The following is a 57671-nucleotide window of genomic DNA, read 5'->3' on the forward strand; positions in this document are numbered from 1 at the left end:
ATAGAACTGCTTGAGCGCAATGCCTTCGGGCGTGGCCGTTTCGGGTGCTTCCGTGGTGGGGGCAGGCAGCTGGGCCGCGTCGTAGGCTATCTGAGAGAAGTCGGGCTTCATCGGGAGTTGGGTGGGTGGTGAGGGGTAGTGAGCGGGTAGCTTGCCGCAGCGCTTAGTGCTGCAGGTGGTAAGCAAACTCGCCTACACTCATACCAAACCGAAAAATGAAATACGCCGACACAGCAATGAGCACCGCCTTACCGGGCTTGGTATCGAGCAGATAGAGATAGTTGGTGAGCTTCTGCATGATGATTTCGTGTTTATTTCTTGCCTTGCAAACGGGCCAGCACATCCTCCGTGCTGTAGCCTTGTACCGAAAACTCCTTTAGGCCAAATACCTGTACGGCTTCCTGCATGGTAGCCAGGTCGGCGGTAAGCAGCGCCGGCGGAATAAAGTTGGGCTCATCAATGGGCACCCGACTGATGGCCCGCGCCAGCCTCCCGAACTGCTCAGGGGTAGCGTACATCAACGTAGCTTCCTCGGCCGAGGAAAACAGCACCGATAAGGTGCCCTCCGGATGCGCTTCGTGCAGCGCTAAACGCTCCTGATCTGGCAGCGTCAGCAGGAATGACTCCAGAATGATTTGGTTGGTGTGAGCACCTAGCAGCACCAGGGCGGCGCGCTTCTTTTTCTTTTCGCGCCGCTCAAAGTGCAGAGCCGTGGCCAGGCGCAGTACCTCGGTGGGGTAGGTGGCGCGGGTGCTATCAAAGTCCCGGCTGCGCAGCAGGCGCTTGGGGTTGTAGTCGAACTTCTCGTTGGGGTTCTGGTACTTGTTGGTGCCCACTACTATCTGCTCGCCGTTGGCAATGCGCCGGAACTGGGCCTGCGCCGAGGCGTGCAACTCCTGCATTACTAGGCCTGTGGCAGCGGGCAACCCGCCGGCTTCCTCAATCTTCTGAAACAGAGCCCAGGCTTCGCGGGCTATCTGGTCGGTGAGGGTTTCGAGGTAGTACGAGCCGGCCGCGGGGTCCTGCACTCTATCCAGGTAGGCTTCTTCGCGCAGCAGCACCGGCAGGTTGCGGGCCAGGCGCTCGGCAAACTCGTTGGGGCCATGAAACAGGCAGTCGAAGGCACCCACGCTAATGGCATCGGCGCCGGCCATCACGGCGCTCATGGCCTCGGTGGTAGTGCGCAGCAGGTTGGTGTGTGGATCGAGGGTAGTCTGGCTCCAGGTGGCGGTAGTGGCAAAAATGGTGAGCTGCTGGGCTAGCTCGGTCGGCAGCTCAAAGGCATGGAGCAGGGTAGCCCACAGGCGCCGCAAAGCTCGCAGCTTAGCTATTTCAAAAAAGTAATTAGGGCCTACGGCCACTTTCAGGTGCATGGCAGCTGCTACTTCCGCCAAGGGCAAGTCAGTGCTAGGCAGTGTGCTGAGGTAAGCCGCCGCCGTAGCTAGCGTGAAGGCTACCTGCTGAGTAGCTGTAGCGCCCCGGTTGCCATAAAAGGCTGCATCCAGCCCCAGCGCCCGGAACTCCGGCCAGCTCCGGCTGATACGGATTGCTTCCCGCAGTTCCTTTTGCTGCACGGCCATGTCAGGCGCGTGGCGCGACAAGGGGTCCGAAATCAGGAAGCCGCGCATCGGAATGTCGGTGGTTGCCAGCTGCTGCATCAGTTTGGCTGCCCCTCCGCGCACGGTATAGCCAACGTAGGTTTCGGCGAGCGGCACGCGCTGCGAAAGAAGCTCCACATCAAAGGCTTCGGCGTGGGCCAGCACAAAGTGGGCGCCATCGGCTCCCCGGCTGAGGGCCGATGCGGCGCGCTCAATGGCCGAGTGTCCGCGCTCAATGGCCGCCACGGAGTACGTGGGCACATTGCGCCAGTGAGTGGTTGGGCGCACCTGCGGGGCAGGCGCGCCGCCTAGCTCGTTTAGCGCCTCCAAGTGGTAGAAGGGCTGCACCGGAAAGCCGTCGGGCGTTTCCCAAACCAACGCGGCGGGGTCTTTGCCCTTCAGGTCGCGGGCAATGCGCTCCTGCCACTGCGGGGTAGAAACGGCATCAAACTCGGAAAAGGAAACAGGCACAGAACGCGGCGAATCGGCCATAATACGGCGGGGTGGGGATGGTAAGGGAATGCCCAAAGAGGCGCGCTAAAGATACTGGTTCGAAGAGAGAATGTTGGGTAGTATCTATTGAAGCCGCTTTCTACCTTTGCGCGCCTATTTGGGGTGTGGATAGCTGTATTAGCTAGTTCTATCTTTTTCAATCTTTTGTGTAGATGAGAAAACAACTACTCTTTTTACCCCTGCTACTAGGGGTTGTTTCGGCGTATGCCCAAACCAATTTTCGTCCGGGCTACGTGCTGCCGCTTTCCGGCGATACCCTGCGCGGCGAAGTAGACTCGCGGAGCGAGCGGCGCAACAGCATTATGTGCCGCTTCCGGCCCGCAGCAGGCGCCGAGGTAACCGAATATAAGCCGGAGCAGCTGCGGGCCTACGGGTTTACCCAAGCCCGGAAGTACCAAACCCGCCTATTGCCTACGGCCGCCCGCTCCGCCGCATTTGTGCAGGTGCTGGTCGATGGCCCGCTTTCCCTATATCACTTCACCAACGAAGACGACAAGGAACTCTATTACGCTCAAAAAGGCATAGAAAACGCCCTGCTGCCGCTAGTGCAGCGCGATACGACCATTCTGCAGTATAACCAGCAAACCAGGTCTCAGACCAAGGTTCAGAACCGGGTATACTTGTTTCGCAATACCCTGTGGAGTGTAATGGCCGATTGCCCGAAGGTGCAGTCTACGCTTACCCGCACGGAGCTGACGGAGTCGCAGTTGATGAAGGTAGTTTCGGCGTACAATGAGTGCGTCGGCGGGCAGCAGTCCATTGCCCCTACGGCCAAGTCCAAGATGAATCTGCAGGTGTTTGGCGGCGGCTTTCAGGCCAAGGTGAACTATAACTTCGATGGCGAAAGGGAGCTCAGCTCGTCTATGCGTCCTACGTTTGGCGCCGGCGTGCAGGTGCATCCCAGCCGGTTTAACTACCACCTTTCCCTAGTAGGGCAGGCCCTGTACGTGCAGCAGAAATACGCCACGGCCTATACCGGCAACGGCACGCTAGGCCCAGGCTACAAGCGAACCGCCAGCATTGAGTTCTCCTCGGTTCGGATTCCGCTGCTGATGCGCTACAGCCTGACGAAAAGCGTTATCCGCCCCTACATCCAGGCCGGACCCGTTTTCGCTCTGAATATGGGCCGCGACGCCTACCGAACCGATCATCTGGAGCGTTTCTCGGCGGAGCCAACCGTTACGCCCATCGACCTTCGTTCCTACGGTATTGGCGGAACCATCGGGGTAGGCGTGGCCATTCCGGCAGGAGCAGCCGGCTACTTCAACCTAGAGGCCCGCGCCGACCGGTTTGATAACACGTCGGAAGAAACAGGGGTTATTTCCGGTTCCACGGGTCTGTCACTGCTGGCGGGGTTCACTTTCGGCAAGTAAGCAGGCCAGACAGTGTCTGAAAACTCAAGCTCAGCATGACGTTCAGGCAGAGCAAATCATCTTTTCAGACACCTCATTAAATTTTGAAGTGCAAGCAGCGCCCGGGACCAGTTTTCCGGGCGCTGCTTTGTTTATAGGGCAGGGGCGGGGGCAAACCACCAGCTTTTTAGCAACTCCCGCTGCGCCGCCGTACCTTTGCGGCTCGCTTTCCTATTTCTTCTTACCCGATGCAACTTCTTCGTTCCCGTCTGGCGGCTCTGAGCTTGCTGGCTGCTGTAGCCTTAGCTCCGGCGTGTCAGCGTGGCGCTTATCAGCCTAAAGCGCAGCTAGCGCCCGTTACGGCGCAGCCCGTTGGCGCTACCATCACCGAAGACCCCAAAGCCGCCTCCACCATTGCCCCGTACCGCCAGCGCGTAACCGAGCAAATGACTACCGTGCTGGGTAATGCGCCGGTAGCGATAACCAAAAACAACGGCGAGTCGCCGCTGGCTAACTACGTAGCAGATATTCAGCGGGAGCGCGCCAGCAAGGAGTTGGGCCAGACCATCGACCTAGGCGTGATGACGAATGGCGGCCTGCGGGCGCCACTGCCGGCCGGCCCCGTTACGCTCGGCTCGGTATTCGAGTTGATGCCATTCGAGAACGAGCTGGTGGTGCTGGATGCGCCCGGCGCCGTAGTGCAGCAGCTGTTCGACTATTCCGCTCGCATCAAGATGGCCGTGGCGGGTGCCGTATATACCGTTTCGCCGGAGGGCAAGGCGCAGGATGTGCGCATCGGGGGAAAACCATTTGACCCAACCCGCACTTATACCATCGCCATTTCAGACTATCTGGCCGGCGGCGGCGACAACTTGGTGTTCTTCAAAACGATTAAGCCCCGCGGTACCGGTGTGCTGTTGCGCTCCGCCATTGCTGAATATATTAAAGAGCAAACCCGGCAGGGCAAGCCCATTGAAGCGAAAGTAGAGGGCCGGGTAAAAATTTAAGCTGAACGGCACGGCCGGTATGAGTGACGTGCTACTTCCGGCTGAAGCATTGGGCTGAAGCCGGGGATGAAAAAACCTCACTGATTTGTTGGCACTGCTTTGGCGCTGCCAGTATCACATTTCCACATCTAGCATATTCTTTCCGTGGATCGTCGCGAATTTCTGAAACATACCGGCCTGGGGGCCGCTAGTCTGGGGTTGCTAGGGGTTGCGGGGTTGCCAGCCGCGGCCGCCGATAAGAAAGGCCACCGCCTGACCATCCTGCACACCAACGATATGCACTCCCGCATTGAGCCCTTCCCCGACAATGCAGCCCAGTGGGCTGGCCTGGGCGGAATGGCCCGACGCGCGGCGCTCATCGAGCAAATCCGGAAGCAGGAGTCGAATGTGCTGCTGCTGGACTCCGGCGACATCTGGCAGGGCACGCCGTACTTCAACTTTTTCCAGGGCGAGCTAGAGTTTAAGCTCATGAGCCAAATGGCCTATGACGCCAGTACCCTCGGTAACCACGACTTCGATAATGGCCTGGGGGGTTTGCAAAAGCAGCTTCCGAACGCCACGTTCCCGTTCCTGATTGCTAACTACGACTTCACGAACACCATTCTGGCCGGCAAATTTCAGCCGTACAAGGTGTTCGATAAGCAAGGCATTCGGGTGGGTGTGTTTGGTCTGGGCATTGAAATGGCCGGGCTGGTAGCCGACAAAAACTTTGGCGCCACCAAATATCTTGACCCGGTATCGACGGCCAAAGAGATGGTAGCCAAGCTGCGCGGTCCCGAGAAGTGTGATATGGTTATCTGCCTCTCGCACCTGGGCTATAAGTACGAAAGCGCCAAAATCGACGACCGGAAACTGGCCGCGCAGGTAAGCGGTATCGACCTGATTCTGGGAGGGCACACGCACACTTTCCTGGATGCGCCTCAGCCCGTAGCCAGCCCCAACGGCCAGAACACGCTTATTAACCAGGTCGGCTGGTCGGGTATCAACCTGGGCCGCCTCGATTATTCGTTTGAGCGTGGTTCGCGGCGCCCGGCAGTTGCCGCCACCGCCGTTCTGCCAGTGGGGCTAAGCTAGCCCCACGGCAGAACCCGTAATAATATACGGTTGAGGTTTCTGTGTGGTAAAAGCGTGTAATATGCAATAGCCAGGAGTGTTTTTTTGTCTCCTGACTTTTCCACATTTTTGTCTCCCCCTAAAAAAACAGGCCCCCTGAAAGCCTGCGGCCGGCTCATTATTCCCCTCACCTGCACACCTGTTGCTTTTGCCCTAACGTATTGATGCTGAAGGATTGCCGAACCGTATGGGCCAACTGTCTTCGCGTCATCAAAGCAACAATTGGTGAGCAGAGCTTCCGAACGTGGTTCCAACCCATCGTGCCGGTACAGCTCCACAATAACGTTTTGTTGATTCAGGTGCCCAGCACCTATTTCTACGAGTTTCTGGAGGAGCACTATGTGGAGGAGCTTAAGCGCGCCATCCATCAGGAGCTAGGTCCGGAAGGACGGCTGGAGTATAGCATTGTGGTAGATCAGGGCAATGCCCAGCAGAAGCCACGCACGCTTAACCTGCCCACCACCCGCAAAACGGCGGGCCCGGCAACCTCTAATTCGTACGCGGCTACTTCCATGGCGGCCAGCGCCCAAACAGCCTCGGCCCGTAACGTGGCTGCTGCGGCCGTAGCGCCCGCGCCTACCCCCGCCACGCTTCGCAACCCGTTTGAGGCTAGTAAAACGATTGAGCGCGACTATCTTAAGTCACAGCTCAATACTACCTACACCTTCGAGAACTACATTGAGGGCGACTGCAACCGGTTGGCGCGCTCAGCGGGGTTGGCCGTGGCCAATAAACCGGGTACTACTTCCTTCAACCCGCTCATGGTGTATGGCGGGGTAGGACTGGGCAAAACACATTTGGTACAGGCCATCGGCAACCACATCAAAGCCACGAACACCGATAAGTTTGTGCTCTATGTGTCGGCGGAGAAGTTTACCAACCAGTTTATTGAAAGTCTGCGCTCCAACCAGGTGCAAGACTTTGCCAACTTTTACCTACTCGTTGATATCCTGATTCTGGACGACGTGCAGTTTTTGTCAGGCAAAGACAAAACCCAGGAGATGTTCTTCCACATCTTCAATCACTTGCACCAGGCTGGTAAGCAGATTGTAATGACCTCGGACCGGCCGCCGCGCGACTTGGTAGGCCTAGAGGACCGGCTGCTTTCCCGCTTTAAGTGGGGCCTGACTGCCGACCTGCAAAGCCCCGACTTCGAGACGCGGATGGCCATTATCCAGAACAAGATGCAGCAGGATGGCATTGATATTCCGCCGCAAGTAGTGGAGTACCTGGCCCATTCGGTGAACACCAACGTGCGGGAGCTGGAAGGCGTGCTGATTTCCTTGGTGGCTCAGAGTAGCCTGAACCGCCGCGAAATTGACATGGAAATGGCCAAGCAGGCATTACGCCATATCATTGAAGAAGTAGAAGCGGAGGTGAACCTGGATTTCATTCAGAAAGCCTGCGCCGAGTACTTCGGGGTGCCCCTAGACCTGCTGAAAGCTAAAACCCGCAAAAAAGAAGTGGTTACGGCCCGGCAGGTGGCCATGTACTTTGCCAAGGAGCACACCACGCATTCCCTTAAAAGCATCGGCCACCACTTTGGCGGCCGCGACCATAGCACCGTAATCCACTCCGTCCAGACGGTTTCGGACCTAATTGACTCCGACAAGAGCTTCCGTAGCACTATTGTAGAGCTGCGCAAGAAGTTTGCCGGCCGATAAAGCCTAATAGCCGTTTGGGTCATGTCAACAAAAAAGCCACCTGCTAGCAGGTAGCTTTTTTATTGGTTGCCGGTTGAGCAAGGCCTAGGCCTGTCCGTCGCGGAAAGGGATGTCGTGCTTGGCGGCAAAGGCCCGCACCTGCTCGCGCATGAGGCGCTTGCGTTTGGCGCCTTTTACTTGGCGTAGGCTCAGGGAGTAGTTGCCACCTTCCTTCAGCTGCAGGCGCAGCAGTTGGGGGGCCAGCTCCATGGCAGAAATTCCCTCAGCTGCAAATGCCTGCTTGGGCCGAAACAGGCCGTCTTTATGCACTATATAAGCTGGCGTGAACTCTAGGTAGCTCTGCGTGCCGAATACGGGCGCGTTGTGCACCAGCACATAGCCCAAGTACACCAAGCTAAACACCAGGAACACATAATGCAGGAAGTGCATGTCGCTGGCGCCTTCGCCCGTTACAATCAGTGCGATGGTGTACCCAATCCATAACAAGCCCAAAAAGAGCTGGCCGAGGAAGGGGATGCGCTGCGTGTTGGCGGGCTGCAGACGAATGCGAGTAGAATCTGGATGCATAAGGGCGGTAAAGTCGCTGGAGCCGACAAAAGTAAGAAGTTGTTGTCGGTTCAGCGTTGCCGGAGGGGTAGCGGATTCCGAGATGGCGGCGAAAAGCAGGCGGCTACTAGCTGTTTGGCGTGCGCCATGGCCTAGCAAAGCCTAGTTCTTCAACTGGGCCGAAGCTAGCTCCATTTCCGGTACGGCACTCAGCAGCTGCGAAATAGGACACTCTTTTTTGGCCTTTTCGGCGAATTTCTGAAACTCCTCCTGCGAGATGCCCGCTACCTCGCCTTCCGTAGTAAGCGTGATTTTGGTGATTTTCGGCACCTCGCCGGAAGTATCCAACGTCACCTTCGATTCCGTCCGGATCTGCTTTACCTGCTTGCCATCCTTGCTCAGAATGCTGGTCAGGAACATGGTGTAGCAGCCGGCATGCGCCGCGCCGATCAGTTCTTCGGGGTTCGTGCCTTTCTGTCCTTCAAACCGAGCTCCTACGGAATATGGTGCCGATACAGTTCCGCTTTGGGTGCTGATGGTGCCACCGCCTTTGATGTCGCCGTTCCAGATGGCGTTGCCACGTTGATTTATCATGAGGTGTAGTATAAGTGTGGAATGATGAGGTTAGGTACGATACTCGTGTTAAAAAGGCTGAGCCTGCCGCATACAGCCAAGTTAGCCGGCAGCGTATCTTTGAAGACTTCCTACTGTACATAAGTAGCCCGCCGCGCTTCTTCACCTCATCTTTTCCCTGCTAATGGGCCTGAAATCTACCCTGAGTCGGCCGCTGGCTGCCTACGTTGTTCGCCAGTACCAGCAGTGGCAGCAAGATCCGCTCGGTACCCAGCACCGGGTATTCCAGAAGCTGCTGGCCCAAGGTACGCGTACGGCCTTTGGCCGCGACCATCATTTTGAAGGAATCCGGACGCATCAGGACTTCGCCTGGCAGGTACCCGTCCGCGACTACGAAGCGCTAAGTCCGTATTTCAATCGAGTGAAAGCCGGCGAGCCGGATGTGCTCTGGCCCGGTAAGCCGTTGTATCTGGCCAAAACCAGCGGCACCACCTCCGGCGCCAAGTATATCCCGATTACCTCAGACAGCATTCCCAACCACATCAACGGTGCCCGCGATGCCCTGCTTCACTACGTGCACAAAACCGGCAAAAGCCGTTTTCTGGATGGCAAGCTGATTTTTTTATCGGGCTCACCGGAGCTGGAAAAAGTCAGTGGCATTAACACCGGCCGCTTATCGGGCATTGCCAATCACCACGTGCCGGCTTACCTGCGCCGCAACCAGCTGCCTAGTTACCAGACCAACATCATCGAAGATTGGGAAACCAAGCTCGACCGCATTGTAGATGAAACGCTGGCCCAGCCGATGACCTTGATTTCGGGTATTCCGCCGTGGGTGCAGATGTATTTCGACCGGATTGTGCAGCGCACCGGCCGGCCAGTGGGGGAGGCGTTTCCACAGTTCGACCTATTCGTGTACGGCGGCGTCAACTTCGAGCCCTACCGCAAAAAGCTGTTCGATACCATCGGGCGACCGGTAGATAGCATCGAGCTGTTTCCGGCTTCCGAGGGCTTCCTGGCCTTTCAGGATGAGCCCGGAAACCCGGGCCTGTTGTTGCTGCTGAACGCCGGTATTTACTTCGAGTTTGTGCCAGCGGAGCGTTTTTTCGAGAAGAACCCGCCGCGCCTGACCTTAGCAGAGGTGGAGTTGGACAAGCAATATGCCCTAGTACTGAGCTCGAATGCGGGCCTGTGGGGCTACAGCATTGGCGATACGGTGCGCTTCACCCAGAAATATCCGTTCCGGGTGGTGGTTACGGGTCGCATCAAGCACTTTCTATCAGCCTTCGGGGAGCACGTGATTGGCGAAGAAGTAGAACAAACCCTCCGCGAAGCCATGCGGTTGTACCCCGAAACGGAGGTAGTAGAATTCACGGTAGCACCCCGCGTCAGCGACAACCCCGCCGTGCCGTCGCGCCACGAGTGGCTCATCGAGTTTGCTCGCCCGCCACATGATGCCGCCGCCTTTGCCGCCGCCCTCGATACCGGCTTGCGTCAGCGCAACGTGTACTACGATGATTTACTCAGCGGCAACATCCTGGCTCCGCTGCTGCTCACGCCCCTGCCAGCCGGCGCGTTTCAGCGCTACATGAAAAGCCAGGGTAAGCTCGGCGGCCAAAACAAAGTGCCACGGTTGAGCAATGACCGGAAGCTAGCAGAAGGATTACTAGGATAGCTAGTAGCGTAACACCTCATTCATTTGAAATGAATAGTCATGTACCCTTCTATATAGGAACAGGTCTTACCCTAGCGTTATTGCTGCTAGGGTTGGAAAAGCAGTTAAGAAATAACAGTCTACTTAAGATTATTCTGAGTGTTACCCTTTTTATAGGGTGCCTAGGATTTTATATACGTAGTCCGGCTTACCAATCAGTTGGAGCTAATGCCGCAGATTCTTTGTGGTCACCCTTCTTTTTCATCCTTTCTTATGTGGCACTAAGCTGGGTATACATACGCATATACCAGCAGAATCCTACGTACTATCGAAATTCATGGTACGATCCTAATGAAGGTCGCAATCAGAATTGGTTAGATGTTGTAGTTCATTTAGTGCCACTACCGATAGGGCTCTTATTGCCTATGTTTATAACGCATTTGTTAAAATAAATGGCCGACAAACCCCAACTCCACACCGCGTGCCTTGCCTACGTGCAGGAACGCATCGAAGCCTGTGAGGCCGCTATGCGCGCCGCTCAGGAATCGGCCAACTCTGAAACCAAAAGCAGTGCCGGCGACAAGTACGAAACCGGCCGCGCCATGGCCCAGAACGAGCGGGACCGAAACGCTGTGCAGCTTCAGCAGGCCCGGCAGCTACTAGCCGAGGTAGAGCGCATCAACCCCGAGCTGCCCTGCGACACGGTGCGCCCGGGTGCCTTGGTGGCAACCAGCATGGGCCAGTTCTATATCAGCATCAGCGCCGGTAAGCTTTCATTGGATGGCCAAGACTACTTTGCTGTGTCGGCGGCGGCGCCGGTAGCCGCTGCACTGGCTGGCAAGCGGGCGGGCGAGCAAGCTCTGTTCAATGGCAAACCCGTGCATATTTCGGCCATTCAGTAATGTTTTGGGAAGTTACTAGGCACCAACGGTTGAGGTTAGGCCTGCCGCGTCAGCAACTGGCTGGGCTTCGTGTACCTTTGCTTTCGTCCTGCCTTATCTGAATATGCTTTCTACCTTTCCCAAACGCGTAACCCTGCTCGGTTCAACCGGCTCCATTGGCACCCAGGCCCTAGAGGTAATACGGAGCCAGCCCGGTAAATTCACCGTTACGGCGCTTTCCGCGCATTCCAACGCTGAGTTGCTGGTGCAGCAAGCCCGCGAGTTCCGGCCCGCTGCCGTGGTTATCGGCGACGAAGCGAAATACGCCACTGTGAAGTCGGCGCTGGCCAACCAACCAGAAACCCAAGTGCTGACGGGCGCTGCCGCGCTGGCCGATGTGGCTGGCCGCGAGGATACCGACGTCGTGCTGACGGCCATGGTAGGCTACGCCGGGCTGCTGCCCACGGTGCGCGCCATTAAGGCCGGCAAAACCATTGCCTTGGCCAACAAAGAAACCCTAGTAGTGGCTGGGCAGCTGATTACGGAGCTGGTAAAAGAGTGCGGCGTAGGCCTGTACCCCGTCGATTCAGAGCACTCGGCTATTTTTCAGTGCCTGGTAGGAGAGGAGCAGAACCCGATTGAAAAGATAATCCTGACGGCTTCGGGTGGGCCGTTTCGGGGCCGCAGCCGCGAGCAGCTGGCGTTGGTTACCAAAGCACAGGCCCTCAAGCACCCCAACTGGGACATGGGCGCCAAAATCACCATCGACTCAGCTTCCTTGATGAATAAGGGTCTGGAGGTAATTGAAGCCAAATGGTTGTTTGGCCTCCAGGACAGCCAGATTGATGTGGTAGTGCACCCGCAGAGCATCATTCATTCCCTGGTGCAGTTTCAGGATGGCTCGTTGAAAGCCCAGTTGGGCCTGCCCGATATGAAGCTGCCCATTCAGTACGCGCTTGGCTATCCGCAGCGGTTGCCGAGCAGCTTCCCGCGTTTTTCATTCCTCGATTACCCGCAGCTTACCTTCGAGCAGCCCGATACAAGCACGTTCCGCAACCTGGGCCTGGCGTTCGAGGCCATGAAGCGGGCCGGAAATGCGCCGTGCGTGCTCAACGCCGCCAATGAGGTAGCAGTGGCTGCCTTCCTGCGCGACGAAATAGGGTTCCTGGAAATGTCGGACCTAGTAGAAACCAGCCTCGCTAGGGTTTCGTACCTTGCCAGCCCAACCCTGGACGACTATGTGCAGACCGACCGCGAAACGCGCCGCATCGCGCAGGAGCTGCTAGGTGCCCGCACCTGACACCCTGACCGAAACACGGCACTAGATGGCGAATCGGTGCGTTGTTTGTAGCAAGGGCACTAGCCAATCTTGTTACGCTTAGTCGTCTTTGGTTGGCGCCTTCTCCACAATAAGTGTCTACTAGCTTAGGTACCTTGCTTCGGCAACCCAACTAAGCTCACTGGCAGCTTGTTGCATCATTACTAATCACCTAATACCCTACCCCCTTTGGAAGGACTTATCATGGCCGGGCAGATGCTGCTGGGCCTTTCAATTCTGGTTGGCTTGCACGAGTTCGGACACTTTGCAACCGCCAAATACTTCAAGATTCGGGTCGATAAGTTTTACATCTTCTTCGACTTCCTGTTTCCGCTGCCCGGCGTGATGAACTTCGCGCTGTTCAAAAAGAAAATTGGCGACACGGAATACGGTCTGGGTTGGTTTCCGCTGGGTGGCTACGTTGCCATTCACGGCATGATCGACGAAACCCAGGATGCCGACAGCCTATCTGCTGAGCCGCAACCCAATGAGTTTCGGGCCAAGCCAGCATGGCAGCGCCTCATCGTGATGCTCGGTGGTATCATTATGAACGTGATTACGGGCATTGTTATCTTCACGCTCCTGACGTTTAAGTACGGCGAGAGCTACCTACCGGCCTCTGAAGCTCGCTACGGCATTGTACCGAACGAACTAGGCAAGGAAATCGGCTTCCGCACCGGCGACAAAATCGTGAAGATCAACGGCCGCCCGTTCACGGAGTTTAACGATGTGTACAGCCCCGATGTGGTACTAGGCAACAATGCCTACTATACCGTCGACCGCGCCGGCCAGATTGTGGACGTGCCCGTGCCAGCCAACTTCATGGACCGCCTTGCTGATGAAGGCCAAGCCGCTTTTGTACTGCCCTTGGACCCCTTCGTGGTAGACCAGGTGGTAGCCAGCAGCCCCGCCGCCAAAGCCGGTTTGCAGCCCAACGACCGCATCCTGAAAGTAGGCGCCCAGCCTATTCAGTTCTTTCCGGAGCTTCAGAAAGCCCTGAAAGACCAAGCTGGTAAAACGGTGCCCGTACAAGTGGAGCGTGCCGGCCAGCCCGTAACGCTGAGCGTGAATGTAGATGAGGATGGCAAAATCGGTTTCCTGCCTAAGTCGCTCTTGCGTTTTGCCACGCGCCAATACAGCCTCCTGGAAGCTGTGCCGGTAGGCACAAAACAGGCTTTCGGAGTTGTTACTACCCAGATTAAGGCCTTCGCAAAGATTTTCCGGGGCGAGGCTTCCTTCCGCAAGTCCATTGGCGGGCCTATTGAAATTGCCCAGCAGTACGGCGGCAAGTGGGATTGGCTGCGCTTCTGGACCCTCACGGGTATGCTTTCCATGGTGCTGGCCTTCATGAACCTGCTGCCCATTCCGGCCCTCGATGGCGGCCACGTTATCTTTCTGCTCTATGAAATGATAGCTGGCCGCAAGCCGTCGGATAAATTTCTGGAGAATGCGCAAAAAGTGGGCATGATCATGATTCTGGGCCTAATGGCTTTCGTGCTGATTGTGAACCCACTGCTGAAGGCGTTTGCCAAATAAGAAATCAGTAAATTAGTTGCTGCTGAAAGCCGTGCTGCCTTGGGGTGGCACGGCTTTTATAATAGAAGGTAGCAGCGGTTTTGCTGCAACTGCCTGCCCCGTTTTCCACCTTTCGGTTATGTTCCCCTTTAAATACGCGCGTCAGCTTTTCCTACTTACCGGCTTTGTGCTGCTGGGGCACCTAGTAGCTTGGGCCCACGCCTACCACGTCAGCATTATGGAGCTGCGCTTCAACCCCGAAAAGCAGCGCCTCGAAATGGCTATGAAGGTATTTATTGATGACTTAGAGAAAGGCTTATCGGCAGGTAAGCCGGCAACGGTTCGGACCGATTTGCTACCTAGGGCTCAACTGAATCCTATGCTTACGGAGTTGCTGAACCGGTCTATTCAGTTCAGCGCCCGGCCTGGTGAAACGCTGCCCCTTACGCTGGTAGGTATGCAAAAGGAGTCCGATTCGTACTGGCTGTACTTTACGGCGCCGCTGCCTGCCTCCGCTACCGGTGTTAGCCTGCGGCACCAGTTTCTGTTCAGCACCTTCCCCGATCAGATGAACATCGTCAACCTGGAGGCGAAAGGGCAAAAGCAAAGCCTGCTCTTTCGAGCGGATGAAGCCCAACAGCAGCTGAAGTGGTAACTACCCCTTTAAAAGCCAGAAGCCGCTCGGAACAGTGTTCCGAGCGGCTTCTGGCTTTTATATACACCTATTACACCCAGGTTACTACCAGCCGCTGCCTGCGCCGGAATCTTTCTTGCTGCTATCTGCATCGCCTTCGGGTTTGATGAGCCGGAACTCTACGCGGCGGTTGGTGCGGGCGTCTTCTTCAGTGGCTTCATCCTGCTTCAGGGGCCTAGTAGAGCCGTAGCCGAAGCTGTCAATGCGGTTAGGTTGGAGCTTGCCTTTCTGCTCGATGTAGCGCCGGATGGCTTCGGCCCGCTCCTGCGAAAGCCGCTCATTGAAATCAGGGTCGCCTTTAGAGTCGGTGTGGCCGGCAATGCTCAGGCGGAACGTGGGGTGGTCGACCATGAACACGGCAATGCGGTCAAGAACGGGGTGCATGCTTGCCCGGATAGAGGCCTTATCCTGATCAAACTCGATGTTCTTGAAGATAAGCGGCAGCTTATAGTCAATGGAGTTGGTCATCAGCGTCATCACGGTGTCGCCCTCCAGCGCAAACTTCTTTTCTACGCTAAAGAAATCAGGGCTCTGGATTAGCAGTACGTAATGCGAGCCCTCAATCAAATCGAAGTCAAAGGAGCCGTCATCGCGCAGGTATTTGCTGGCTACCTCAATTCCGTTATCGGTATCAATAATACTGACAATGCCGTTCAAGGGCCTACGGCTAACTGAGTCAATTAGGGAGCCTTCTACGTGGGTGGTAGCCAGCGGCTGGGCTTCCATGGGCAGTGGGAAGGAAAAGAGGTCGAGGTTTTTCATCTCCTTTTCCTCGGAGCGCGCATAGTACAGGTTCTTCGACTCAGAGTCGATGGTGAAATAGTACTCCGAGCCCTTGCCATTTACTAGGGGCCCAATATTGATGGGCTCCTGCCAGCGGCCCCGCACACGGTACGTTTTGTAAATATCGAAGTCGCCGAAGTTGAGTAGCTGTCCGCGCGAGCTGAAATACAGCACGTGGTACAGCGGATGATAGAAGGGGCTTACCTCACTTTCGCGGGTATTCACGATGGGCCCCATGTTCTCGGCGCGGCCCCACTGCCCGTTTTTCTGCTTCACAGTGTACCAGATGTCAGAGAGGCCAAACCCACCGAGGCGGTCAGAGGCAAAGTACAGCGTATCCTCGTTGGGCGAGAGGGTAGGCTGCGAGTCCCAGGCATTTGAGTTTACGTTGGCACCTAGGCTTTTGGGCATCGTCCACTGTCCGTCCTTGAAAGTAGACGAGTACAAGTCGCAGTTGCCGTGGCAGCTTGGGCACTCGCACCGCGCGAAGTACAGCGTCTTGCCATCCTTGCTGATGCAGGCAGAGCCTTCGTTGTAAGTTGAGTTGATGGGCTTAGGTAGTGGCTCGGCTTCCGTCCAGAGGCCGTTTTCGCGGCGCGAGGTGTACAGATCCTCATCGATGATGCTATTGATACCCCGCATCTTTCGCTTTGAGGTAAAAATCAGCTGGTCGGCATCAGCATTTAGGGTAGGGCCGTAGTCTTCTACCGCTGAGTTGATGGCGTCGCCCATGGTAGTGTACACGCCCTTGGGCGGCCGGAATGCCGCAATATTCTTGCGGTACTCTACAATCTCGTAGTACGTTTTGAGCGGTACGTACAGGTCTGTCTCCTTTTGCTCCAGAGAGTCGTAGTAGAGCTGCACCTTTTTCATATCCTGGCGGCGGTGCTTCAGGGCAAGGCGGAAATAGGCCTTGGCGCGGTCCTCATTACCCGACTTCTCCCAGAGCTGACCTAGGCGCCAGAGCATGTTGGGGTTCTTGTAGAAATTCTCGATGCCGAACTGGCCTACATACGCTTCCAGCAGGTTGCGGGCAGCTGTCCAATTTTTGCGTTTTTCGGCGCGCTGAATTTCCCGCAAGGCCTTCTTATCATTGAAATAGGCAATACGGTTGATGTTCGGAAAGTCGGGAGTGGCATCGGTGCGGGCCCGGGCTGTGCGCACCATCTTGGCCGTGAGCTTGCGCTGAGCGTTGGGCAAGTTGCTTTTCTGCTGGGCAAAAACATAGCCAGGCAACAGGAATAGCAGAGCAGCCAGCAGATAAACGGAGGGCAAGCGAGAAAAGGGGAGCATAGTAACAATAGGGCACAAAGCGGTGGGAAACCGGCAAGCATCAAAAATAGGAATTTTTGGATGCTGGTGCATGTTCCCTAGGGCACAATAAGGCGCAAACTTGCCAGAAAGCGTACAAGCTCAGGCAGCAACCCTGCCGATGTGGCTGCCTGGCTGGATGGCACGGCACTTGCCGAATCAGTACCTTCGAAAAAATAGTCCCGTAATAGGGGTCGAAACCATTAGCTGCTGCTGTCATTCTGGCACCTGGGTTTCGTTTTTGCCCGCCTTTCCCTGCATGAGTCAACATAATTCCTCTAAGTCGCCGCTTTCTTCCTTACTGCTTATGGCTGAAGATGCTGAAGAAATGGTGTCCATTGTGGCCGCCGACCCCGACCAACCCCTTGGGCCCGATGAGTCGCCGGAAGTGCTGCCGCTGTTGCCAGTGCGCAACACGGTGCTGTTTCCGGGAGTAGTACTGCCGGTTACGGTCACGCGCAAAAAGAGCATTCGGCTGGTACGCAAGGCCTACCGCACCAACAAAATTGTGGGGGTAGTAGCCCAAAAAAACGGCCTCAGCGACGACCCGAACCTTCAGGATCTGTTTCAGGTAGGCACGATGGCCAAAATTCTGAAGCTGCTGGTGCTGCCCGATGGCAATACCACCATCATCATTCAGGGCCAGTCGCGCTTCCGGATTGAGGAAGAAGTGCAAAGCACGCCCTATCTCACGGCCCGCGTGAGCTACACTCCGGAGGCATTCCCAAACAAAACGTCGAAGGAAGTAAAGGCGCTGGTTTCGTCGTTGAAGGAAGCCGCGGCCAAGATGCTGAAGCTCAACCCCGAGATTCCGCAGGAGGCCCAGATTGCGCTGGATAATATTGAGTCGCCGTCGTTTCTGACGCACTTTCTGTCTTCCAACATTAACGTAGAAGTAAGCATTAAGCAGAAGCTGCTGGAAATCAACGACGGCGTGGAGCGCGGCACGCACCTGCTGGAGCTGATGATGAAGGAGATTCAGCTGCTGGAAATCAAGCGCGAAATCCAGACTAAAGTCCACACCGACATCGACCAGCAGCAGCGCGACTACTTCCTGCGGCAGCAAATTAAAGTGCTGCAAGATGAGCTCGGCTTTGATGGCCCCGACCAGGAAGTGGATAAGCTGCGCCAGCGGGCCAAAGCCAAAAAATGGCCGGAAGCCGTAGCTAAACACTTCAATAAGGAACTCGACAAGCTCACCCGCATTAACCCGCAAGCCGCTGAATATCCGGTGAGTGTAAACTACGTGGAGTTTCTGCTGGACTTGCCGTGGGCGGAGTACACCAAAGACAACTTTAATCTGAAGCGCACCCAAAAAATCCTCGACCAAGACCATTACGGTATGGAAAAGGTGAAGGCGCGCATCATCGAATATCTGGCTGTACTGAAGCTGAAGCAGGACCTAAAGGCCCCGATTCTGTGCCTGTATGGCCCGCCCGGCGTGGGCAAAACTTCCCTAGGCCGCTCCATCGCCAAAGCCCTCGGGCGGCAGTATGTGCGCATGAGCCTCGGGGGCGTGCGTGATGAAGCCGAAATCAGGGGACACCGCAAAACCTACGTGGGTGCTATGCCCGGCCGTATCATCTCGCAGATCAAAAAGGCCGGCGCCTCCAACCCGGTTATTGTGCTCGATGAAATTGATAAGCTGGCCTCTGACTTCCGCGGCGACCCAAGCTCGGCGTTGCTGGAAGTGCTGGACCCTGAGCAGAACTCTACGTTTACAGATAACTACCTTGAGGTAGAGTACGACCTCTCGCGGGTACTGTTCATTGCCACGGCTAACTCGCTGGATACCATTCAGCCCGCCCTGCGCGACCGGATGGAAATTATCGACCTGACGGGCTACACGCTGGAAGAGAAAACCCAGATTGCCAAAAAGCACCTGTGGCCTAAGTTGCTGCACGAGCATGGCCTAGGCCCCAAGGATTCTAACATCAGCACGCCCGCTTTGCAGCGCGTCATTGACGACTACACCCGCGAGTCGGGAGTGCGGAGCTTGGAGCGCAAGCTGGGGGCCGTGGTGCGGAATGTGGCCAAGAGCAAGGCTATGAAGGAAACGTACCCTAGCACGCTGGAGCCGAAAGATATTACCCGCATCCTGGGAGCAGCTATCTTCGACCGCGACCAGTACCAGGACAACGAAACCGCTGGGGTAGTAACCGGGCTGGCCTGGACCTCCGTGGGCGGCGACATTCTGTTTATAGAAAGTCTGCTGAGCCGTGGCCGGGGCAAGCTGACGCTCTCAGGGCAGCTCGGCGACGTCATGAAGGAATCGGCGGTAACGGCTTTAAGCTATCTGCGTAGCCGCGCTGAGGAGCTAGATATCGATTACCGACTTTTCGACCAGTACGACCTACACATTCACTTTCCGGAAGGGGCTGTGCCCAAAGACGGACCTAGTGCTGGTATTGCCATTTTCACCAGCATTGCCTCGGTGTTCACGCAGCGCAAAATCCGGAGCCATTTGGCCATGACCGGCGAAATCACGCTGCGTGGCAAGGTATTGCCCGTGGGCGGCATCAAGGAAAAAATTCTGGCGGCCAAGCGGGCCGGTGTGCGCGACATCATCCTGTGCCCGAAAAACAAAAAGGACATCGACGAAATATCGGCCGACTACCTCAAGGACCTCACCATTCACTATGCCGACCGGGTAGATGATGTGCTGCGGGTGGCGTTGCTGAAGGAAAAAGTAGCACACCCGATGAAGCTGATTGTGCGTGATGACGTCCCGGTGCCAGCCAGTCCGAGCGTAGAAGTAAGCTAGTAAACGCGCAGGCTCTTTTGGCTGGCTAGAAGGCTAGGCAGAAGGGCCTGCGCGTATAATCGGCTGCCATGCAATAAAGCTTCTTCGGTCGGCGTCTTATCCGACAACCTGCTTTATCTTTCGTTTGATGACCCGACCGTTACGCTGCACTATAGCGCTTGTTGCTTTACTAGGCCTGGCTTCGGGGGGAGCCTCGCGGGCACATGCGCAAATTGGCGGCAAACAGGCCTTTTCGTTTCTGAATCTGCCAACCAGCGCCAAGCTAGCCGGATTAGGCGGCGTGAACGTATCGGCCCGGGATGCAGACCCCACGATGCTATACGGCAACCCGGCCTTGCTGAATCCCGACATGGACGGCACCCTGGCCTTGGGCTACGTCGACTACCTAGCGGATATCAAGCAAAGCACGGCGGCCTACGTGTTCAATACTCAGAAAGCCGGCCGATTTGGGGTGGGCCTCACGTACCTAAACTATGGGCAGTTTGACCAGTTTGATGCGGCTGGAAATTCACTAGGGCAGTTTTCGGTGAATGAGTACGTGCTTAGTATTGCCGACGCGTACACGTCTGGGGTATTCACGCTCGCCGGTACGCTCAAGCTCGCCGGCTCCGGTATTGCCGGTAACCACTCGTTTGCTGCGCTGGCTGATGTTGGAGGGGTTTTCAAGCACCCGGAGCAAGACTTCACGGTGGGGCTGGTGGTACGCAATGTGGGCATTCAGCTTAAGCCCTATGATGGGGCTAGTCGGGAGCCGATGCCGCTGGATGTGCAAATAGGTACTTCCTTTAAGCCGGAGCACCTGCCGTTTCGCTTTTCCTTCACGGCCCACCACCTCCAGCAACTGGATATCGTGTACCTCGACCCCAACCAGCGCGGCCAACTGGACGAGAACGGGGTAGAGGTAAAGCCCAAAAAAAGCCTAGGCGACAAAATTGCCCGGCATTTTGTGGTAGGAGGGGAGCTCCTACTTAGCAAGAACCTTAACGTGCGGGTTGGCTACAACCATCTGCAGCGCCGCGAGCTTCGTTTGGATAATACCTCGGGCGGCGCGGGCTTTTCGTTTGGCGTGATGTTGCGTATCAGTCAGTTTCAGCTTGATTACACGCACGCCGGCTACCATGCATCGGGCGGTGCCAACTACCTTACCGTTTCCCGTAACCTGAATTCTTTGTTTAAAAAAGTACCAGCATCCTCTGCGCCCGTTACTCCCTAGGCTCAGAACTACGCTAAACCCTCCCAACCGCTGTGGCGCTGTGTATTGGCTTGGTCCGCGCCCGGCTTACCCTACTTGCCCTATGCTCGAATCATCTGATTTTCTGACCCCGGCCCAGATTGTGGCCGAGCTTGATAAATACATCATCGGCCAGCATGATGCCAAGCGGCACGTGGCTATTGCCTTGCGAAACCGCTGGCGCCGGCTGCACGCGCCCGCCGAAATGCAGCGCGAAATTGTGCCCAACAACATCCTCATGATTGGCTCGACGGGTGTTGGCAAAACTGAAATTGCCCGCCGGCTGGCCAGCATTTCCGGCGCTCCGTTCACCAAAGTAGAGGCCTCCAAGTTTACGGAAGTGGGCTACGTAGGCCGCGACGTAGAAAGCATGGTCCGCGACTTGGTAGAGCAATCCGTGAACATGGTAAAGCTGCGCCGCAAGGAAGAGGTGAAAGTGCAGGCGGCTCAAATGGTCGAAGACATTATCCTCGACATTCTAATTCCACCCGTTACGGCCAGCAATGGCGCTACAAAGCCTGCGCTGGGTTTTCCTACCACTACCGGCACTGAGCTGCCCGACTCCGATCAGGAGCTGAATGAGCGCACCCGGGAGCGGTTTCGGGAGAAAATCCGCAACGGTGAAATGGATGAGCGCAAAATTGACATCCGGGTGCAGCAAAGCAACAATCCGGGCATCGGTGTTATTGGGGGGCCTGCCGGAATGGATGAGGCGAGTATGGCCGGCATTCAAGATATGCTGGGCTCCATGCTCCCTAAAAAGACGCGTAAGCGCAAAGTAACCGTAGCTGAGGCCCGTAAAATCCTGCTGGATGAAGAGGCTGCTAAGCTCATCGATATGGATGAGGTAAAAGACGAAGCCATTCGTCACGCTGAAAACGCAGGTATCATCTTCATCGATGAAATTGACAAGGTTGCCAGTCGCAGCGGCAAAGGCGGTGGCGGCCCCGATGTAAGCCGCGAAGGTGTGCAGCGCGACTTGCTACCTATCGTGGAAGGCTCAGCCGTTAGCACCAAGTATGGCATCATCCACACCGACCACATCTTGTTCATTGCCGCTGGCGCATTTCACGTCTCGAAGCCATCGGACCTGATTCCGGAACTGCAGGGACGTTTCCCTATTCGCGTGGAGCTGCAGAGCTTAACCAAGGACGATTTCTATCGCATTCTAAAAGACCCCAAGAATGCTCTCACCAAGCAATACGAAGCGCTCTTGCAAGCCGAACAGGTGTTCCTGACCTTCGACGATTCGGCCCTGGAGCGGTTGGCGGAAATTGCCTTTGAGGTAAACAGTGAGGTAGAGAATATTGGCGCACGCCGCCTGCACACCGTTATGAGCCGCTTGCTCAATGATATTCTCTTCGATGTTCCGGACCTGATCGGGCCGAATGCCCGCATCCAGATTACGCGTGAAATGGTAGAAGAGCGGCTTAGCGGCATGGTCAGAAACCGTGACCTGAGCCAGTATATCCTGTAAGAATTGCTAGGTCCTAAAGAGGCTTAAACCTCCCGAAAGAATAAAAAAGGCAGCACACGCTGCCTTTTTTGCGTTTCCCGCGTACTTTTTAGCTGTCTGCCATCTTCCTTTATCCATTCCCATGCACTACTATATCATCACCGGAGCCAGCCGTGGCCTAGGTAAAGCGCTAGCCGAAGCAGTGCTACGCCAGTCTGCTACCACTGTTATTGGAGTTTGCCGCCACGCCACCATTGAGCACGAGCGGTACTGCCACCAGCCACTTGATTTATCGGATATGCTGGCCGTGCAGAATAACCTATACAAAGTATTTCCGCACTGGTCTGATGCCGACAGCATCACGCTGATAAATAACGCCGCCGTGCTTGGAGAAATTGGCTACCTAGGAGAGCACACCAACGAACATTTTGAGTTTGTGTTTGACGTGAATATAGTCGCGCCGGCTATGCTGATGAATACCTTCCTTAGTGCCTACAGGGGCAGTACGGTGCCGCGAACTATCCTAAATATCAGTAGCGGAGCCGCCCAACGTGCTGTCGATGGTTGGGGCGCCTACTCTGCCTCCAAAGCCGCCCTTGATGCCCTTTCCCGCACGGCGCAAAAGGAGCAAGACCTGCGGGGCAGTGGCGTGCGTATTCGCAGCTTAGCGCCTGGCATCCTTGATACCCCTATGCAGGAGCACATCCGGGCAGCCGACACGCATAGCTTCAGCGAGGCCGATCGGTTTGCAAGCTTTCACGCCGAAGGCAGGTTAGCCGAGCCTAAAGAGGTAGCAGAAAAGATTGTCAGTTGGTTACGCCACGCACCATCAGCTACGGAAGAGGTAGTGCTACGAATAACGGATATCTGATGCGGATAACATAAAAAAAGGCTCTCACATTGCGTGAGAGCCTTTTTTGGAACGATAAGCGTGCTGTTGACTAGTAACCAGGGTTCTGAGTTACAATGCCACCGCTAACCTGCACTTCCCGCTGCGGGATAGGCAACACGTTGCGGAATGCTTGCTCATAGGCCGGAATAGCCGTCTGGATCATGTTCGTACGGCGCAGGTCGAACCAGTAGTGGCCTTCATACGCCAGCTCCAAGCGGCGCTGGAGCATGATGTCCGTAATTAGGTCCGCTTCGGTTTCAGCCGTAGTAGGGGCTAGGCCAGCGCGTAGGCGAATCACATCTAACTTTGCTTTAGCGTTTACCAAGTCGCCAGTGCGGGCGTAAGCTTCTGCAAGGGTCAGCACCACTTCTGAGTAACGTACCATGCTGAACTGATCATCGCCAGTGGAGGTCCGGACAAACTTAGCGGTGGTTCCAGTCGGGGAAGTCTGCGAGTTGATAACGCGACGCAGGTCGCCGGTTGGGTGAGCTGCTATCAACGAAGGAGTTGGGTCAAACTCATTCCGTCCACCTGCGGTAGAGGGGAACCAGTAAAACGCCATAGCGTTTTGGTCGGTAGGCGAGAAGAACAAACGCCAGATAGCATCATTCGCTGGGGCCGCAGTAACTGCGCCAGCCGCATTAAAACCAGCGGTGGCCGGGACTTGTAGCGCGAACGTGAGAGCATCGGTGTAGTTGCGCATCCGCAGCTCCAGACGAGCCCGCAATGCTTGGGCCGAGTTCTTGGTGATGCGGTTGCCGTTACCAACCGGCAGATTGGCAATTGCAAAGTCCAGGTCAGCCCGGATGGCTGCCACTACTTCGGCTTCGCTTGCCCGAGCGGTGGGCTTGGTCGGTTCGCCAATCTCAGTAGTTGGGGTTAGGCGCAGCGGCACACCTAGGCCGTTAGGGTAGCCATACCCTTCCGTGGTACCACCCCAGAAAGCCAGCAGGTTCATGTAGTGGAAAGCACGGAGGGCGCGAGCTTCACCGAGGGTAGCATTCTTAGCGAATGCCGGATCGGTAATGGCTTCGCTCTGCTGTATAACATAGTTGGCGCGGTTGATGGCGTTATAAATAACGTTCCATGTGTTACCAAGCTCAATGTTATCAGGCAATACCTGGTTCTGGCCTACGGCACCATAGGTAGTATTGAAAGTACCCACGTGCAGGATGTTGCCCGAAATCAGGTCGGCAAACGCCGGATACGAAATGCCATAGTAGCTGGCATTCTGTACAGCATCGTAAGCGCCTAGCAGGCCAGCTGCCGCATCTTCTTTAGTTTTGAAGCCGGTGTCTGAGCTAATGCTGTTGCGGGGCTCAACTTCCAAGGCTTTGTCGCAGGCTGCAAGTCCTAATCCAAGGGTCAGCAGAAGGGCTGAACGAGTGGCCAGTTGACGAAGGGAAAATATTTGCATGACTATATGTGCGTCGAAGAAATGAATTAGAACCCGAGCGTGATGCCACCCGTGATGGTGCGGGCTTGTGGGTAAGTGAAGAAGTCGGTGCCGAGCGCCGTGTTATTACCGCTGAACGTGCTCACTTCTGGGTCAAGGCCCGAGTAGTTCGTGAACGTTACCAGGTTTTGTGCCTGGGCGTAAATGCGCACGGTGCGGATGTGGGCGCGGCTAGCCAAGGCGGAGGGCAGAGTGTAACCCAGCGTCAGGTTTTTCAGGCGAGCATACGAGCCATCTTCCAGGAAGCGGTCTGACGTACGAGCGTTGTTGTTGGGGTCGCCATATACGGCACGGGGCATATCCGTATCGGTGTTAGTAGGCGTCCAACGGTCCCGAACGGTAACATCCTGTCCGTAAACGGTGCTCATACCTTCCGTGAACGAACGGCTGCTGTTGTAAATGTCGTTGCCAACGTTGTACTGCAGGAACGCCGTCAGGTCGAAGTTCATGTAGCGCAGAGTGTTGGTAAAGCCACCATAAAACTTCGGCTGCGCATTACCAATGATTTCCTGGTCCGCTGCCGTAATCCGGCCGTCATTGTTCAAATCACGGAACTTGATGTCGCCAGGACGGGTGTTCAATGACTGATAGGTAATGCCAGCACCGTATCGGGCTGCGGCAGCATCATTCAGGCCCTGAAGCTCTTCCTGCGTCTGGAAAATTTTGTCTACCCGGTAGCCATAGAAAGCACCCAGCGGCTGACCCTTGATCAGGCGGCTAGCAAAACCAGAAGCCTGGCCTAAAGGGTTGGTCTGCTCGTCAGCCAGCTTGGTTACTTCGTTCCGGTTGATGCTCAGGTTGAAGTTGGTTTCCCAGTTGAAGCCAGTTCCTTCATTGCGAACGTTAATCGTGTTCAGGGCAAATTCAATACCCTTGTTTTCGATGTTACCAACGTTCTGTTGGTAGCTTAGGAAGCCCGAGCTGCCAACAACGACCTGACCCAATAGTAGGTCGTCGGTCTTGCGCTGATACACATCAGCCGATACATACACGCGGTTTTCCAAGAAACCCAGGTCAATACCTGCGTTTGCCGTGCGAGTACGCTCCCACTTCAGGTCAGGGTTAGCCAACTGTGAAATAGTCAGACCACCTTGGTCAAGGTAGTTGGCACCGGGGCTGATAAGACCACGGGAAGCAAAGTTGCCGATGGCCTGGTTACCGGTTTCGCCATAGCTACCACGCAGTTTCAGTTCACTTATTAGCGTCTGATCCTTCAGGAAGCCTTCTTCCAGCACACGCCAGCCAGCTGAAATAGCCGGGAAGTAACCTACTTGGTTGTTCGTGCCAAAGCGCGACGACCGGTCACGACGTACCGTAGCGCCGATCAGGTACTTACCTTTGTACGAGTAATCAACTTTACCCAATACGCCGAACAATGCGCTCAGGGTAGTAGATGATGTAGCGGCTGTCTTCTGAGCGCCTGCTGCCAGCTCCCGGATGGTGTTACCAGGAAAGTTAGTGGCTTGGGCATACGTGTCGCTATACACATCACGCTGGTATTCTGCTACAGCCAAGGCGCTGAGCGTATGGTCAGAACCGAACGTTTTGGAATAGTTGAAGGCGCTGACGTGGTTGTAGTTCGGGTTCTGGCTGGTGGCTACCGTTGCTTCACCCCGTACACCAACACCACCGTTGAGCAGCGTTGAAATAAAGCGGTCGTCGCGGAAGTACACATAGTCCAGACCGAAGGTAGCACGGTACTTCAGGTTTTTGATCAGCTCAAACTCCGTGTACTGCGAAGCAACCAGACGGTTGCTGACACCTTTAATGAACGGCTCCTTGGCGGCAGCTACAGGGTTTTCGATCGAACCAAACTTGGCATAGGTGCCATTAGGGTTATAAATCGGAATGTCGCTAGCCGTCAGGCGCGCGGTGGTAAGTACGCCGTAGATGCTGTTGTCGTTGATGATACGGTTGTTGACGCTTTGGCTCAAGCCCATCGAAACACCCATCCGAATTTTATCCGACAGCTTGTTATCGAGGGTTACGCGGGCACTGCCACGCTTGAAGCCCGAGCCAACTACCACCCCTTGCTGATCGAAGTAGTTAAGCGCAACGCGGTAGCGGCTCTGCTCAGTACCGCCCGAGAAGGTCAGGCCGTAGTTGCTGATAGGAGCCGTACGGAGTACTTCGTCGTTCCAGTTCGTGTTAGGCGAAGTGGTTGGATCCTGGAACTGAGAAAGCGGACGAATAGCCCCTGTGTTGTTAGAGATGTACAAGCCATTTGAAACAGCCAGTCCTCCAGGACCATACAAATAGTTAGCTAGGTCAGCATTGCTGCGGAATGTAACGCCCAATGCTGGTACCGTACCATTGGCTGCGGCCGGATAACGGTTCGCAGTAGCCTCCAGAAACAGACGCGTCTGCTCCTCGCCACCCAGTACCTCTGGCTTTTTCCACACTGACTGTGAGCCCGTGTAGTAATCGAAGTCAATTTTTGCTTTACCAGCCTTACCACGCTTGGTAGTAATAAGTACTACCCCGTTGGAAGCCCGCGAACCATAGATAGCCGCTGAAGCAGCATCCTTCAGAACTTCGATAGACTCGATGTCATTCGGGTTAATATCGGCCAGCGCGTTGGTTTGCTGGTTACCGGTGCCTAGCTGCGAATAGCTACCCGTATTAATAGGCAGGCCATCTACTACATAAAGAGGCTCGTTGCTAGCGCCAATAGAAGCTGCACCACGGATACGAACGGCAATACCAGAGCCAGGCGTACCGGAGTTCTGGTTAACCTGAACACCAGCTGCCCGACCTTGCAACGCTTGGTCGACACCTAGAATAGGCTGGTTCTGAAAGTCAGTTGATTTTACTGTGGCAATGGCGCCAATTACATCGCGCCGCTCTAGTTGCTGGCCGTAGCCCGTTACTACTACTTCGCTGAGCTGTTTGCTGTCAGCACTCATGGCTACCTGAATGTTGCCATCCGTGATAGGCTGATCCTGCGCCACAAACCCAACTGAGCTAAACGTGAGGGTAGTAGCTGAAGTAGGGGCGGTAAGTGTAAAGCTACCATCAGAGTTGGTAGATACACCAGTAGTAGTTCCTTTTACAAGTACCGTAACGCCTGGTAAGCCCTCTCCAGTGGCCCGATCGGTAACCCGTCCGGAAACGCTCCGGGTTTGAGCAACTACTTGTGTTGCCGTAATAGCAAGCAGGGGTAGTGCTACAAGTAATGTTCTTTTCATGAAAAAGGTAGATGTGTTGAAAAAGGCGTGATTTTTAGCAGCGTGGGTTGCGGAAATGCTAAAATAGTTATGGATTCAATACTTCCATCACCTAAAATCTACCTAGTTTCAAAATCTCCTTATATTCTCGATGAACGCATACATTTTCTAGGTGAAAGATAATTTCTGCCCCAATTTTTTTGTTTTTCATTGGTCCAAACAATTTCTGATTTCTTCTTTAATGCTGAATATATTGACAAAAGGATCTATGGAGCTTTAGCTTAATTTTGAACTTGTTCGATATGTTGCATAATTAAACTTAGCTTGCTGGGCCTTGCTTTGTAAATTTCCTTCTTATGCTTTCACACTTATGAACAGAAGTAAGCATGCATAATGCTAATGCGTGGTGCATTACCAAATAGTAGCAGGCATTAAGAATTTCAACCAATAACTCAATCGGACTGGATTTGGAGTTATGGAAGGTAGACTTTGTTACAAATAAGTTAATATTTAATATAAACAATAGTCATTTTAGCAATTGCCATTGAATGCGCAGTTATTTAAATAGTGTATGGCTTAAACAGAATATGTTCTTGTATCTTATATGTTATTAGTATTTAAAGTAGTTTAGATTGTATTTATGCTGTATTTTATATAAAATATACTATATATAGAACATTTTATAAGGTGATGCACTATTAACTACGCTTTATTTAACTCAAATTGTATACAGATATTTAAGTAAGTACCAACAATATAAACACCAATATTTCAAAGTTATTGGTGTACTAGCAAACTGTTACTAATCTTCTATTGTCAAGCCTAAATACAGGTGCTTATTGTGGAGCATGCACATTGCTTGAGGCGGCCAGAGTAGCAGCATCGCTTGATAACTTACTAGCCTCTTGGAATAAGTCAACTCCTCCTGTAGGCTAAAGGCATATATAACATCAACATATAAAGTAGTATCTGGCTTGGCTACATACTGCTAAGTAACCTTGTAGTTAATACCTAAGAAGAATCAATAGGTGGGTTTGAGACCATTACTAGCCTAGTGCAGGGTACTTATGCTAGTGTGGAGACTATACTTGCTGCGTATTTGGCTCCTCTGCTACTGTTATCTAGAGCTGAGTATTCTTATTTTGCGAAAAAAAAAGGTATATTAAGCCCGTATAGTTAAGTGAAGATCCTGCTTTAGCCGGATTGTAAGCTCAATACCCTGTTTTGATATGAGCACTTACTATAGCGAATGACGAAGTACAGAAGAAGGCAGGGTAGGCAGAGAGGGTATGGAGTAGGGGAGAGGTCTTAATCATACATCTACGATGACAAAGCTAATTTGACTTTGCTTCCTATAAGTGGCTAGTAGATGAAGCCTATATGAGAAGAGGGAGAAAGCCCTGTTGCGTTGCCAACTTCTGATGATATATAGGAGAGTAATTTAATTTTTTTCAGTTTTGAGCAGTAAATCCTAACTTGGAGCTCAGTTTCAATTCACCAAACTCTTTTCACTCACATGCGGAAAATTTTATTGACGGCGGCTCTGACCGCGCCCGTACTGTTGCAGCAGGCGGCCGCACAGAACCGGCAAGTCTCCGGACGAGTTACAGACCGTACTACAGGTCAGGGACTTCCGGGGGTTACGGTTCTCGCAAAGGGTACTAATAATGGGGTGTCGACGAATGCAGATGGTACTTACACACTATCCGTACCGTCTTCAGCTACTACCCTAACCTTCACCTCTATCGGCTTTGTATCGGTAGAGCGTGCAATCGGCGATGCTTCCTCCATTGACATTGGACTGGCTCCCGACACCAAGCAGTTGGGCGAAGTTGTAGTAACCGCCCAAAACGTAGAAAGAACCCGCAACTCGCTGCCATACTCGGCAACGCAGGTTGAGGGTGAAAGCATTACCAAGGCTCGTAACCCCAACTTCATTAACGGCCTGTCAGGTAAGGTTGCCGGTGTGAACGTTCGTCAGAGCAACACGCTGGGTGGATCAACTAACGTATTGATCCGCGGTACCAAGTCTATCTCGCGCAACAACCAGCCTCTGTTTGTTGTGGATGGTGTTCCGATCAGCAATGCCAACACGAACTCTGCCGATCAGCAGACTGGTCGTGGTGGTTATGACTATGGTAACGCTGCTGCTGACATCAACCCCGATGACATTGCCTCGACTACGGTACTGAAAGGTGCTGCCGCTACTGCTCTGTACGGTGAGCGTGCTGCCAACGGTGTAATTCTGATTACTACCAAGAAAGGCCGGAAAGGCTTGGGTGTAACCATTAACTTGGGGGCTACCGCTGGTCGTATCGACAAGAAGACCTTTATTAAGTATCAGGATCAGTATGGTGCCGGTTACGGCCGCTATTATGAAGACGAGAGCGGCTTCTTCCTGTCCCGCGACATCGACGGCGATGGTACAGATGACTTGGTAACGCCTTTGTCAGAAGATGCTTCTTATGGCGCTCGTTTCGATCCAAATTTGAACGTGTACCAGTGGGATTCTTTCGATCCTACTTCGCCAACCTACCGGAAGGCTACGCCTTGGGTAGCTGCGAAGAACGGCCCAGAAGAATTCTTCAAGACGGCTGTTACGCTCAACAATAGCATTTCTATTGATGGTGGTAACGATAATGGCTACTTCAAACTGGGCTACAACAACATCCGCGACAAGGGTGTTCTGGAGAACAGCGAAGTAAACAAGAACATCGTCAATTTCGCTGGTTCGCTGAACCTAACCCCTAAACTGACTACCTCGGCTTCCATCAACTACACCCGTGTAGATGGCAAAGGCCGCTACGGTACTGGCTACGGCGATGGTAACGTAATGACGAACTTCCGCCAGTGGTGGCAGACGAACGTTGACCTGAAAGAGCAGAAAGCTGCTTATGAGCGCACCGGCCAGAATAAGACGTATAACTACTCTGATCCAGACGATCTAAGCCCAATCTACTGGAACAACCCGTACTGGGTACGTTATAAGAACTACGAGACCGATAGCCGCAACCGCTTCTTCGGTAACGTAGCCGCTACGTATAAAGTAACCGACTGGTTTAACATCCTGGGTCGCGTAACTTCTGACTCGTACGACGAAATTCAGGAAGAGCGTAACGCTATTGGTAGCGTAGGCTTGTCGAGCTACAACCGTTACAACCGCACTTCGCGCGAGTACAACTACGATCTGCTTGGCAACTTCTCAAAGGATATCACCGAATCCTTCAGCCTGAAAGGTCTGATTGGTGCTAACCTTCGTCGTCAGTATATAAGCTCTGTCTATTCGGCTACGAACGGTGGCTTAGTTGTGCCCGAGTTGTACGCTTTGACCAACTCAGTGAGTGATCCGCTGCCTGCAACGGAAAATGAAACTAAGATTGGCGTAGATGGTATTTTTGCTAGCGCTACTTTGGGTTTCCGCGATATGTTGTTCTTAGATCTGACAGCTCGTCGTGATAAGTCAACCACATTGCCTAACGCAAATAATACCTTCTACTACCCTTCAGTTGCAGCTGGTTTCGTTTTCTCGGAACTATTGAAAGATGTGCAGTGGCTGTCATACGGTAAGGTGCGCGCTAACTACGCCGAAGTAGGCTCAGGAGCTGACGCTTTATCTGTAAATGACGTGTACACGAAAGTGTCAACTTTCAATGGTACGGCTCTTTATTCGGTTCCTGGCACGAAAAACAATCCTAACCTGAAGCCTGAGCGTACGAAAAGCGCCGAAGCTGGTTTAGAGATGAACTTTATCCAGAGCCGACTAGGGTTTGACTTTACAGTTTATCAGCAGAATACCATTGACCAGATCATTCCCGTTGCTCTTTCTACGGCCACTGGCTACAGCCAGCGTTTCGTAAACTCGGGTGAGGTTCGGAACCGTGGTATCGAGCTGTCGGCTTTCGTGACTCCAGTGAAAAACGAAAACATCACCTGGACCTTGAATGCCAACTGGACTCGTAACCGAAATAAAATCCTTTCACTCTATGAAGGTGTTGACAACATTGTGTTGGCTAACTACCAGGGTGGTGTAAGCTCCAACGCAACAGTAGGTGAGGCTTTCGGCTCAATCCGCGGCGGGGACTTTATTTACCTGAATGGTGAAAAGGTGGTAGGTGCTAACGGTTACTATGCGCAGACGGCAACGGTTAACAATGTGATTGGTAACCCTAATCCAGATTGGACGGGCGGTGTATCGAACACAGTGAGCTACAAGGGCGTGTCGTTGTATTTCCTCGTTGATTTCCGTCAGGGTGGTGATATCTTCTCGCTGGATCGTTATTATGGCCTAGCTACGGGTCTAACCCCAGAAACGGCTCAACTTAATGATCTAGGCAACCCATCGCGTAACACGATTGCCAACGGTGGTGGTGTAATTCTGCCAGGTGTGCTTGCTGATGGTACTCCTAACGCACGTCGGGTAAGCAATACCAACTACGGCTTGTATGGTTACTTGCGTAATCCTGCATCTGCATTCGTATACGATGCCAGCTTTGTGAAGCTACGTGAGGTGTCTCTGACCTACTCGTTGCCTACTACCATTGCCTCGAAAATCGGTGGCGTGAAAGGCATTGATTTCTCGCTGGTAGGTCGTAACCTGTGGATTATTTCCAAAAACCTCCCGGACGCTGACCCAGAGGATGCATTGAGCTCGGGTAACCTGGGCCAAGGCTATTCTTCGGGATCTTTCCCAGCCGTACGGACGTTTGGTGGTAATATCCGCTTTAGCTTCTAATTACTTCTAGAGATGAAAAAATCGCTTCTTTACATCCTGCCAGCGCTGGTACTAGCTACCTCCTGCGTTGAGACCCTGGATGATTATAACGTTGACCCTAAGCGCCCACAGTCTGGCCAAGTACCTGGCCCTACTCTGGTTTCGAGCGCTGAACTAGCTTTGGCTCGCACGGTAGTTAGCCCAAGCGTAAACCTCAACCCTTTCCGCCTGTATACGCAGTATTGGGCTGAAACCACTTACTTCGACGAGAGCATCTACGATATCAAAACCCGCAATATCAACGGTGGGTTCTGGACGTCGATCTATCGCGACGTGCTGCGCGACCTGCAGGAGGCCAAAACGATTATCTCGGCTAACAACGATCCGTTGTTTGACCCAGCTATGAAGGCTAACCAGCTTGCTTCTATTGAAGTACTGGAGGTGTATGCGTGGGCAACGCTAGTAGATACATTTGGTGACGTACCGTATTCAGAGGCGCTGGACTTCATGAAGGCACCTAAGTATGATGACGATGCCGCTATCTACACCGACCTGATTGCTCGTTTGGATGCCGCTATTGCGAAATTCGATGAAGGTGCAGGCTCCCTAGACCAAGCTGATCTGTTATATGGCCAAGGGCGTGGAGGTGTTGAAGGTTTCGTAAAGTTTGCCAACTCGCTAAAACTGCGTCTTGCCTTGACTATTGCTGACAAGGATCCAACTACGGCAGCGAAAATGGTTAGCGAAGTGAAAGGCAAGCTTATCTCCTCTAACGAGGAAAATGCTATAGTTTCCTTCCAGTCTTCTAACCCAAACACGAACCCTCTGTTTGAACAGCTGGTGCAGAGTGGCCGGAATGACTTTGTTGGAGCCAACACCTTCATTAACAAGCTGAATGAGTTGAAGGATCCTCGTATCGACAACTACTTCAAGCTGGCGAAAGATGGTACGTTCAAAGGTGGTGTGTATGGCACCAGCAACAACTACGCTACTTTCTCAGCTCCAGGTACAGAGCAGGAGAACGCTACTCACCCAGGCACTCTCCTTTCTTATGCTCAAGTTGAGTTTCTACTAGCAGAAGCCGTTGAGCGTGGATTTGATGTAGGGGGAGGAACTGCTGAGTCGCATTACAATGCAGCTGTTACGGCTTCTATCCTTGAGTGGGGTGGAACGGAGACAGAAGCTACTGCCTACTTGGCTCAGCCATCTGTTAAGTACACAACTGCTGCTGGGGACTACAAGCAGAAGATTGGTGTTCAGAAGTGGATTGCTCTGTATGATCAGCCAGTTGATTCATTCAGAGAGTACCGTCGTCTGGACTCGCCTACGTTAACGGCTCCTGCTGGTGCTCTGTCGGCTTTGCCAAAGCGCTTCCCATATCCAGTCGTTGAACAGAACCTGAACGCTACGAATAATACCGCCGCTGCCGCCGCAATTGGTGGTGACAACGTTGAGACTCGTGTGTTCTGGGATGTGAAATAACCCTTCACAGAATAAACCTAAAAAGGGCTGCCAATTTTGGCAGCCCTTTTTTTGTGACTTGGTAGCTAACAAAGTCCTAGTTCTGCATCAGGTAGGCTTTGATGTATTCTTCCAAGTCACCGTCCAGTACGTTCTGCACGTCGGTGCGTTCTACTCCGGTGCGTAGGTCTTTGATAAGCTTGTATGGGTGCAACACGTAGTTTCGGATTTGGGAGCCGAAGTCGATACGTTTTTTACCGGCCTCCACTATAGCCCTAGCCTCATTGCGCTTATCAAGTTCCATCTGGTACAGCCTGGACTTAAGCATACGCAACGCATGCTCTTTGTTCATGAGCTGGCTGCGCTCAATCTGGACGGCAATGATGATGCCCGAGGGCGCGTGGGTGAGGCGAACGGCAGTTTCTACCTTGTTTACGTTCTGCCCCCCGGCGCCTCCGGCTCGGTAGGTATCCCAGGTTATGTCGCTAGGGTTAATTTGGATGTTGATCGTGTCGTCTACCACCGGGTAGGCAAACACGGAGGCAAACGAGGTATGCCGGCGGCCGCTGCTATCGAAGGGGGAGATGCGCACCAAACGATGCACGCCGATTTCGCTTTTTAGGTAGCCGTAGGCAAATGGCCCGGTTATCTCCAAAGAAGCTGACTTGATACCCGCGCCTTCTCCCGGCTGGTAGTTGACCTGACGCACGGTGAAGCCTTGCTTTTCGCCCCACATGATGTACATGCGCATAAGCATCTCGGCCCAATCCTGGCTTTCGGTACCACCGGCCCCAGGATTGATGTCGATGATGGCAGAAAGCTGGTCTTCCTCATCGGACAGCATCCGCTTGAACTCGAGGCGCTCCACAGCCTGCTGAGCTGTGTTAAACTCACGTTGCATCTCATCCTCGGCAACGTCGCCTTCGCGGTAGAAGTCATAGAGCACCTCAAGGTCGCCGAGTAGCTTTTCAACCGCTTCGTATTCATCTGTCCAGACTTTAATGGACTTGATGTCTCGCATTACGGCCTCGGCTTTCTTAGAGTCATCCCAGAAGCCGGGGGCTGTTGTTTGTTGTTCGGTCTCTACGACCTGGGCTTTACGGGCATCGTAGTCAAAGATACCTCCTCAGGGCCTCAGCGCGGCCCTTCAATTCCTTCACCTGGTCGTGGGTCATGGGAAAGGTTAAAAGTGAAAATATGTGTGGCTCAAAGGTCGGCAAAAGAAAACAGCCGACTCGTATAGGAGCCGGCTGTTTCGGGTTTAAGGCAAAGAAAGACCTAGTAAAATGGGCTTCTATTACGTATATCTTGTTTACACGCGCACCATCCAGCCGTGCGTGTCAGGCGCTTCACCGCTGCGGATGGCAGCAAGCGCTGCAGACACCCGGTGCGAGAAAGCATCAGCAGCAGGAGTAGGCAGGGTATAGTCGTGGCCTTGGTAGCCAATTACGGAGATAGGCGCGATTGTAGCGGCAGTACCCACCCCAAAAGCTTCCTCCAGAGTGCCATTTGCCTGAGCGGCCATTATCTCAACGGCCGATACCTTGCGCTCTTCAACCGGTATACCCCAGTCTTGGGCCAGTTGGAGCACGCTGCGGCGGGTAATGCCATCCAGAATGGACGTGCTGAGAGCTGGCGTGATAACACGGCCATTAATCACGAAAACGGCATTCATGGTGCCAGATTCTTCTACATACTTATGTTCTGAAGCATCAGTCCAGATGAGCTGATTGTAGCCTTCCTGCTGGGCCACTTTGGTGGGGTACATGGCCGCGCCGTAGTTACCGGCATTTTTAGCGTAGCCAGCGCCGCCTTCCGCCGAGCGTACGTACTTCTCTTCGAAGCGCACACGCAGGGGCTTATTGTAGTACAGGCCTACCGGGCACGTGATGATTATGAAACGGTAGGAGTTGGAGGGACGCACACCCAAGAAGCCATCCGTAGCAAACATGAAGGGCCGAATGTACAGCGCACTGCCAGCAAAGTTGGGCACCCACTCGTTATCAAGCCGAATGAGCTGGCTTAGTCCCTGCATAAAAATCTCTTCCGGTACGGTGGGCATGCACATGCGCTCAGCCGAAAGGTTTAGCCGGTTCAGGTTATCGTAGGGGCGGAAAATGAAGACCTCATCCTGCTGATTTTTGTAGGCTTTCATGCCTTCAAAAATAGCCTGACCATAGTGCAGTGCAGAGTTGGCCGGGCTTACCGACATGTCGCCGTACGGTACAATATGGGGCTCCTGCCATTCGCCATCATGGTAGTCGACTACCAGCATATGGTCGGAGAAGGCCTTGCCGAATTCCAGCGTGTCGAAGTCTACTTCCGCGCGGCGCGAGGTAGTAGTACGCTGGGTGTTGATAGTGAGCGTGTCAAGCATAGGGAGTGGGGTGGGGAAAAGGGTAACTGAGACACAGCGGGTAGAGGCCTCTAAAAACGGAAGAGAGGCGACACCAGTTGTGCTGGAGTGGGTGGGACGAGAAGGTGATAAGAGCGGTTAAGTAAAGGTGCAGAATTTCTTCCGAACACTTGTTAGTCTGGCGTAACTGCCGCAGCTACATGCGAGGTTCCCACTTCACTTCTTCTGCCTGAAGCTCATGAGCCATCTGGCGGCTGAGCACAAAAAGGAAGTCGGAAAGGCGGTTCAGGTACATGATGACCAAGTCGGCTACGAAGGAATCTTCGCGGAGCTGGATTACCAGCCGCTCGGCCCGGCGGCATACGCACCGGGCTACGTGAGCAAAGGAAACGGACTGATGACCACCAGGAAGCACAAAAACCCGCAGCTCCGGCAGCGTTTCATTCATGCGGTCCATTTCCTGTTCCAGCAGAGTAATGTCCTGCTCGTGCAAATCCGGAATCTTCATCTTCGACTTTTCCGGGTCGGAAGCCAAGGAAGCCCCGATGGTAAAGAGCCGATCCTGGATTTCCTTGAGCAGGTCTCGGCGTTTGACATTTACTTCTTGGTCGCGCACTAGGCCCAAGTAGGAGTTTAACTCATCAACGGTGCCGTAGCAATCAATACGAAGGCTGGACTTTGGAACGCGCGTGCCGCCAATAAGCGAGGTGAGGCCTTTGTCGCCGGTTTTGGTATAGATCTTCAACTGAAAAAGGAAGAAAAAGTGGGCAGAAAGATCTACTACCAACCAAGCGCCTTAGTTGTTAGATGCAAGCCTCCATTTATAGCGCCTGGGTAGCTTTAATGACTTTCTACTGGCTGATAGCTAGCCAGATCGGTGTTCACCACATCGGACTCCACTAGGCCATCGCGCAACCGGACAATGCGGTGCGCGTGGCGGGCAATGTCCTCTTCGTGCGTTACCATAATAATGGTATTGCCCCGGACGTATAAGGCCTCAAACAGGTCCATTATCTCGTGGCTGGTGCGAGTATCGAGGGCGCCGGTAGGCTCGTCGGCCAGGATAATGCTGGGGTTATTGACGAGGGCACGGGCAATGGCCACGCGCTGGCGCTGTCCACCGCTTAGCTCGTTGGGCTTGTGCAAAGCGCGGTCGGCGAGGCCTACACTGCGCAGGGCTTCCCGGGCTAGCTCTTGCCGTTCGCTTTTGCCATAGCCCGCATAAATCAGGGGCAGCGCTACATTATCGAGGGCAGTGGCCCGGGGCAGCAGGTTGAATGATTGGAACACGAATCCAATCTCACGGTTACGCACATCGGCCAGCTGGTTGTCGCTCATATTGCTGACATCCTTGCCATTGAGGATATAGCGGCCACCCGAAGGCGTATCCAGACACCCTACGATGTTCATGAGGGTTGACTTGCCGGATCCCGATGGACCCATAAAGGCTACGTACTCACCGCGCTGAATAGTAATAGTTACTGATTGTAGCGCGTGGATTTCCTCTGCCCCCATCCGGTAGACCTTGGAAATATCGGTAGTTTCTATAACAGGAGGCAGCATAACCAGAATACCGGGGTTAGTTCCAGGGAGCAGCGGACGCTACACGCGACGCCCGCCGCGTTTCGTACTCTTTACGAAAGGTAGCGTAATCTGCGGGGGAAAGCAATGCCCCTAGGTGCTCAAGCGGCGTGGAGGCATATTCGGTGAGCCCAACCGGAATAGCGGCCAGTACATACGCCTTTAATAACACCACTGATTCCGGGTTGTAATCGATGCCGCGGAGCAAGGTGTTGTAAGCCGCCGGAAAATCGCGGCGGCGGGTATGGAAGTTGGCGGCGGCTACTAGGCCGGTTTCTACGAAAGGTGCTTCGCGCACGAGTTGGTCGTAGAGGCGGGCAGCGTCTTGAGGTTGCTTAGCTGCTTCGGCTATGGCCGCCCGGAAGTAGAGTCGGTAAAACCCATCAAAGCCCATGAAGCTGGCGTTATCTACCAATTCCTGGAGTTGCGGCCACTGCTGCTGTTGCGCTAATAGTTCGCCACGCCGCACATTCCAGGCTGAAGCTACAGGGCCTGGAGCCGTTGGGGCCGGTGCGATTTGCTCCACTACCTGCTGAGCGGCCGCCAACTCTCCGGCCTGAATAGCACGCGGCAACTGGGCCAGCAGCGCCGTTTCGCGCAGGGCGGGAGTTGTGATGGTTTGTGCTGAGGTTAGGAGTTCCTTAGCTGGTAGCTCGTCGCCGCGGAGTACCAAATATTCGGTGCGGAGCGAGTCGGGAGCCTGCGCATATTCGGTGCGTAGCTCGGGCGATAAAACCGCTGATAAGCGCCGTGCGGCCCGGTATGCGCTTTGCTCGGAGCCCGCCAATACCCGACGAATAACGCGCTGGGCAGAATCGGGTCGGTTGCTAAGGGCGAGGGCGTAAGCAGCCGGTAGGGCGGCGGTGGTGGCGCCGTTCTGCAGGGCTTCATTGAGGCGGTTGGCAGCTGGAGCGGGCAAGTGCTGATCCAGAAGCCACAAGCCTTGCAGCTGCTGGTAGTAGGCAGTAGTTGGCCCTGAGCCGGTAGCAAGGGGTAGCAGCGTGGTTTGGGCCGCTACCGGGCGGCCACCATAATGCTGCGTATAGGCCTGCAGAAACGTAAGCTGATCATGAAAGTCGCTGTTGGCGGCCCGTTGTGTCAGGCGCTTCAGCAGCGGCGCATAAGTTGTATCAGCAGCCGGTTTACTGCCTTTCGCATGCACCCGAAAGAGGGCCGCATGGTACAGATGAGCAAACTGGGCCGGAGTTAGGTCAGTACTAGGTACCGGTTGCGGCCAAACCGGCGTAGCAGTACCGGTTGGGCGTAGATGATACGCTAGCAACATATTGCTGGCCAAGGCATCATCTGAAGTAGTGGAGGCCTTTTGCATAAACTCCGAAACGGAGCCAAGCTGAGGGTCGCGTAGTAAGAAGGCTAGCCGGTTAGCCTGCAGTACTTCACTGTTGGGAGCTGCCGCTTCGGCGCGCTCCTGATAAAACTCTACGGAATCAGTTACGGTGGAGCGGCTGTACAGCTGCGCCATATCGCCGTTGAGGCGGGCGCTGTTGGGCGCTGCTTTCAGGGCATCACGCAGCACGGCCAAGCGGTCAAAAAAATCGCGGGGCTCATTGTATAACGCGGCCAATCGCAACGATACTTTTTCGGAAGGGCGGCGGCTGAGCGCCCGGCGCAGAATGTTGATTTCGTTTTGGCGCTGCAGGCGGAAGCGGTAAAGCGCCGCCCGCCCTAGACTGGCTTTGTGGTTATGCTGATCCAACACGTCGCTTTCAGCATAGTAGCGCTCGGCCAGCAGGGCTTGCGAAAGGTCGTCGGGCTGCAGCTCGCTTTGCAAGCGGGCCAGGTCGCCGAGGTTGTTGTAGTAGCCCGCCCGCACTTGGTCTACTATCGAAAAGTTGTTGCGCAGCAATACCAAGCCTAGTAGTACAACTCCGAGGGTGTACATGGCATAGAAGGGTAGGCGCCGCGGCTCGTAGGCTACCCGGTATACCGGCAGTTTCTTGCGTAGCAAGGGTCCGAAGTTCAGCAGTACATACAGCAGAAACGCCACGCCCACGCACAGAAACGCCAGCGCCGTGAAGTCGCGGGCGGCCATAAGCAGCGGGTCGTTGGCAGTGGCCAGCGCATAGCCCAGCGCCGCCGCGGCAAACACTACCAGGACTGGATAGAGGTAGCGCATGTCGGTGTGGTAGCCAATCCAGGGACCGTAAGTAGCTGCCCGGCGTTTCAGGCCAAACCAGCCAATGAGCACGGCCGGCAGCAACAGCACCAAGGGGTCGAGGTGCCAGCCGGGGAAGAGCAGTACTTCGCCATTGTTCCAGTAATACAGAAACAGCGTGCCCAGATACAGGCCACTAGCCAGCAGAAACGGGAAAAGCCCAAAGCGGCCCGCTGGTGAATCGGACTGCGTGTTCAGCCAGAGCAAGCCGTACACGTTTTCGAAGGCCACCCACAGCACCAGCAAAACCACCGCCACTGCCCCGGCCATGGTTACAAACGCAGTAAGGTGCAGGGCCGTTACCTCCGCCTGAGTGGGGTTCAGCCCGAACAGAAGCGCGCCCATCGCCAGCACCAGCACGCCAAACAGCAAAATGCGCTGGCTGAGCGGCACTTCCGGCCGGAAGGCGTGCAGGTAATATGCTGGCAGGCCCAGCACGGCCAGCGTCAGAATCAGAAAGTACTGCTGGCTTGCATCGAATATCCCCAGCAAGTCCGCATTCAACGACATGAGCAGGAAGATGACCAGCGCCATGCCGGCCACGAAAAAGGGCCGCGTCAGTCCGCTCACTACCGCCAGGAAATATGCCAGCGCTACCCCCATCAAACCCAGAAAGGCAAACGCAGCTTCGGTCCGCAGGAAGGGGCCGGCTACATCATGCGTTTGGGTGATGAGGTAGCCGTTGGCTTGCACAGGCAGCCTAGTAAGGCCAACCGCTACCTCACCAACCGTTAGGGGAACGGGAGCCAGCTGCGCTACCGGCTGGGCCGGCAGTACAGCATCATCGGCAGTGAAATAATGCCAGCCGGCCAAGCCCAGGGCCAGCAGAGCGCAGGCCAGAAGCAGGAAAAGCAGACCGTGCCAACCAGGATTGGGCCGGGTCGCGGGGGTAGTAGGAACGGAAGTGGACACCAGCAGTTATTCCAGCACTTTAGGTACGCGGAAGTAATCAGAATCTTTGCGCGGCGCATTGCTCAGGCCAGCCTGGTGGCTTACTGAGTTGTGGGCCTCATCGGCGCGCATCACGTTTACTTCCTGCGAAAGGTGCACCAAGGGTTCTACATCGGTGGTATCCAGCTGGCGCAGCTGGTCAACCCAATCCAAAATCTTGTTCAGGTCGCCGAGCATCTGCTGCTCTTTGGTGTCGTCAAATTCCAGGCGGGCCAGGTGGGCCAGGCCGCGGAGGGTAGCTAGGTCGGTGCTCAAGGGTAGTGAGGTATAAGAGATGATACTCAGGAATTGGACGCCGCCAGCTCCGTTTCTTTGGTTTCTGGGGTGGCTGGTTTGCCCGGATTGGGGCGCCGCCACGTGCTAGGCTCCGGAATTCCGCCGCCATCCGGCAGAAAACCGCTGGCAATGATATCATAGGCCTGTTGACGGAGCCTAGGAGCATCAGTGGCGGTAAGGCCGGTGGTTGGAATAGGTGCGTGCAGCGTGATGGCGAGCGGCGAATACCGCACCCGCAGACCTTCAACATCGGGCATGAAACGGTGGTTCAGCGGCATGGTAACCGGCACGATGGGTACGCCCATGGCAATAGCCAGCTGGAAGGCCCCATCCTTGAACGGCTCCATCTGCAGGCCGGGCGTCTTGGATATCTTGCCTTCCGGAAAAATAACCACCGAGCGGCCCGCTTCCAGGGTGCGGCGGGCCTGCACCATAGCCCGACCCCGGCTTACTGCACTGTCGCGGTCGACGGTGATGTAAGCGCGGCCGAAAATGGGACCCCACATGGGTACCTTGGCCAGTGAGCTTTTGCCCATGATATTTAGCCAGCCCGGAATGGTGCGGAACAGCAGCGGAATATCAATGTAGGAGCTATGGTTGGCCACGTACACGCAGGGCTGGCTCGCGGGCAACGGGTCTTTCCAGACAGTTTTTACCGGTACGGCCCACATCCGGATGAACAGCTTGCTCCAGTACCGATTCAGGTTGTGCAAGTGGCGGTGCCCCCAGGGTTGCTTGCTCAGCAGCCACTGCAACGGATACGTTAGCAAGAAGGGCGTCACAAACCAGAACGTAGCCCAGGTGGTGTACAGGCGGTGGCCAAGAAAGCGGAGCAGGCGTGACATAAACGCAAAAGTAGCGCTAATGAAAGGAACCGCCGAAACCCGGCGAGCAATGCGGGCACTTTGGCTGCGCTACACCCCTAGCAAACGGGCCGCTTTCAGCAAACCCGCTACACTGATGGCATCCGTAATCCGATTATCCATAATCAGCTGCACGGCCTCCGTGAGGGGCAGCTTCCAGAGGTGCAGCTCTTCGGTTTCTTCCGGCTCTACTTCGCCTTGCTCCAGGTCCTGGGCCAGAAACACGAAGCCTTCCTCATCGGTAACCGAGTTGGAGGTGTGTAGGCGCATGATGTTGGTCCAGCGGCGAGCTAGTAAGCCGGTTTCCTCCCGCAATTCACGCTGCGCCGACTCCAGAATATCCAGCTCCACGGGGCCACCACCCATCGGAATTTCCCAGCTGTATTCGCTGAGGGTGTAGCGGTACTGGCCCACCAACCAGGTATTGCCCTCGGCATCAACCGGCACAATGCCCAGGGCCTTGTTTTTCATCGAGACTACCCCGTAAATGCCTGGGTTGCCGGCGGGGTTGATGATTTGGTCTTGCCGAACCCGGATCCAGGGGTTTTGATAGATTATTTCCGAGCCCAGCGTTTGCCAGGGGTTGCGGGTTTCATCAAGGTTCGGGTCGGGTGTGGCTGCCATTAGGTAGTTAAATAAAGAAGTATTAGGGCTGTAAAGGTATAGCGCCGGCTGCAGTTTGCGGGGCAAGATAAGCGCCCCGCCGTTGGATTCGCCTGATTGACCGGGCCTAGCACGCAGTTGGTCCAATAATGCCGCGCTGGCCTAACGCATGCTATACCTTTGACTTACTAATTATTCAGCGCGCGTCAGGGTTAATGGAAAGGAAGACTCTCACCGCGTAGTGTTGACCACCGGCAAAAGGAGTAGGGTGGATGAATGAAATTTGCCGGCCAATGCGACGGAAAAGGCCGCTACCTCGGGTAGCGGCTTTTTTATTTTCCGGCGGGTGCAAAGGCAGAATCCTGTAAGCAGCCGAAGCCAACCTCTACCATGAGTGGTGCGTACGAGACCTTACACAGCTGTTCACTTCCCGGCTGTTGCCTTACTCTCTATGGCTAATCAACCCAAAAAGCAAGCTGCTCAGCCCCAGGAAGGGGATCCGCTATTCAATTTGAAACACGCACAAGCTGAAATGGAGCTGGCGCAGAAAACCGGCGGCCTAGGTCCTACCTCCAATGTGTACATTACCAATGATGAAGACGAGGCACTAGATGAAGGGCCCCGTGATAAGCAAGGTTTCCGCCGGGGAGAATCGTCTGGCCCTGAAACCGGCTCCACTGCTGGTAGCCACTAGCCTACTTACCCAGCCCTACGTGCCGAAAACCATAGAAAAGCCTCCGCGGGTGCTACGGCCACCGCGGAGGCTTTTCCCGTTTACAGGGTGCTCTACTAGGTGCTCACTTGGCTTGAAGTAGTGCCTAGTGAAGACGGAAGATGTAGTTTTGTGGCTATGCTACTTGTTTCTCATACGGGCGAGCCGCTGGAAGCTGGGCTTGATGAAGCCGGGCGCGGATGTCTGGCCGGGCCGGTGTTTGCCGCTGCCGTTATACTACCCCCCGATTTCTCGCCCCGCTACCTCAACGACTCCAAGCAGATGACGGCTAAGCGCCGAGACCAGGTGCGCGAAGAAATATGCCGTGAGGCCATAGCATGGGCCGTGGCAGAGGCCTCGCCGGAGGAAATTGCCAGCATCAATATTGCGCAGGCCAGCTACCTGGCCATGCACCGCGCTGCCGCGCAACTACAGCCGCAACCCACACACTTGCTCGTCGATGGCAACCGGTTTCGGGCGCACGCCACGCTGCCACACACCTGCATTATCGGGGGCGACGGTATTTACCGCAGCATTGCGGCTGCCTCGGTGCTGGCCAAAACCTTTCGGGATGAGCGCATGAGCGCGCTGGCTCAAACGTTTCCGGAATATGGCTGGGAGCAGAACGCGGGCTATCCAACCGCAAAACACCGTGCTGCTATTCGGGAATTTGGGCCCACGGAACACCATCGCCTAGGATTCCGGCTGCTTTAAGGCCTAGCGGGGCCTAGCAAAGAAGCAGTCAGTTACTTCAGTCGCAGCAAATCCAGAAACAGGCTGAAGCCATCCACGGTAGTGCCGCCTTCCCCAAACGTATCAAAACTCAAGGGCTTGATGATGTAGCCGCTCACGGCTAGGTCCTGGGCTTTTAGGCGGTCAGTTTCCAGATCGGAGGTAGTGGTGATAAACACGTTCAGGGCCACAAACTCAGGGTCGGAGCGGAGAGTTTCCAGCAGCTCTAGCCCGTTCATGCGGGGCATGTTCAGGTCCAGCATCACCACGCTAGGCTTCGGAATTTGCTGCTGGCCGGCTTCGCCGCGGAGCATGTTCAGCGCCTCGCGGCCATTGCGGGCAATGTGCAGCGGCACCTCAATATTATGCTTACGCAACTCGCGCTGCACATTTATAATATCCATTTGGTCGTCCTCGACGAGCAAAATGCTGGGCTGATCTAGGTCGGCGTTCATGAGCAAGTAGCGAAAAATGATGCCATAGGAGTGCAGTATACGGCAAATAGCATGTTTGGGCGGAAGTTGAAGGCCGGGACCAGCTTATTCGCGACGGCGCAACGGTTCCTTGGGCCAAGTGAAGATGAAGTTGGCACCTTGGCCTTCAGTTGATTCAACCCGAATGGTGCCGCCCTGGCGCTCCACTATTTTCTTTACAATAGCCAGCCCTACGCCGGTACTTTCCACCGTGTCGCGCTCCGTGAGGGTCTGGAAAATCACGAAAATGCGGGAGTGGTATTCGGCTGCAATGCCCGGGCCATCATCGGCCACAGAGAAGGTGTAAAACTTGGGGCCTTCCACGCAGCCAATGCGCACGTTGCCGTGTTCCGGGTTATGATGATATTTGAGGGCGTTGCTGATCAGGTTCGTGAATACCTGCTGCATTTGCACGCGGTTGGTGCGCAGGGTGGGCAAGTAGAAGGGCAGCTCCACGTTGAAGCCGGCGGGCAGCTCCAGGGAATCTACGATTTCACGCAGCAGCTGGCGCACAAACACGGGCTCATCGGCCTGCGGAATGCGGCCCACTCGCGCCAGGTCCAGAATGCCTGTAATCAGGTTTTCCATTCGGCTAACCCTAGTGCGCATCAGGCGTAGAAACTCCCGAATGTGCTCGGGCAGCTCCTGGCCCATGTCCTCCTCTATCCAGCGGGAGGCCGCTTCAATACCGCGCAGCGGAGCCTTCAAATCATGCGACACCACGTAGGAGAACTGGTCCAGCTCCTTGTTGCGGTGTTCCAGCTGCCCGATGTTGGCGTTGATGGTGTCCGTCATTGTGTTCAATGAGTCCACCAGCTCCGTGAGCTCATCCTGTTCTGTATCTTTTACCTGGGTCGTGTAGTCGCCATCAGCAATGCGCTGGGCTTGCTTTACCATACCGCCAATGCGCCGGGAAAGCTGCCGCACTAGGTACGACGCATAGAGCAACCCCAGCAGAATACTAATCAGCGTAATGCTCACCGACAGAATGCGCGTTTCGCGGATGCTGTCCTGGAGCTTGCGCCGCTGTTTTGCCCGAATCTCGGTTTCTTCGCGTTCAAACACCCCAAACAACACCCGAATCTGATCCATCAGGATTTTGCCGGTGAGGTCGGTGGTGAGGTTGCGGTGCTCCAGCCCATCGAGGCCGGTTTGGTTGGGGTTGCGGCGCAGGGCTTCCCGCTTTTCGCTGATCAGTAGATGCGAGTATGCCGACCACTGCTGAAACAGTTGCTGGGTCCGGATGATGCGTTGGTATTGGGGCGTGCCCACCGTCAACTCGTTGCGTAGCTCAGCAAACCGCCCCAACAGGTTTCGCTCGCCCTCATAGTACGGCGTCAGCACGGCTTCATTGCCAATCAGCAGGTAGCCCCGAAAGCCGGTTTCCATGTCAATGATGTTGCGCAGCAGGGTGGTGGCTTCGCCTGTAATGCGCGTGGAGCGCTCTACGCGTTGGGAGTTGCGCAGTACCGCCCGTGAAAGCTGGTAGTTGATAAGCGCCACCACGGCAAACAGTACCGATATGGCTACAAAACCCGCAAATAATTTGGTAGAGATTTTTAGTTTCATGCAAGAGCGGCAACAGGGCGGCAGCCGGGGCCTATTGGCCGGTCCGGAGTTTTTCCTCCATGGTACGCAACAGACGCGTAATGCGGTCGGCCAGCGTGTTTATTTCCGACAGACCAGCAATAGCCTCTTCCTGCTGGCCCTTCAGCTTCATGTCCATCAGGCGGTTGGCTACGGCGTGTATCTGCTGGTGCACGTGGTCTAGCTCACGGCTTTCGGGTAAGTGCCGGAAGTCGACGAGGGCGCGTTGGGTAATCCATTGGCCGAACGCGCACACCTGCGCATCCCGAATGGGCGCTTCATCAATATTGCTGCCATACAGAAAGGAGCGCACTTTAGATTTGAACAGCAGGTGCTTCACACTCACTGAATCAAATTCCTGCTTGAGTTCGACGGACATAGAGGTAAGGACTCTCTCGCTAGGATAGAGAATGAAAAGCAACGGATAAACCTACGAAAGCTGGCCGGAGCGGGTCGGCAATGCCGCTGAGCCATTCCAACAAAGATAACTGAATACCGACGGATGCCTCCCGGCCAGAATTGGCTACTTTCGTCCGTTCATTAGGCCTTGGCCGCCGAAAGTGCCCACTTTCAGCCGATGGTGCAGCGGTTATTTACTAGCTGTTGCCGGGCCTCAAACCTGCCTATCACATTTCCACCCATATGTCCGAAACTCTCAAAACCGTTCCGCTGAATGAAGTGCACCAGCAGCTAGGCGCCAAAATGGTGCCGTTTGCTGGCTACAACATGCCCGTTCGTTATTCCTCTGACCTCGATGAGCACCACACGGTGCGCCGGGCCGTGGGTATTTTCGATGTGTCGCACATGGGCGAGTTCCGGGTGCGCGGCCCCCAGGCGCTACCCCTCATTCAGCGCGTAACCTCCAACGATGCCAGCAAGCTTACGCCCGGCAAAGCCCAGTACTCTTGCCTGCCTAACCAGGAAGGCGGGATTGTAGACGACTTGCTGGTGTACATGCTGGGTGAGGAAGACTACCTGCTGGTAGTAAATGCCTCGAACATTGAGAAAGACTGGAACTGGATTCAGCAGTTCAACACCGACGGCGCCGAAATGCAGAACGTGTCGGACGAGATGAGCCTGTTTGCGGTGCAAGGCCCCAAAGCCATAGCCGCCCTGCAAAGCCTGACCGATGCTGACCTGGCTGGCATTCCGTATTACTCCTTTGTGCAGGGTACGTTTGCCGGCGCTCCTAACGTGATTATCTCGGCCACGGGCTACACCGGTGCCGGTGGCTTTGAGCTGTATGTGCCCAACGAGCACGCCCAGCAAGTGTGGGCTAAGGTGATGGAAGCCGGCCAGCCCTACGGCCTGAAGCCCATCGGCCTGGGTGCCCGTGATACCCTGCGCCTTGAAATGGGCTACTGCCTCTACGGCAACGACATTACCGATGAAACCTCACCGCTGGAAGCCGGCCTGGGCTGGATTACTAAGTTCACCAAAGACTTCACCAACGCCGACAGCCTGAAACAGCAGAAAGAAGCCGGCGTGCAGCGCAAGCTAGTGGGCTTCCTGATGGATGGCGCCGGCATTCCGCGCGGCCACTACGAGCTGGTAAACGAAGCCGGTGAGAAAGTAGGCGACGTAACCAGCGGCACCCAGTCGCCGAGCTTGAGCAAGGGCATTGGCCTAGGCTACGTGAAAACCGAGCTGAGCACGCCCGGTAGCAAAATTTTTGTGCAGGTGCGCGGCAAGAACCTGCCGGCCACGGTTGTGAAGCTGCCCTTCGTGAAAGGCACCGAGGAGGTTTAATCCTGCTTATACCACAACAAGCAGAACATCATGCTGAGCGCAGCCGAAGCATCTCGCGTGCGGTCGTTGCCTTGATAACCGTTTTGCTATAATAGAATGTCATGCTGAGCTGGTCGAAGCATTTCGCTCGCGTCGTTGGGGTTACTCCTGCAACGACCGCACGCGAGATGCTTCGACCAGCTCAGCATGACGTTCTATTTTACATTAGACAACCACACCCAACCTGGCTTTCATGCCCTCTATCGACATTTGTTTCTCCCCGGAGTTGCTACCCCTCTTCGACCTGCGTGGTAGGGTAGCGGTGGTGGTAGATATTCTGCGGGCTACGTCGTCCATTGTTACGGCTTTGGCGCAAGGCGTCACGCACATGGTGCCATTCAGCGAACTAGCCGACTGCCAAGCCATGGCAAAGGAAGGCTACCTGACCGCCGCCGAGCGCGACGGACGCCAGGCCGAAGGCGTAGACCTGGGCAATTCGCCCTTTGGCTACCTCGATGGGGTAGTAGCCGTGCGCGGCCGTGGTGTGGCCATCACTACCACCAATGGCACCCGCGCCCTGCACCTTTCTGCTGCCGCTGATGAAGTGTTGGTTGGAGCCTTCCTGAACATCGGGGCCGTTGCCGACCACTTGCGCCGCCTAGGCAAAGATGTAGTGGTAGTGTGCGCCGGCTGGAAAGGCAATTTCTGCCTCGAAGACACGCTATTCGGCGGTGCGCTGGCGGCCCGCCTGCAACCTGACTTCGACACCTTCAACTCCGATGCTACCCTAGCGGCCCTCGACCTGTGGCAAGCCGCCGAGCCTGATGTAGCGGGCTACCTGCTTAAATCCTCACACGTGCGCCGCCTCAACCACTTGGAGGCGCACAAAGACATGGAGTTCTGCATTCGGCAGGATGCGTATGCCATAGTGCCCGTGTTCCGGAATGGCCGCATAGATGCGCAGTTGTAAAAGGACTTTTTCGGATTATACAGACAGCCTGAACCTACAGCACGCATTAGCCCTCCACTCATAACAAAGGCCACGCAAAGCAGCGTGGCCTTTGTTTTTATAGGTTATCTGGCTCCAGATTTCTGGGAATCCGTGTCATCCCAGAAATCCGTTTCAATCGGTGATTTAGTGCTGGAACTGGGCTTCCTCGGTGCTGCCTACTAGGGCGCCGGTGCTGGTAAGGCCTGAGGTTACCACGTTCTGCACCGCATCAAAGTACCCAGTGCCTACAAAAGCTTGGTGCTTCACGGCTTTAAAGCCTTGCTTCTGGAGAGCAAACTCACGCTCCTGCAGTTCTGAGTAACCCGCCATGCCCCGGTCGCGGTAGGCAGCGGCCAGCTCGAACATGCTGGTATTGAGGGCGTGGAAACCAGCCAGCGTGATGAACTGAAACTTATAGCCCATGGCCGCCAGCTCCTCGCGGAAAGACTCCATCTGCTCAACGCTCAATTTGGCCGCCCAGTTGAAGGATGGCGAGCAGTTGTACGCCAGCAGCTTGCCCGGGAACTGCGCATGAATGGCATCGGCGAAGCGGCGTGCCTGCTCCAGGTCGGGCGTGGAGGTTTCCATCCAGATCAGGTCGGCGTAGGGCGCGTAGGCAAGGCCCCGGGCAATGCCTGCTTCTACGCCGCACCGCACGCGGTAAAAGCCTTCCGAAGTGCGCTCGGCTTCCTGCAGAATGAACGGTTTGTCCCGGTCATCTACGTCGGAGGTGATAAGGTCGGCGGCATCGGCATCGGTACGGGCTACTACCAGGGTTGGTACGCCCATTACGTCGGCGGCCAAGCGGGCGGCAATCAGCTTATTGATGGCTTCCTGCGTTGGCACCAGTACCTTGCCGCCGAGGTGGCCGCACTTCTTGGCGGAGGAAAGCTGATCTTCGAAGTGTACGCCCGCAGCGCCGGCCTCAATCATCATCTTCATCAGCTCAAAGGCATTCAGGTTGCCCCCAAAACCGGCTTCGGCATCGGCCACAATCGGCACCAACCAGTGCACGTCACCCTCGCCCGATACGCTCTGGATCTGGTCGGCGCGGAGCAGGGCGTTGTTAATACGGCGCACCACGTTGGGTACGCTGTCGGCGGGGTAGAGGCTTTGGTCGGGGTACATCTGGCCGGCGCCGTTGGCATCGGCGGCCACCTGCCAGCCCGAGAGGTAAATGGCGTTGAGGCCCGCCTGCACTTCCTGCACGGCCTGGTTACCAGTGAGGGCGCCTAAGCCAGCTACGTACTCTTCCGTGTGCAAGAGTTTCCAGAGCCGCTCCGCACCCTGGCGGGCCAAGGAATATTCAATCTGGACGGAGCCGCGCAGCTTCACTACTTCCTCAGCGGAATACGGGCGCTTGATGCCTCTCCAGCGGGAGTTAGTGGACCAATCCTGTTGCAATGCGGCAATACGTTCTTGCTTGTTCATGGCGAGTAGTGGTAAGGAAGTGAAGGGTAAGAAATGGCAAAGCGGTGCCCGGCCACCACAGAAAGCGGCTTTTTCAGGGCTTTGAAGCGCAAAAAGGGCTAGTACTTGCTGAGGGGTAACAGACCTCAGAGGCTAGCAGGAGGCAGCTTACGCCAACTGGTCGTAAGCCGGAACGGTCAGGAATTCGATGAACTTCTCGCTGGATACCAACCGGTCGAAGAGGCGGGCGGCTTCTAGGTAGTTGCCGCGGCTGTATTGCTCTTCCCCAACCTGAGCCCTGATTTTCTCTAGCTGGCTGGGCACCAGGGAGCGGTATAGCTCCTGCGTAACGGGGCGGCCATCGTCGAGGATCGTGCCGGGTGTGTGCAGCCACTGCCACACCTGCGCCCGACTGATTTCGGCGGTAGCGGCATCTTCCATCAGGTTGTAGATGGGCACACAACCGTTGCCACCCAACCACGACTCGAGGTACTGAATGGCCACATCAATGTTGAGCTTGAGCCCGTCTTCGGTGATGTGGCCTTCGGGCGCTTTTACTAGGTCGGCGGCGGTTACGTGCACGTCCTCGCGCTTATTGTCGATCTGGTTGGGCTGGGGCATCAGCTCATTGAACACATCCAGCGCCACCGGAACCAGGCCGGGGTGGGCCACCCATGTACCGTCGTGGCCATTGCGAGCTTCCCGAATTTTGTCCTGGCGTACTTTCTCCAGGGCCATTTCGTTGGCTTCGGGGTCGTTTTTGATGGGAATTTGGGCTGCCATACCACCCATGGCGTGCACGCCGCGGCGGTGGCAGGTCTGGATAACGAGCTGGGAGTAGGCCGCCATGAAGGGCACCGTCATGGTCACTTCGGCGCGGTTGGGCAAGCGGAACTCCGGCTTGAGGCCCAGGCGCTTGATATAGCTGAAGATGTAGTCCCAGCGGCCACAGTTGAGGCCGGCCGAGTGTTCGCGCAGCTCCCACAAAATTTCGTTCAGCTCGAAGGCAGCAGGCAGCGTCTCGATCAGCACGGTGGCCTTAATGGTGCACTTCTGCATTTTCAACGACCACTGCGCAAACCCAAATACGTCGTTCCAGAGGCGGGCCTCTAGGTGGCTTTCAATTTTGGGCAGGTAGAAGTACGGCCCTGTGCCGCGGGAACAGAGTTCATGGGCGTTATGGAAGTAGTAGAGGCCGAAGTCAAACAGCGAAGCGCTTACTGGCTCGCCATCTACTAGCATGTGTTTTTCCAGCAAGTGCCAGCCCCGTGGCCGCACCATGAGCACGGCGGTCTCCTCGTTGAGCTTGTACTCTTTGGTAGGTGTGCTAAGTGAAATGGTGCGGCGCACGGCGTCGCGGAGGTTGCGCTGGCCTTCCACCACGTTGGCCCAGGTAGGGGAGTTGGAGTCCTCCAAGTCAGCCATAAACACCTTGGCACCCGAGTTCAGGGCGTTGATGATCATTTTACGCTCTACGGGCCCCGTAATTTCTACGCGTCGGTCGAGCAAGTCCTGGGGAAGCGGCGCTACAGTCCAGGGCTTTTCGCGAATGAGGCGGGTTTCGGGCAAAAAGTCGGGCAAAATGCCGGCTTCAAACTGCAGCTGGCGCTCCTCGCGGCGCTTCAGCAACGCGCGGCGGGTGGCATCAAAGCGGCGGTGTAGCTCCGCTACAAAAGCCAAGGCCGAGGGCGTCAGGATTTCGGCGTACTCAGCCGTGTACTCCCCCACAATTTTTACGCGCTCCGGGGTGAGATAAGCAGGCGGCGAAACGAGGGTCTGGGGCTCGGCGAAAGGCGACATAGCATGGTGGTTTGGTAGTGACGGGAAAGGAACTCGTTCACACTGAACACTTCAAATATGCAAAAGCGAATTTTATCAAACAAGCGAATATTCGCTAATTTTTAATAAAGCTGGCAGAGGCGTAGATTTGCAGGTTTTTGATTTAGTTAGTTGTTTGCCTTCGGGTAAGAAGAAATAGCTAAACCCGGTCATTCCAGGCAAAGCCCCGCCTCCATTATGTAGCACGAAGCATTGCCTTAGCGCTCATTCTATCGTAGGAGGTTCGGTTTGTCTTGTCTGGATACCTAGTAGCGTCGTTTCTTCTGCTCCATCACTTTTTACTTCCCCTCTATGCTGAGTCACGGTCAGGTCGTCCGGTTGATTTTTGGGCTTAAACTGCGGGAGCTGCGCCAAGAGCGCGGCTACACGCCCGCCGAGCTGGCCCGCGCCTGCGACGTATCGGTTTCCTACCTCAATGAAATTGAGAAGGGAAAGAAGTATCCGAAGGCCGACAAAATTCTGAGCCTGAGCAAAGTGCTGGGCGTTACCTACGATCAGCTCACGTCCCTGACGCTGAGCCGCCGCCTGGAGCCCATTTCGGAACTGCTGCAATCCGACCTGCTCAAGGAGTTCCCCTTGGATATGTTCGGGCTGGACCCGCTGCGAATTGTGGAGCTGATTGCCGATGCGCCGGCCAAGATGAATGCTTTCATCAGCACGCTCTTTGAAATTGCGCGCAACTACGAAATGCGCCAGGAGCACTTTTTCCTGGCGGCGTTGCGCTCTTTCCAGGAGATGCACGACAACTATTTTGAGGAGCTGGAGCAGGATGTGCGCACGTTTATGGTGGAGCACAAACTGCCTGCCGCCGCTCCGTTCGACCGAAGCCAGCTGGAGCGTGTGCTAGTAGAAAAGTACGGCTACACTATTGACCGGGCAGGGTTGGAGGAGTACGGGCACCTAGGGCGTTTGCGCTCCGTTTTCCAGCCCAAAACCAAGCGGCTGCTGCTGCGCCCCAACATGAGCGGCGCACAGGAAGGGTTTGTGCTCGGGCGGGAGGTAGCGTTTAATTACCTGAATCTGCGGGAGCGGCCGTATGTGAATGCGTCGTTTCCGGTCCGTTCGTTTGAGGAGGTGCTCAATAACTTCAAGGCAAGCTACTTTGCCGGGGCACTGCTGATGGAGGAAGAAATGCTGGTGCGTGACCTTACTCGGTTCTTTAACACCAAAAAGTGGGAGCCCAACCTGCTCCTGGAGCTGCTGGCCAAGTATGATGTGTCGCCGGAGATGTTTATGCAGCGCATAACCAACCTGCTGCCGCGCCATTTTGGCATCCAGAGCCTGTTTTTCCTGCGTTTCGACCAAGCCAATGCCTCGGCGGGCTATAAGCTGACCAAAGAGCTGCACCTGTCGCGCCTGCACAACCCGCACGGCAACGAGTTGCACGAGCACTACTGCCGCCGCTGGATTTCGCTGCGCATGATTGCCGAGCTACGCCAGCAGCCTGCTACTTCGGCCCCAAACTATACCCTAGGCGCTCAACGCTCGCGCTACCCCAACAACGACGAGTATCTGTGCCTGACACTGGCCCGCGCCGGCTCGGCCACCGAGCCCGCCGTGAGCGTGACCGTGGGTTTGCTCTGCGACGACAACCTGCGCCAGAAGGTGCGCTTCCTGGATGATGTGGTCATCCCGCAGAAAGAGGTAAACGAAACCTGCGAGCGGTGTACCATTCCGAACTGCGAAGTGCGCGCCGCTGCTCCAGTGGAGGTGGAGCGCCGCCAGCGCCAGAAAGAGCTAGAGGAAGCTGTGGCAGCGTTGGTAAACGGTGGCTAGCCGAACCGCTAGCTCTGTTTAATGCAGCAACTGCACCACAGCACCCATTAGGCCACTGATGCCAATCCAGAGAATCAGGTTGACGTTGAAGCGGCGCAGGGCTACTACGGATATTACTACCCACACTAGGGCCAGCCAATCGGGTGAAGCGGCCCAACCGGCCGGCCACACCACGGCTTTGGCCAGGAACAGCGTAAGGTTCAGGATAACGCCTACCACTGCTGCGGTTACTATGCTGAGGGCAGCCTTCACGCGGCCATCTTGCCTAGTCTTTTCCACCAGCGGCGCTCCGGCGAAGATGAACAGGAAGCTAGGCAGGAAGGTGTAGAACGTGGTCAGGAGCAAACCAGCTGTACCCCACGCTACGGAATGGCCGCCTTGCTGCCAAGCGCCCATAAAGCCCACAAACACCAGCACCATAATAAGTGGGCCCGGCGTGGTTTCGCCCAAGGCCAGCCCATCTACCATCTGGGCCGAGGTCAGCCAGTGCAGCTTTTCGACGGCTACTTGCGCCACGTAGGGTAGCACGGCGTAGGCGCCGCCAAACGTAGAAAACGCGGCCGTAGTGAAGAAGCCTGCTAGCTGCCGCCAGAACGCCCAGTCGCCGAAAAGCAGGCCGGCGGCCACCAGCGGCAAAGCCCAGAGGCCCAGAAACACCAGCACCAGGCGTACGGCCCGCGCCCACAGGCCGGAGGACGAAGCAGCAGGAGAAGGCGCTACCGCAGGCACTGTTTGCCGGAGCCACTCCGGCCGCCAGCGGAACACGGCCCAGCCCAGCAGCAGCGCCGTGAACACCACCACCGGAAACGGAATGTGCCCTAGCGCCAGCGCCAGAAAACTCAGTGCCGCCACTACCACGTGCAGCGGCCCGAGCAACGCTTTCTGGCTAATCTTAAGCAAGGCGCCTAGCACAATGGCTACCACGGCCGGTTTCAGGCCATACAATAGGCCCGCTACCACTGGCAAGGTGCCAAACGTGACGTAAGCCCAGCTCAGCCCCAGCAGAATAAACGTAGACGGCAGCACGAACAAGGCGCCCGCTGCCAGTCCGCCCCGAATGCCGTGCAGCAGCCACCCGATATAGGTAGCCAGCTGTTGGGCTTCGGGGCCGGGCAGGAGCATGCAGTAGTTCAGCGCGTGCAGAAATTCTTCTTCCTGTAGCCACTTGCGGCGCTCCACCACATATTCGTGCAGAATGGCAATCTGGCCAGCCGGACCGCCGAAGCTGATGAAGCCCAGCTTTAGCCAGAAGCGAAGCGCCTCCCGGAAGGAAACTGCAGAAACCGTAGCAATGGGCATGGATCAAAGGCAAAGTGCTGCCGAAATGTACGGGCTTCTCACTGCACCTAAATGGGCTTACCACTCAAAATTGACCTAGTCCGCCAGAGGCCAGGTGGTAGCTGCTAGGTCTGCGTTTCAGGAAGAGAGGTTAAATTTGACCAGTTGACCTTTTGTATTTCCGTTTGACTGCTGCTCCTCGTTCTGCTTTTCGTCGCCTGTTGTGGCCCCTGGTGTTCCTGCTGTTTCTGCTGCTCGGAGGGCTAGGCGCGGCCTGGTATGTACTCTGGAAGCCGAATGTGCGCTCTTCGGCTTTCGGGCCGGCGTACCTCTATATTCGCACGGGTACGGGCTTTTCGGCGGTGCTCGATTCGTTACGCAAATACGAGCTGCTGCACCATGAAGGTACTTTTCAGCAGGTTGCCGAGTGGCAGAACTACCCGGCGCAGGTAAAGCCCGGCCGCTACCTGCTGCGCCCCGACTTGGGCAATGCGGCGCTGGTTGAGATGCTGCTGCGCGGTGAGCAGGATACGGTGCCCTTTACGCTCGATGCCTTCAAGTACAAGCCCCAGCTGGCCCGCCAGGTAGCCCGCCAGCTCGAAACAGACTCTGTAAGCCTGCGCCGTTTGCTACAGGACAATGCCTACTTGCAGCGCCGCTATCAGCTCGATACCACTACCATCCTGACGATGTTTCTGCCCGGCCCGTACCGCCTGTTCTGGAACACCTCAGCCCCGCAGTTCCTGGATTCCGCCGCGGCCATGCACCGCCGCTTCTGGACGCCGGCGCGCCGTCGCCAGGCCGATGCCCTTGGGTTGTCAGAGGTTGAAGTGCATGTGCTGGCTAGTATTGTGCAGCGCGAAACGGCCAAAAAGGAAGACAAGCCGCTGATTGCCGGTACTTACCTTAACCGCCTACGCCGGGGCATGCGCCTGCAGGCCGACCCCACGCTGCTCTGGGCCATCGGTAACTTTGGGGTGCGGCGGGTGCTGAACAAGGATAAGCTCGTGGACTCGCCCTACAACACCTACAAGCACAAAGGTCTGCCACCCGGTCCTATCACCTCGGCCAACCGCCAGAGCCTTGACGCTGTGCTTAAGCCCGCTCAGCACGACTACTTGTTCTTCTGCGCCCGCCCCGGCGGCAGTGGCTTCTCCGACTTCGCCTCCACCTTTGCTGAGCACAAGCAGAACGCCCGCCGCTACCAGCGCTGGCTGGACAGCTTGGGTGTAAAACGCTAGGTAGGCTGGGGCAGCAAACCGGCTACAAAGGAAGCAACCGCAGCTGCACCGAATCCTGGCGGGCCGCTTGCTGGAGGTTTAGGGTTTCGTGGTAGCCCAGGCCCGTGAACTCGGAGTGCTCCAAGAAAAGTAGGGGAGAGGTCAGCGGCGGCTCGGTCCAGGTGGCTACGGGTGCTAGGTGCCGTAGCGAGTCAAACTGCGCCACATTCGTAACGCGCCAATACCCATCGAGCAGCACGTAGCGGTAGCCTTGCTGGCGCAGGGCAGCCAGGTCGGCGGTGGAGTTGATTACCCGTAACGTATCAGAAGAGGCGCGAAACGGAGCGAGGCCCAAGCTTACGGTGCTGGCCACTTTTCCGCCGCCATGCGCCTGCAGCCAGGAGGCTACTGCGGGGTAGTTAGTAGGCGCATACGCGTAAATCTCGCGTTGAATTCGATAGATATTCAGGCCCACCGCCCCAAATACCAGCATCACCAGCGCAACAAGCGGCAATCGGCGCAGATGCAAAAAAGCGAGAGCATACCACAACCCATACGCCCACAAGAGGCCCCGCGGCGCTTTCAGCAGCAACGACATACCCGCCAGTAGACACCAGCCCCATACGGCTAGGTATAGCTCCATCGGGAGCGGCACCCCGCGCCGAACGCGGCGCACCAGCAACACGGGCCCCAGCAGCCCCACCCACACTACCGGTGACTCAAAATCCCAGAGGTAGCGCAGGTAGTAAAGAAAATCAGGTGCTAGAGTAGTGCTTCGGCCAGCTGCGTTGGCCGCATCCGGAAATGCTACTTTATAGTAAATGGCCGGCCACAAATACCACTTCAGGCCCGCTGCCACCCCCAAGGTGCCTAGTACCACGTAAGGAGCCGCTAACACCAGGGCCACCCGCCACCAGTGCCCGGCCCGCCACAGTAAACCGTCGGCTCGCCACCACTCCAAAACCGCCAAAATGGGCAGTGTCAGCAGAAATTTGTAGTTGAAGCACAGCCCCAGCATCAGCCAGAAAGCTACGCGGTATAGCGTCGCCGGAGTGGCCAGGTGCAGCCGCTGATAGTACGCCCGCAGCAAACCTGCAAAGCACAACAGACTCCAGGAACTCATGGTGAAGTCGCGGCCCGAGAAGGTAAGGAACACGCTGGTTCCCATCAGCAGCAGCAGCAACGCGGTTTGCCAGCCGGGGAGCTTGGCCTGGCGGGAAACGAAATCGGAAAGCAACGCTAGCGCTATTAGGGCTACCACGGCATTCAAGTGCTGAAACACCCGGTAATCACTTGTGAGCCAGGCTACCGGCGCGTACACCAGGTAGAATGCCGGACTACCATGCCGAAAGAAATGGCTGAGGTTGCCGTGGCTTACTTCCTGCACAATCTGCCAGTTGCGCACTGAGTCGTAGTCGGGCAAGGCGGCACCTATCAGCCCGTGCAGACGTAGGGCCGC

General features: G+C 55.5%; 44 protein-coding genes (2 of these 44 cut by a window edge). 21 read left to right on the top strand and 23 right to left on the bottom strand.

The window, feature by feature from the left end; translation table 11 throughout:
- The 3 genes in view from scpA to ACYVHC_RS12785 are tightly spaced (at most 52 nt apart) and all read right to left on the bottom strand, a layout consistent with a single transcriptional unit that may run on beyond the window.
- Nucleotides 1-111, bottom strand: partial view of a methylmalonyl-CoA mutase gene (gene scpA / locus ACYVHC_RS12775; protein WP_460614108.1) — the 5' portion only. The gene continues 2010 nt to the left of window position 1, outside the view; 111 of the gene's 2121 nt are visible here — the first part of the coding sequence; it begins with the start codon at nt 109-111; its stop codon lies off the left edge, out of view.
- 52 nt (nt 112-163) lie between these two features.
- On the bottom strand, nt 164-298 hold the full coding sequence (locus ACYVHC_RS12780) for a hypothetical protein (RefSeq protein ID WP_460614109.1): 135 nt from the start codon (nt 296-298) through the stop codon (nt 164-166).
- A 13-nt stretch (nt 299-311) separates the two neighbouring features.
- Complete coding sequence (locus tag ACYVHC_RS12785; RefSeq protein ID WP_460614110.1) at nt 312-2090, bottom strand: methylmalonyl-CoA mutase family protein; 1779 nt, start codon at nt 2088-2090, stop codon at nt 312-314.
- 173 nt (nt 2091-2263) lie between these two features.
- Between ACYVHC_RS12785 and ACYVHC_RS12790 the strand changes: the two genes are divergently transcribed.
- From ACYVHC_RS12790 to dnaA, 4 genes are all read left to right on the top strand, one after another.
- Entirely contained in the window at nt 2264-3484 is a 1221-nt protein-coding gene (locus ACYVHC_RS12790; protein ID WP_460614111.1) for a porin family protein, read from the top strand.
- 227 nt (nt 3485-3711) lie between these two features.
- Entirely contained in the window at nt 3712-4470 is a 759-nt protein-coding gene (locus ACYVHC_RS12795) for a bifunctional UDP-sugar hydrolase/5'-nucleotidase (RefSeq protein WP_460614112.1), read from the top strand.
- Nucleotides 4471-4614: 144 nt separating this feature from the next.
- Entirely contained in the window at nt 4615-5544 is a 930-nt protein-coding gene (locus ACYVHC_RS12800; protein WP_460614113.1) for a bifunctional metallophosphatase/5'-nucleotidase, read from the top strand.
- A gap of 203 nt (nt 5545-5747) precedes the next feature.
- Nucleotides 5748-7247 carry a chromosomal replication initiator protein DnaA gene (dnaA, locus tag ACYVHC_RS12805; RefSeq protein WP_460614115.1) on the top strand — a complete coding sequence of 500 codons (1500 nt, stop codon included), beginning with the start codon at nt 5748-5750 and terminating at the stop codon, nt 7245-7247.
- Nucleotides 7248-7331: 84 nt separating this feature from the next.
- On the opposite strand, the gene ACYVHC_RS12810 is transcribed toward dnaA, so the two are convergent.
- Nucleotides 7332-7814, bottom strand: coding sequence for a hypothetical protein (locus ACYVHC_RS12810; protein ID WP_460614116.1), 483 nt, complete (start codon nt 7812-7814; stop codon nt 7332-7334).
- Nucleotides 7815-7955: 141 nt separating this feature from the next.
- Complete coding sequence (locus tag ACYVHC_RS12815) at nt 7956-8387, bottom strand: OsmC family protein (RefSeq protein ID WP_460614117.1); 432 nt, start codon at nt 8385-8387, stop codon at nt 7956-7958.
- A gap of 163 nt (nt 8388-8550) precedes the next feature.
- Between ACYVHC_RS12815 and ACYVHC_RS12820 the strand changes: the two genes are divergently transcribed.
- The 5 genes from ACYVHC_RS12820 to ACYVHC_RS12840 all read left to right on the top strand — a co-directional run bounded on the left by ACYVHC_RS12820 (nt 8551) and on the right by ACYVHC_RS12840 (nt 14389).
- Nucleotides 8551-10041: a GH3 domain-containing protein gene (locus tag ACYVHC_RS12820; RefSeq protein WP_460614118.1), complete on the top strand. Its 1491-nt coding sequence runs from the start codon at nt 8551-8553 to the stop codon at nt 10039-10041.
- A gap of 431 nt (nt 10042-10472) precedes the next feature.
- Entirely contained in the window at nt 10473-10922 is a 450-nt protein-coding gene (locus ACYVHC_RS12825) for a 3-oxoacyl-ACP synthase (RefSeq protein ID WP_460614119.1), read from the top strand.
- 103 nt (nt 10923-11025) lie between these two features.
- The gene (locus ACYVHC_RS12830) at nt 11026-12201 is read left to right on the top strand and encodes a 1-deoxy-D-xylulose-5-phosphate reductoisomerase (protein WP_460614120.1); all 1176 of its coding nucleotides are present in this window, start codon (nt 11026-11028) and stop codon (nt 12199-12201) included.
- Between the two features lie 207 nt (nt 12202-12408).
- Entirely contained in the window at nt 12409-13755 is a 1347-nt protein-coding gene (gene rseP, locus ACYVHC_RS12835; protein WP_460614121.1) for a M50 family metallopeptidase, read from the top strand.
- Between the two features lie 118 nt (nt 13756-13873).
- Nucleotides 13874-14389 (top strand): DUF6702 family protein, encoded by a 516-nt coding sequence (locus ACYVHC_RS12840; protein ID WP_460614122.1) that lies wholly within the window; start codon nt 13874-13876, stop codon nt 14387-14389.
- An 84-nt stretch (nt 14390-14473) separates the two neighbouring features.
- Here ACYVHC_RS12840 and ACYVHC_RS12845 read toward each other — a convergent pair whose 3' ends face one another.
- Nucleotides 14474-16504 carry an OmpA family protein gene (locus tag ACYVHC_RS12845; RefSeq protein WP_460614123.1) on the bottom strand — a complete coding sequence of 677 codons (2031 nt, stop codon included), beginning with the start codon at nt 16502-16504 and terminating at the stop codon, nt 14474-14476.
- 277 nt (nt 16505-16781) lie between these two features.
- Between ACYVHC_RS12845 and lon the strand changes: the two genes are divergently transcribed.
- The 4 genes from lon to ACYVHC_RS12865 all read left to right on the top strand — a co-directional run bounded on the left by lon (nt 16782) and on the right by ACYVHC_RS12865 (nt 22844).
- A complete protein-coding gene (gene lon, locus ACYVHC_RS12850) occupies nt 16782-19286 on the top strand; it encodes an endopeptidase La (protein WP_460614124.1) in 2505 nt (834 codons plus the stop codon).
- Nucleotides 19287-19413: 127 nt separating this feature from the next.
- Entirely contained in the window at nt 19414-20499 is a 1086-nt protein-coding gene (gene porQ, locus ACYVHC_RS12855) for a PorV/PorQ family protein (protein WP_460614125.1), read from the top strand.
- Between the two features lie 82 nt (nt 20500-20581).
- On the top strand, nt 20582-21994 hold the full coding sequence (hslU, locus tag ACYVHC_RS12860) for an ATP-dependent protease ATPase subunit HslU (RefSeq protein ID WP_460614126.1): 1413 nt from the start codon (nt 20582-20584) through the stop codon (nt 21992-21994).
- 121 nt (nt 21995-22115) lie between these two features.
- Nucleotides 22116-22844 carry a Rossmann-fold NAD(P)-binding domain-containing protein gene (locus tag ACYVHC_RS12865; protein ID WP_460614127.1) on the top strand — a complete coding sequence of 243 codons (729 nt, stop codon included), beginning with the start codon at nt 22116-22118 and terminating at the stop codon, nt 22842-22844.
- Between the two features lie 70 nt (nt 22845-22914).
- On the opposite strand, the gene ACYVHC_RS12870 is transcribed toward ACYVHC_RS12865, so the two are convergent.
- Together ACYVHC_RS12870 and ACYVHC_RS12875 are read right to left on the bottom strand one after the other, a co-directional pair.
- Entirely contained in the window at nt 22915-24282 is a 1368-nt protein-coding gene (locus tag ACYVHC_RS12870; protein WP_460614128.1) for a RagB/SusD family nutrient uptake outer membrane protein, read from the bottom strand.
- 26 nt (nt 24283-24308) lie between these two features.
- A complete protein-coding gene (locus ACYVHC_RS12875) occupies nt 24309-27509 on the bottom strand; it encodes a SusC/RagA family TonB-linked outer membrane protein (protein ID WP_460614129.1) in 3201 nt (1066 codons plus the stop codon).
- Nucleotides 27510-29004: 1495 nt separating this feature from the next.
- On the opposite strand from ACYVHC_RS12875, the gene ACYVHC_RS12880 reads away from it, so the two are divergent.
- Together ACYVHC_RS12880 and ACYVHC_RS12885 are read left to right on the top strand one after the other, a co-directional pair.
- Nucleotides 29005-32220 carry a SusC/RagA family TonB-linked outer membrane protein gene (locus ACYVHC_RS12880; protein WP_460614130.1) on the top strand — a complete coding sequence of 1072 codons (3216 nt, stop codon included), beginning with the start codon at nt 29005-29007 and terminating at the stop codon, nt 32218-32220.
- A gap of 12 nt (nt 32221-32232) precedes the next feature.
- Complete coding sequence (locus ACYVHC_RS12885) at nt 32233-33681, top strand: RagB/SusD family nutrient uptake outer membrane protein (RefSeq protein WP_460614131.1); 1449 nt, start codon at nt 32233-32235, stop codon at nt 33679-33681.
- A 76-nt stretch (nt 33682-33757) separates the two neighbouring features.
- Here ACYVHC_RS12885 and prfB read toward each other — a convergent pair.
- The 8 genes from prfB to ACYVHC_RS12925 all read right to left on the bottom strand — a co-directional run bounded on the left by prfB (nt 33758) and on the right by ACYVHC_RS12925 (nt 42487).
- A protein-coding gene (prfB, locus tag ACYVHC_RS12890; protein WP_460614132.1) for a peptide chain release factor 2 occupies nt 33758-34835 on the bottom strand; the annotation gives its coding sequence in 2 pieces (ribosomal slippage) (nt 33758-34774 and nt 34776-34835; 1077 coding nt in all).
- A 137-nt stretch (nt 34836-34972) separates the two neighbouring features.
- A complete protein-coding gene (locus ACYVHC_RS12895) occupies nt 34973-36037 on the bottom strand; it encodes a branched-chain amino acid transaminase (protein WP_460614133.1) in 1065 nt (354 codons plus the stop codon).
- 175 nt (nt 36038-36212) lie between these two features.
- Nucleotides 36213-36761 carry a cob(I)yrinic acid a,c-diamide adenosyltransferase gene (locus ACYVHC_RS12900; protein ID WP_460614134.1) on the bottom strand — a complete coding sequence of 183 codons (549 nt, stop codon included), beginning with the start codon at nt 36759-36761 and terminating at the stop codon, nt 36213-36215.
- Between the two features lie 95 nt (nt 36762-36856).
- A complete protein-coding gene (locus tag ACYVHC_RS12905) occupies nt 36857-37579 on the bottom strand; it encodes an ABC transporter ATP-binding protein (protein WP_460614135.1) in 723 nt (240 codons plus the stop codon).
- Between the two features lie 16 nt (nt 37580-37595).
- Nucleotides 37596-40685 carry a tetratricopeptide repeat protein gene (locus ACYVHC_RS12910; RefSeq protein WP_460614136.1) on the bottom strand — a complete coding sequence of 1030 codons (3090 nt, stop codon included), beginning with the start codon at nt 40683-40685 and terminating at the stop codon, nt 37596-37598.
- Between the two features lie 6 nt (nt 40686-40691).
- On the bottom strand, nt 40692-40979 hold the full coding sequence (gene gatC / locus ACYVHC_RS12915) for an Asp-tRNA(Asn)/Glu-tRNA(Gln) amidotransferase subunit GatC (RefSeq protein WP_460614137.1): 288 nt from the start codon (nt 40977-40979) through the stop codon (nt 40692-40694).
- Nucleotides 40980-41005: 26 nt separating this feature from the next.
- Nucleotides 41006-41845, bottom strand: coding sequence for a lysophospholipid acyltransferase family protein (locus ACYVHC_RS12920; RefSeq protein ID WP_460614138.1), 840 nt, complete (start codon nt 41843-41845; stop codon nt 41006-41008).
- A gap of 69 nt (nt 41846-41914) precedes the next feature.
- Nucleotides 41915-42487 carry an NUDIX hydrolase gene (locus ACYVHC_RS12925; protein ID WP_460614139.1) on the bottom strand — a complete coding sequence of 191 codons (573 nt, stop codon included), beginning with the start codon at nt 42485-42487 and terminating at the stop codon, nt 41915-41917.
- 430 nt (nt 42488-42917) lie between these two features.
- Here ACYVHC_RS12925 and ACYVHC_RS12930 point away from each other — a divergent pair, with 430 nt between their 5' ends.
- Together ACYVHC_RS12930 and ACYVHC_RS12935 are read left to right on the top strand one after the other, a co-directional pair.
- A complete protein-coding gene (locus ACYVHC_RS12930) occupies nt 42918-43160 on the top strand; it encodes a hypothetical protein (protein ID WP_460614140.1) in 243 nt (80 codons plus the stop codon).
- 156 nt (nt 43161-43316) lie between these two features.
- Nucleotides 43317-43892, top strand: coding sequence for a ribonuclease HII (locus ACYVHC_RS12935; protein ID WP_460614141.1), 576 nt, complete (start codon nt 43317-43319; stop codon nt 43890-43892).
- 32 nt (nt 43893-43924) lie between these two features.
- Here the strand turns inward: ACYVHC_RS12935 and ACYVHC_RS12940 are convergent, their stop codons facing one another.
- The 3 genes from ACYVHC_RS12940 to ACYVHC_RS12950 all read right to left on the bottom strand — a co-directional run bounded on the left by ACYVHC_RS12940 (nt 43925) and on the right by ACYVHC_RS12950 (nt 46349).
- Nucleotides 43925-44365, bottom strand: a complete 441-nt coding sequence (locus ACYVHC_RS12940; RefSeq protein WP_460614142.1) for a response regulator — start codon at nt 44363-44365, stop codon at nt 43925-43927.
- Between the two features lie 84 nt (nt 44366-44449).
- Nucleotides 44450-45952 carry a sensor histidine kinase gene (locus ACYVHC_RS12945; protein ID WP_460614143.1) on the bottom strand — a complete coding sequence of 501 codons (1503 nt, stop codon included), beginning with the start codon at nt 45950-45952 and terminating at the stop codon, nt 44450-44452.
- A gap of 31 nt (nt 45953-45983) precedes the next feature.
- Nucleotides 45984-46349 (bottom strand): CZB domain-containing protein, encoded by a 366-nt coding sequence (locus ACYVHC_RS12950; RefSeq protein ID WP_460614144.1) that lies wholly within the window; start codon nt 46347-46349, stop codon nt 45984-45986.
- Between the two features lie 263 nt (nt 46350-46612).
- On the opposite strand from ACYVHC_RS12950, the gene gcvT reads away from it, so the two are divergent.
- A complete protein-coding gene (gcvT, locus tag ACYVHC_RS12955) occupies nt 46613-47719 on the top strand; it encodes a glycine cleavage system aminomethyltransferase GcvT (RefSeq protein WP_460614145.1) in 1107 nt (368 codons plus the stop codon).
- Nucleotides 47720-47951: 232 nt separating this feature from the next.
- Nucleotides 47952-48668, top strand: a complete 717-nt coding sequence (locus tag ACYVHC_RS12960; RefSeq protein WP_460614146.1) for a 2-phosphosulfolactate phosphatase — start codon at nt 47952-47954, stop codon at nt 48666-48668.
- Nucleotides 48669-48833: 165 nt separating this feature from the next.
- Here the strand turns inward: ACYVHC_RS12960 and aceA are convergent, their stop codons facing one another.
- Nucleotides 48834-50120, bottom strand: a complete 1287-nt coding sequence (aceA, locus tag ACYVHC_RS12965; protein WP_460614147.1) for an isocitrate lyase family protein — start codon at nt 50118-50120, stop codon at nt 48834-48836.
- Nucleotides 50121-50267: 147 nt separating this feature from the next.
- The gene (aceB, locus tag ACYVHC_RS12970; protein ID WP_460614148.1) at nt 50268-51899 is read right to left on the bottom strand and encodes a malate synthase; all 1632 of its coding nucleotides are present in this window, start codon (nt 51897-51899) and stop codon (nt 50268-50270) included.
- A 330-nt stretch (nt 51900-52229) separates the two neighbouring features.
- Here aceB and ACYVHC_RS12975 point away from each other — a divergent pair, with 330 nt between their 5' ends.
- Entirely contained in the window at nt 52230-53714 is a 1485-nt protein-coding gene (locus ACYVHC_RS12975; RefSeq protein WP_460614149.1) for a helix-turn-helix domain-containing protein, read from the top strand.
- 18 nt (nt 53715-53732) lie between these two features.
- Here ACYVHC_RS12975 and chrA read toward each other — a convergent pair whose 3' ends face one another.
- Nucleotides 53733-55013, bottom strand: coding sequence for a chromate transporter (gene chrA, locus ACYVHC_RS12980; RefSeq protein ID WP_460614150.1), 1281 nt, complete (start codon nt 55011-55013; stop codon nt 53733-53735).
- 164 nt (nt 55014-55177) lie between these two features.
- Here chrA and mltG point away from each other — a divergent pair, with 164 nt between their 5' ends.
- The gene (gene mltG / locus ACYVHC_RS12985) at nt 55178-56233 is read left to right on the top strand and encodes an endolytic transglycosylase MltG (protein WP_460614151.1); all 1056 of its coding nucleotides are present in this window, start codon (nt 55178-55180) and stop codon (nt 56231-56233) included.
- A gap of 22 nt (nt 56234-56255) precedes the next feature.
- Here mltG and ACYVHC_RS12990 read toward each other — a convergent pair whose 3' ends face one another.
- Nucleotides 56256-57671: the 3' portion of a hypothetical protein gene (locus tag ACYVHC_RS12990; protein ID WP_460614152.1), read on the bottom strand. It continues 54 nt past the right edge of the window; the window shows 1416 of its 1470 coding nt (coding positions 55-1470); its start codon lies beyond the right edge, outside the window; its stop codon occupies nt 56256-56258.

It is taken from the genome of Hymenobacter seoulensis, from assembly GCF_054780535.1.

Coding starts and splice junctions, on each gene's coding strand:
- ACYVHC_RS12780 (WP_460614109.1), bottom strand. CDS start 298: ATGCAGAAGCTCACCAACTATCTCTATCTGCTCGATACCAAGCCCGGT.
- ACYVHC_RS12785 (WP_460614110.1), bottom strand. CDS start 2,090: ATGGCCGATTCGCCGCGTTCTGTGCCTGTTTCCTTTTCCGAGTTTGAT.
- ACYVHC_RS12790 (WP_460614111.1), top strand. CDS start 2,264: ATGAGAAAACAACTACTCTTTTTACCCCTGCTACTAGGGGTTGTTTCG.
- ACYVHC_RS12795 (WP_460614112.1), top strand. CDS start 3,712: ATGCAACTTCTTCGTTCCCGTCTGGCGGCTCTGAGCTTGCTGGCTGCT.
- dnaA (WP_460614115.1), top strand. CDS start 5,748: ATGCTGAAGGATTGCCGAACCGTATGGGCCAACTGTCTTCGCGTCATC.
- ACYVHC_RS12810 (WP_460614116.1), bottom strand. CDS start 7,814: ATGCATCCAGATTCTACTCGCATTCGTCTGCAGCCCGCCAACACGCAG.
- ACYVHC_RS12815 (WP_460614117.1), bottom strand. CDS start 8,387: ATGATAAATCAACGTGGCAACGCCATCTGGAACGGCGACATCAAAGGC.
- ACYVHC_RS12820 (WP_460614118.1), top strand. CDS start 8,551: ATGGGCCTGAAATCTACCCTGAGTCGGCCGCTGGCTGCCTACGTTGTT.
- ACYVHC_RS12825 (WP_460614119.1), top strand. CDS start 10,473: ATGGCCGACAAACCCCAACTCCACACCGCGTGCCTTGCCTACGTGCAG.
- ACYVHC_RS12830 (WP_460614120.1), top strand. CDS start 11,026: ATGCTTTCTACCTTTCCCAAACGCGTAACCCTGCTCGGTTCAACCGGC.
- ACYVHC_RS12840 (WP_460614122.1), top strand. CDS start 13,874: ATGTTCCCCTTTAAATACGCGCGTCAGCTTTTCCTACTTACCGGCTTT.
- ACYVHC_RS12845 (WP_460614123.1), bottom strand. CDS start 16,504: ATGCTCCCCTTTTCTCGCTTGCCCTCCGTTTATCTGCTGGCTGCTCTG.
- lon (WP_460614124.1), top strand. CDS start 16,782: ATGAGTCAACATAATTCCTCTAAGTCGCCGCTTTCTTCCTTACTGCTT.
- porQ (WP_460614125.1), top strand. CDS start 19,414: ATGACCCGACCGTTACGCTGCACTATAGCGCTTGTTGCTTTACTAGGC.
- hslU (WP_460614126.1), top strand. CDS start 20,582: ATGCTCGAATCATCTGATTTTCTGACCCCGGCCCAGATTGTGGCCGAG.
- ACYVHC_RS12865 (WP_460614127.1), top strand. CDS start 22,116: ATGCACTACTATATCATCACCGGAGCCAGCCGTGGCCTAGGTAAAGCG.
- ACYVHC_RS12870 (WP_460614128.1), bottom strand. CDS start 24,282: ATGCAAATATTTTCCCTTCGTCAACTGGCCACTCGTTCAGCCCTTCTG.
- ACYVHC_RS12875 (WP_460614129.1), bottom strand. CDS start 27,509: ATGAAAAGAACATTACTTGTAGCACTACCCCTGCTTGCTATTACGGCA.
- ACYVHC_RS12880 (WP_460614130.1), top strand. CDS start 29,005: ATGCGGAAAATTTTATTGACGGCGGCTCTGACCGCGCCCGTACTGTTG.
- ACYVHC_RS12885 (WP_460614131.1), top strand. CDS start 32,233: ATGAAAAAATCGCTTCTTTACATCCTGCCAGCGCTGGTACTAGCTACC.
- ACYVHC_RS12895 (WP_460614133.1), bottom strand. CDS start 36,037: ATGCTTGACACGCTCACTATCAACACCCAGCGTACTACTACCTCGCGC.
- ACYVHC_RS12905 (WP_460614135.1), bottom strand. CDS start 37,579: ATGCTGCCTCCTGTTATAGAAACTACCGATATTTCCAAGGTCTACCGG.
- ACYVHC_RS12920 (WP_460614138.1), bottom strand. CDS start 41,845: ATGTCACGCCTGCTCCGCTTTCTTGGCCACCGCCTGTACACCACCTGG.
- ACYVHC_RS12925 (WP_460614139.1), bottom strand. CDS start 42,487: ATGGCAGCCACACCCGACCCGAACCTTGATGAAACCCGCAACCCCTGG.
- ACYVHC_RS12930 (WP_460614140.1), top strand. CDS start 42,918: ATGGCTAATCAACCCAAAAAGCAAGCTGCTCAGCCCCAGGAAGGGGAT.
- ACYVHC_RS12935 (WP_460614141.1), top strand. CDS start 43,317: ATGCTACTTGTTTCTCATACGGGCGAGCCGCTGGAAGCTGGGCTTGAT.
- ACYVHC_RS12940 (WP_460614142.1), bottom strand. CDS start 44,365: ATGAACGCCGACCTAGATCAGCCCAGCATTTTGCTCGTCGAGGACGAC.
- ACYVHC_RS12945 (WP_460614143.1), bottom strand. CDS start 45,952: ATGAAACTAAAAATCTCTACCAAATTATTTGCGGGTTTTGTAGCCATA.
- ACYVHC_RS12950 (WP_460614144.1), bottom strand. CDS start 46,349: ATGTCCGTCGAACTCAAGCAGGAATTTGATTCAGTGAGTGTGAAGCAC.
- gcvT (WP_460614145.1), top strand. CDS start 46,613: ATGTCCGAAACTCTCAAAACCGTTCCGCTGAATGAAGTGCACCAGCAG.
- ACYVHC_RS12960 (WP_460614146.1), top strand. CDS start 47,952: ATGCCCTCTATCGACATTTGTTTCTCCCCGGAGTTGCTACCCCTCTTC.
- aceA (WP_460614147.1), bottom strand. CDS start 50,120: ATGAACAAGCAAGAACGTATTGCCGCATTGCAACAGGATTGGTCCACT.
- aceB (WP_460614148.1), bottom strand. CDS start 51,899: ATGTCGCCTTTCGCCGAGCCCCAGACCCTCGTTTCGCCGCCTGCTTAT.
- ACYVHC_RS12975 (WP_460614149.1), top strand. CDS start 52,230: ATGCTGAGTCACGGTCAGGTCGTCCGGTTGATTTTTGGGCTTAAACTG.
- chrA (WP_460614150.1), bottom strand. CDS start 55,013: ATGCCCATTGCTACGGTTTCTGCAGTTTCCTTCCGGGAGGCGCTTCGC.